This window comes from Fimbriimonadia bacterium, from assembly GCA_039961735.1.
GTDB lineage: Bacteria > Armatimonadota > Fimbriimonadia > Fimbriimonadales > JABRVX01 > JABRVX01.
The window spans coordinates 1-57,671 of sequence record JABRVX010000048.1 but is presented as its reverse complement, the minus strand read 5'-3'; the positions used below and the strand labels follow the sequence as shown (position 1 = coordinate 57,671).

Below are 57,671 nucleotides of genomic sequence, written 5' to 3'. Positions count from 1 at the left end.
TCCGGTCAACCCGAACGCAGCGAGAACGGCGTTCAGGTCGATCAGGTCGACTGCGTTGTCGTAGTTCGCGTCGCCGTTGATTAGCGAGAAGTTAGCCACCGTAGCACCACTAACGTTCTGAGACGCGAGGACCTGGCGCAGCCAGTTGGCGTGCTTCACGGCGATATCGAACGTTCCAGACAAGACACTCGGCACCGCATACCCACCGGAGCCGTCCAGCGTGACCGGATAAGAGGCAACGACCGTCTGCGTGCCCGGATTGCGGAACTCGATGGTGAGGTTGATGCCCGCAGGCGACGGGATCAGGCCGTTCAGCGTGATTGTTCCCGACAGCGATGCCGGAGTCTCGCAGCCGATCTGCGTCACCTTGACCGCATCCACGCCGGCCTCGATGACCGATCCTGCGTTCAAGTCACCGGCCTCGAAGCGCACCTTGACGGTCGCGTTCGGCGTCACGAAGTCGCCGACCTTGAACGAGCTGGTGTACCAGCCACCTTCGACCTGCGGTCCAGTGGGGCCGACCACCTCGGCGGTGACCCACGACGCGCCGTTGTTGTTCGAAACGGACACGATGAACACGTCGTTGTACGGGTCGTTCCCGAAGTTGTTCGAGTACCAGCGGGCATAGCTGATAATCGCGTCGCCGCCGCTCAGGTCGAACGTCGGCGAGATCAGGTATGTGGTGCCGCCGTCCACGTCGGTGTCGCCGGGTCCGTTCTGTGTGACGTAGCAGTAGCCGGATCCGTCATAGTCGGTCGGCGGGTCGCCACGCGTGCCGCCGCCGTTCGGGATGGCCCGCTGCCAAGCTCCGGCGGTCAGACCCGAGCTGTTCTGCACCGTCCAGCCTTGGTTCGTGTTGAAGTTGTCGCTGAACACGGTGACAAGGCTGCCAGCACTTATCGTCTTGTAGGTGCTGGTCGGAGCGTTGCTAGGCGAAGTGACGAGCGCGTTTTCCGTCGTCCTTGCAGAGACATAGTAGTTGATGGTCGTCCCGCAAGGTATGGCCGGGAACACTGCGTCGTAGACGTTCGGCGAGACCTCGTTCATCGCGATCTCGGTGTAGCCGCCACCGGTGCTGTAGTGCAGCTTGCCGGTTCCGGGCTGTGGCTGCTTGGACAGCGCGCTCACCACGACCCGCATTGTAGTGCCCCCCGCCGGGCTTACGGTCTCGGGCTGCCCGTCCGGGAAAGTGAACTTCAACAGCGAGAGAGGCGGAGCCGTGAGGTTCTTCGCTCCGAAGCCCGTCGCGATCTCGTTGTAGTGCGGCGTGCCGTCTGCGATGTCGCCGTTATCGTCGTCCAGCGTCAGCACGTCAATCGTGATGCCTGGGTTGACCGATGGCGGGCGGAGCAGAATCGAGTTCAGCCAAAGTGCGCTGATGATGTTGTGGTACTCGACGGGCTCGGTGACCATCAACTGGTCACGGGTCAACCAGAAAGCGCCGGAGAGGACCTGCCCGCAGAGGTGCGCTTCTCCCGAGCACGGGTAATTCACCGTGTTGTAGCAGTTGCGTAGACACGCGTTGCCTCCCAGAAAGCCGTAACCGAGGCACGGGTCCTGCAGGAGGAACGCCGAAGACACGTCTGCCATGCCCTCATGGTAATCACCGGTTGCGCTGGTGTGCCCGCTGTACACGATGTGGTGACCGTACTCGTGAGCGATGACGGACGAGTACGCGGTGTTGGGGCACCCGCCGCCCGCTCGATAGAAGTTGATCGAACTGTAATCGTAGTACGCGTTGCAAGTGTTGTTCAGGTTCACGTTGCACGGAAGCTGCACGTCGACTCCGGGATAGGTAGGTACGTGCTGCTTAACGAAGTTGTGAATGTTCGTCGTCCAGATGAACCCGTTCATCTGCGCCGTCAAGTACTCCGACGGTGTGGGGTTGTACAGGAAGTTGCCCGGTCCTGGGGGCGTCACTGTCTGCGAGAGGGACAGAATCGAGCCTGCAGCAGTGGTGAGCCTAACCCAGCGGCCGGCCTGCGTCGCACCCGAACCACCGACCGAGGTGCTCAACGTGACGTCCGAGCTGCCGCCGTGCGGGATCACGTAGTTGCCGCTCGCGTCTGTATACGCGGCGTTACCGCCCGTCAAGCGAACCCAGATGTCCCGGATCGGCTGGATGGTCGGTGGGTTGTCCGTGCGGTCCGGCTTAACTCCGGGCGTCGCATAGCCTAGCACCTGACCGGTGACGTCCACGTACAGGATTCGGTCCTCCATGCGGAGCAAAGGAGCATCAGGCTTCGATGCGTCTACGATGAACTCGTAAGCTTCGGGATCATCCGGATTGCCATTGCTGCCAGTGAAGCGGTAGGCGTAGGTCGCCTTACCGTCTTGTGCATACACGATGAACTCCGGCTGGCTGAAAGTGAAATCGGGGTACCAGCGGGCCCAGCGGGCCATCGCGTCCTGGACACCGATCCGGATGGGTGTTAGGGCCACATTGGTGATGTCGTACACGTTGGCGGAAGCCAAGACCACTGGGTAGCCGGGCTCGTTCTTCACCAACACAGTGAGGTAGGCCCGGTCCACTTCGAGACCGTTGCAGAACTGCCGATAGTGAAGCACCGTGAACTTGCCCTGCATCAACTCGTGCTCGGCCTCGAACACGAGATTGCTGCTGGGAACTCCGAATGCGTCGCTATAGGCTCTCAAGAACGCGTCGGCCGACCGCTCCGGGGTGCCGAACGCGGACATCTTGGTGCCGTAGACACGGCTAAGCTTGCCCTCCGATGTGAAAAACCGAACGGCGGGATAATCGCGCTGAAGCCGTTGCGTCGCAGCCTGCTTGCTCTCCGCCGCACCGGCGGACAGCGCCAGAACCACGGCCATCGCGGCTAATGCCAACCTAAGCACAGGTACGCCTCCAAACTCCTAGATATCTGCGCCCTGGCCCTGGCGATGTGCCTGGGCTCGGCACGCAGTCGAACAAAAGACCAATTCGGCAAACCCGGTCCCCCGCAAAGACCCGAACACGCGGGCAAGGCCGGTTCATTCCGAATCGGACCCTCTGCGTTAGGAGTCAACACATTGCCTGCCTGTCCAGTTCCCGGGTTCGCGGGCCGCGCGCGACAAGGACCGGAGGGGCGCCAGGAAGGCGCCCCTCCGCAGTCAGTCAGACGTGTAATCCGTAGACCCTTACGGGGCCCCGACCATCCCGAAGTTCGAAAGAACGATGTTCAGGTCCACGAGGTTCACGGATCCATCCCAGTTCAGGTCGCCTGTGCCGCCTGCGTTCCCGAAGAACGACAGAATGGCATTCAGGTCAACGATGTCGACCGTGTTGCTATCGTTGACATCGCCGTTGGACAGCGAGAAGTTCACCGTGGTCGAACCGGAGACCGTGACGTTGGGCACCACCTGTCGCAGCCAGTTCACGAACTTGACCGCCACGTCGTAGGTGCCCGCCGGCACATTAGACGTCGAGTAGTTCCCAGCGCCATCCAGCACGATGGTCGCACTATGAATCACGGTGCCGGACGGAATCTCCCGGAACTGGATCGTTGCACTCTGGCCTGGCCCGCCGAGATACTGCTCGAGCGTGACCACGCCGCTGACAGTCGCTCCACCAGGAGCCACGTCGAGTGTGGCGGTGCCGTTCGAGGCGTTGTACAAGCTGTCGCCCGCGAAGGAGGCAGTGATCGTTTTTGCACCTGTGCCGAGTTCCGCCGGGATGACCCAGTTGACCGTCGCAACGCCACCGAAGGCCGTGACCGCCGAGCCTGCAGAGTAGCCGCCGACATCGAACGAAACGGTCCGACCGACGAGCGGGAGATTGTCCGTCGTGCGGCGAAGGGTGGCGGTGAGCGTCACGGGTTGGCCGCTCGTGCCGCTGGCATTCTGCGGTGTTACCGAAGTGTTGGCCTTCTGAACGGTCAAAGTTGCTGTGTCGCTCGATGGGTCATGCAGTGAGTCGCCGTCGAACTCCACCGTGATCGTCTTGGCTCCGACTCCGCCGCCCTCCTGCGGTGTGTAGGCGACGGTGCCGATGCCGTTCGAGCCCGTTGTCGCCGTGCCGACGTTCACACTGTCTACCTTGAATGTCAGGCTCTGCCCTTCGAGGAGAGCGCCGTCCGTAGCGCGGGTCAGTTTGGCGCTCAGGTTGATACTCTGTCCGAGCGGTCCGGAGGCATCGTAGGCCTCTACGACGGAGCTCGCCTTCGTAACCGTCAAGTTTCCACTGCCCGTGGATGCTGCATAGGTGCCGTCGCCCGCGAAGTCTGCTTGGATCGTCTTCACGCCCGTGCCCAGGCTCGGCGGAATCGTGTAGTTCACAGTCGCCACACCGCTTCCGTTCGTAGTTCCTGAGCCGACGGAATTGGAGGCGACCTTGAAGCTGACAGTCTTCCCCGAGAGCGGCGCACCGTCCGAGTCTCGCGTCAACGTTGCGCTCAGCGTGACGGTGGCACCGATTTGGCCCCCGGCATTCAACACCAGCAGTGTGGTGGGGTCTCCGGGTGGTGTCAGCGTAACCTGCTGAACCCATGTGCGCCAGGTGCTGCCCGAGGTTGCGTGCGGGTACTCATTGAAGTGCCAGAAGGTGCGATCATCCTGCGGGTCGACCACGGTACCGGTGTAGTCTCCCCATCGCACAGGACTACCACCCTCGCCGGTGTAGTAGCGGGCGCCCGCCTTGATGACCGTCGGCACCGTCATTTGACCGGGCGGGTCGGATGCCAGGCGGTAGGCATAGTAGATGGAGGCATACTCATTACTCGACGCCCGACAGAACCCCATGAACAGCGTGTCGTCCTGATTGACCGCAACCGACGGGAACCACTGATACACACCGGCCGTGATCACGGTACCGCTCGTCGTGACACTCACCGACGTCGGCCAGTTGGACGTGTTCAGCTGGTACCAACGGCAGGCAGCCACGCTACTCTGCCCAATCGTGTGCGCGAAGTAGATCGAGTTGTTGCGCCAAACCGAGTTGTAAGTTCGAGTGTCGATCGTATCGAGTCGTACCGTACCACCCTGTTGAACCGCGGAGGGAGGGGCGGAGAACGATGTCACGGTGGCGTTCTTCTTCGTTAGCGACGGGGTGCCGAGCGGATTGTTTACGCCAAAGATATTGACCCGATTGGTACCCTGCACGTCCGCGAGGAAAGGCGCCTGTGGCGTGCCCCAGTGCTGAGCGGGCTGGATCGTGAATGCGGTGCTTCCGTCTGCGTTCGTGATGCTCCACAGATCGCTGTAGGTAATACTGCTGGCAAAGTCCAGGAGCTGTTGCTTGGGGATCACCCGCAACTTGACGTACTGGTAGGCCCACGTGCTGCGATTGAACATGTTGGCGGTGATGTAGAGCGCATCCTGGCTCACCCCCATGCCGGGATAATCCGACATGTTGTTGGTGGCAGTTCCGCCGTTGACCGTCGAGTCGATTGCGTACTTCTTCCACGTGCCGTTCGGATCGCTGTCATCCGATACTGCCAATAGGTACCACGAGTAGTAGCTGTTGTTGAGACCCAGAATCAGCAGGAACCACCGACCGCTGTCATGGTCATAAATAACACGCGGGTCCGACGTGAACGTGAACCCGGCAAGCCCGCTGAAGAAGGTTCCGAACGACGAGGAGTAGGTTTGGCTCCCTGATTTGTTGTAGATTCGAAAGCCGGCGTTGGTAGCTACGAGCACGTGATTCGGTCCGACGGCCAAAATGGGGTCGGGTGGCCACACAGATCCTGACGAGACGCTATCCCAACCGATATCCGCGAGACCCACGTCGGCCCCGCTCCGTTGGATGATGTCGAAGTTCCACACCTTGCCCGGCTTGATCTTGGGCGGTTCGGTGTTATCCTGCTTCAGCGGACGCCATGACCAGGTCAGCTCGAAGGGACGAAGCATCATCCGGTTGTAGACGTCCATTTCGTCCTCCACGACGGAGGGTGGCGTTACCGTAACGGTGGCCACAGGGTCTCGGCCATCGAACTCCGACTGCCCGAGCGCCGACCCCGCCGACATGACAGTCGGAATCAGCACTAGGGAGTGCAGAGCTAAGCGAGAGAGACGAACGAGCATGCAGTACCTCCTAGATTCCTCACAATCATCCAGGGCCCCCTCGCAACTCGGCTTGCCCCGGGGCGCCCGAGTCGCCATCGAACCATTCCACATCAGAGGGGTCAGGGCAGACAGTCCTATTAACATGAGTCCTGTGGACGAGGTTCCTTAGTCTTACGGCGCAAATAGAGCGAGCCGCAACCGGGGGGGAGGTTGCGGCCGCTATTCCAGTCGCGTCCGCGATCTTTGGGGGGCGAGCCGCGTCGCAACTGTCGTAAGGTTCACGTTGTGCAGTCAGAAAAGCGCATTCAGAAGACCACTGTTGCGCCCTTGCCCTCTTTGCGCATTCTAGCATGATTCCCGCCGAAACGGGACATAACGGGTCTTGTTTCGTGGGAAACCGCACTATCTAGCCCGCATTACTTAGCGGTTCGAAATGTGCTGTGAAGTGCCGCAATGTCGGCGCTTGATGCGTGATCCGATACCCGTGTACGTCCTCTCGTTGCTCGAATGCCTCCAGAATCACCTCCGCCATGTAATCTACGTGACTTTGCGTATACACTCTTCTAGGCACAGCGAGGCGCACCAGGTCCATGTCGGCAAAGGTCTCTCCCGACGCCGTGTGCTTGCCGAACATCACGCTTCCGATCTCCACTCCCCGGATGCCTCCGACCAGGTACAGCGCGCAGACGAGGGCTTGGCCCGGATACTGCTCGATGGGCACGTGGGGCAGGAACGCTCGTGCGTCTATGTAGGCTGCATGTCCCCCCGGCGGCTGGACGGTTGCGACGCCCTCTTCATTCAGCTTGCGCGTGAAGTAGCGCGTGCTCGCCATGCGGTATTCCAGGTAGTGTGGGTCCAGCACCTCGGTCAGACCGACTGCCATCGCCTCGAGGTCTCGCCCCGCGAGCCCCCCGTAAGTCGGAAAGCCCTCGGTGAGGATGAGATTGGTCCTCGCCCGCTGCGCCAAGCCGTCACTGTTCAGCGCCAAGAATCCGCCGATGTTGCACAGCCCGTCCTTCTTACAGCTCATCGTGGCGCCGTCGCAGTACGAGAACATCTCGCGTGCGATCTCTCTCGGGCTTTTGTCCTCATAGCCCGGCTCACGCATCTTGATGAAGTATGCGTTCTCGGCGAAACGACAAGCATCGAGGAAGAACGGAATGCCGTTCTCGTGCAGCAGGCGGGACATCTCGCGAATGTTCTCCATCGAGACCGGCTGGCCCCCGCCCGCGTTGTTGGTGACGGTAACCATGCCTAGCGGAATGCCGTCCCTGCCCAGCTCCTTGATCAAGTCCTCCAGCTTGTTCAAGTCCACATTCCCCTTGAACGGGTGCATCGAGGCGGGGTCCTTGCCCTCGGGGATGACCAGGTCGAGCGCCTCGGCGCCGGTGTGCTCGATGTTCGCGCGCGTGGTGTCGAAGTGGTTGTTGCTGGGGATCACCAGGCCCTCGCCCGCTACCAGCGAGAAGAGAATTCTCTCCGCGGCGCGTCCTTGGTGCGTGGGGATCACGTGCTTCAATCCGGTGATGCCCTTTACCACTTCCTCGAAGCGGTAGAAGCTACGGCTACCGGCATAGCTCTCGTCGCCCTGCATGATCGCAGCCCACTGTGCCGAGGACATGGCGGCCGTCCCGCTGTCTGTCAGCAGGTCGAACATCACGTCGTCGGCGTGAAGCAGGAAGGGGTTGTAGTGTGCCTGACGCAGCAGGCCTTCGCGTTCCTCTCTGGTCGTGAAGCGGATCGGCTCCACGCTCTTGATGCGAAAGGGCTCGATAACCGTGCGCATATTCTCTGGGTTCCCCGTGGGCAGAGTCACTCCTGTCGCCAGGACGCCCGAAGGTAGACTAGGGTCGGATCACGGCTCATCGGGGGATGCTCATGAACAACAGCTTCGGTGCCCGGGCTTCGGTGCGGCTCGGCGACGACTCCTTTACCATCTATCGTCTCGACGTGCTCGAGCGGCAAGGCCTTCGGCTCGCCAGGCTGCCTTATTCGCTGCGCGTGCTGCTGGAGAATCTGCTGCGTCGCGAGGACGGCGTGACCGTCACGCCCGAGCACGTGATGGCCTTGGCGAATTGGGATCCCACCGCGGAGCCCTCGCAGGAGATCGCGTTTTCGCCGGCCCGGGTCGTACTGCAGGATTTCACCGGCGTTCCTTGCCTGGTGGACCTGGCCGCGATGCGTGATGCGGTTGCCGAGATGGGCGGGGACGCGAGTCGCGTCAATCCACAGCAGCCTGTGGAGCTGGTGGTGGACCACTCCGTGCAAGTAGATGCATTCGGCACCCCCGAGGCCAACCGTCTGAATGTCGCGAAGGAGTTCGAGAGGAACAGTGAGCGCTACGCCTTTCTGAAGTGGGGGCAGAGCGCATTCCGCAACTTCCGTGTGGTGCCCCCTAACACGGGCATAGTGCATCAGGTGAACCTGGAGTACCTCGCGCGAGTGGTGTTCGTCCAGGACGAAGACGGTGAAAAACTGGCTTACCCGGATACGCTAGTGGGCACCGACTCGCATACTACGATGATCAATGGCTTGGGAGTGTTAGGTTGGGGCGTAGGAGGCATAGAGGCGGAGGCTGCTATGCTCGGACAACCCGTCTCCATCCTTGTCCCGCAAGTGGTAGGCGTGCGAGTCACTGGAGTTTTGCCGGAAGGTGTTACCGCTACCGACTTGGTTTTGACGGTAACACAGATGCTTCGCACCCACGGGGTGGTAGGGAAGTTCGTGGAGTTCTTCGGCGCCGGACTGGAGTCTCTTCCGGTTGCCGACCGGGCTACCATCAGCAACATGTGTCCAGAATACGGTGCCACGTGTGCCATGTTCCCCGTGGATGACGAGACGCTGCGGTACCTGCGCCAGACCGGTCGCCCGCCGGATTTCGTCAGCAGGATCGAGGGCTACGCCAAAGAGCAGGGACTCTTCCGAGAGCGAGGCACCCCTGAGCCCGAGTTCACCGCCGTGCTCGAACTGGACCTCTCCAAAGTGGAGAGCAGTGTGGCTGGACCTCGAAGGCCACAGGATCGCGTACCGCTCAGCCGTGTCGCCCATTCCTTCTCGAAGGCACTGCCCGACCTACGAGGACCGAACGGGAGGGAGCACGCGGGCAAGGGGACCCTAAAGCACGGGAACGTGGTGATAGCGGCGATTACTAGCTGCACGAATACATCGAATCCAGCCGTCATGTTGGCGGCTGGGCTCCTCGCTAAGAAGGCAGTGCAGCGCGGCCTGACACGCAGGCCATGGGTCAAGACCTCTCTCGCCCCCGGCTCTAGGGTGGTCACTACCTATCTAGAACGTGCCGGCCTTACTCCCTACCTGGAGCAGCTGGGGTTTCATACGGTCGGCTACGGGTGCACCACGTGCATTGGCAACTCGGGACCACTGCCCGAAGAAGTGTCACGAGAGATCGAGGAGAATGGCCTGGTAGTGTGCGCCGTGCTCTCGGGCAATCGCAACTTCGAGGGTAGGGTTCACTCCGAAGTGCGGGCTAACTATCTCATGTCACCGCCGCTCGTGGTGGCGTATGCCATCGCCGGTCGCATCGATATCGATCTCACTACCGAGCCACTGACGCTCGATGCGTCGGGAGTGCCGGTATACCTTAGAGACCTGTGGCCATCGAACGCCGAAATTGCTTCAGCCGTCGAGCACTGCATCGGCTCCGAGATGTTCGAAAACAACTACAAGGATGTGTTTCGAGGCGATGAGAACTGGGAGTCGATAAACATAACACCTGCCGAGCGATTCCAGTGGCAGCCGGACTCCACCTACGTGCGCCGGCCGCCGTACTTCGATGGTATGCCCGTGGATGCCCCAGAGACGGTCGACGACATCCGAGGCGCGCGCGTCTTAGCGTATCTGGGTGATAGCATCACAACGGATCACATATCCCCTGCAGGCAGCATCAAGAAGGACTCGCCTGCGGGACGTTACCTGCTAGAACACGGAGTCGAATGGCAGGACTTCAACTCCTATGGGTCGCGCCGCGGCAATCACGAGGTGATGGTGCGCGGGACGTTTGCGAATGTGCGGATTCGGAACAAGCTGACCCCTGGGGCTGAGGGGGGTGTTACCACCTATCTGCCAACCGGCGATGTGATGAGCATCTACGATGCGGCCGTCCGCTACCAGCAGGACGGAACATCCCTCATCGTGCTAGCGGGCAAGGAGTACGGTTCCGGCTCCAGTCGCGACTGGGCGGCAAAGGGGCCGTATCTACAAGGCGTTAGGGCGGTCATAGCGGAGAGCTTCGAGCGGATTCATCGTTCCAATCTGATCGGCATGGGCATCATCCCGCTGCAATTCCTGCCGGGCGAGAGCGCCGAGAGCCTAGGGCTGACAGGCACGGAGCACTTCGATGTGCTCGGGCTGTCTGACGCTGTCGCCTCCGGGTTCGCCGGCGGGCGAAGACTGCAGGTGGTAGCGCAGGAAGGTACCCGTTGGCAACGGTTCGATGTCGAGGCGAGAATCGACACGCCGCGCGAGCTCGATTACTACCGCCACGGCGGCATTTTGCAGTTCGTGGTTCGTTCGCTACTGCAGTCGCAAGGTTGAGCGCACTGTGCCGGCGCGTTCGTGGCGCGCGGTGATCTTCACGGTACCGCCGCGCGGGGCACGAATCGTCCACACGAGTCGCAGCCTATCGTCGGTACTGTCTGCAGACCACACGCCGGCCGCACCCCGATAACACCGACCCTCGAGCTGAGCATGCTCCTCGCGAAGCTTGCCCGTTTCCAGCGTGGCTCCGCGTGGCAATTCGATCTCGGTCACGATGGGCCTTGACAGCTTGTTGTTCAGAGCCTTCTTGGTTACGTAGGTGGGCAGCCAGCCCGTGTTTTGCAGTACCAGTTCGACGCGATATGCACCTTGGCCAATCGCCTTGGCGCTGCTCGAGATGATCTCGAGCTTCGGTGCGATTCTCAGATGGAACATCAGCCAGTCGGCGAACGGGGCGATCTCCTTTTCCAGCATGTGGGGCGGTGGATTCCTCCAGCAATAGGCTACATCCCACCCACCGAGCTCCACCTTGCCTAACTGCGGGTGTTCGTAAGGGTACCACTCGATGTAGCCTTTGCCCTTTAGCACCTTCTCGGACCACTCCAGCATCTTGACGTCGTCTTCCACAGGGTGCTCGCGGTACCAGTCTATGTATTTGTACTCGCCTATTCCGGCTTGCCGCTGTGGGCTCCATATCTCCACAGTCCAGGCATGCACGCCACGATGTTCATACATCCAGTCATCGAACACACCCGTGATGATCTCTTTGGGGTGGTAGCGGAACTCGTGATAGACGGAGATCGCCGGATAGCCCGTGATTTCCGTACCCTTCGCGCCAATAGTCTTGTAGTTCCACACGTCTTCAGCGGGCAACTCGTCCTCGGCGAACCGACTCGGTGGCCGCAGTAGTACACCGCTGAAGGTGTGAAAGCAAACGGCGCCCGTGATGTTAGGATGTTTGCAGATGAAGTCCACCTGTGCCCGAATCTCCGGCTCCGAAGTAGGGAAGGGGCCAGCTCCGTGCTGTTCGCCCTCCAACCGCCAGCCGATGGGGTAGTTCCGGTTGAGGTCTAGGCCCTCTTTGGTCCGAGCCATGGGAATCAGGAACCCGTCGTAGTTCTCGATTCTGCCTTCGGGGAGAAGACGATAGTAGGTGCCCCCCGTCTCGTCCGGCGCGCGCGGCACCAGCAGCTTCGGGTGGTCGGGATGCGGCTTCCACGAACCGTTCGGATCGGGGATTCGCATCTGCAGCATGCGCCCATCGCCGTCCATGTCCTCTCGAATCAGCCCTTCGATGGGGTCCTCGTCGTACGGCCATGGGCGGGTGCTGGAGCGAATGATCTTCGGCTTGTCGGCCAGAGCCCACTCCGCACCGTCTGGGTTCAGCCGTGGGCACACGTAGAAGACACGCGTGTCCAGCAGCGACCGAATGCCCTCGTTTTTTGGGTCTTCCGTGAGCAGCTTGTGGATGAGGTAGAGGCACGCCGATGAGGCCGACACCTCGGATGCGTGAATGTTTCCGTCCACCCACATCGCGGGCTTCTCCGTATCCGGCCCGGTCTTGAAGCGCGTTATCGTGCAGAGCCAGATGTCCCTGCCCTCATAGCTCTTACCGATCGATTCGTACCGAAAGATGTCCGGGCGCTGTTGGGAGAACTGCTTCAGGAAGCGGGTGATGTCGGCGTAGCGATAGTAGCGGTCGAAGCGCAGCGCAGCCATGTTCGGTCCTCCTTCTCGCATTGAGCGAGCCGTAGTGCGATTCGTCCTAGCCGCCGACCGTCCTGCCGCTAACTTGCGTGCCGATGGTCCTCACGGGTACTTTGCGGGTGTCATGGATGAGGCTGCAGGTAGGGACTCGTGAAGTATCTGACCAATCAGGACCTTCTCTGGATCAACTCCCAGTTGTTGAAGCGAGTCGTGGGGTTTCGGGTCATGGACCTCGAAGAGTGCATCGGCTACCAGTACGCATACAAGCTGGAGCCCGAGGTCTATCGCGATGCAGGACGCTTCTTCGAGGGGCTGCTCCGCCGAAAGCCCTTCGACGAGGGCAACGAAGTCACAGCGCTCGTGGCAGCCCTGTGCCTTCTCAAGGTCAACGGGTTATCGCTGACGGCGAGTAGGGAAGAGGCTCACGAAGTACTCGAGCGCGTCTCCCGCGGCGATCTCACGGGCGCAGAGGCCCTCCGTTCGCTGGCGCAGGGCGAGCCGGAGCCGATTCCCGACGGACAAGTGGCATCTGCCATGAGACAGGTTCTCAGCGTATACGCTTAGCTATGTAGTGCACCCGATCGCTGGTGGGCCTGGGACGCTCCAGCGAGTAGCTGTGGTAGGCGCGAATGTCTGCGAACCCGGCCTCCTTCAGCCAGGATCGAATTTCCTGGGTCGAGTGTGCGCGTTGCACGTGAACTTCTACGAAGCTATCGGGGGGGTCATCCGTCCAGAACTCCATCCGCACGGTGCACAGCTTCGTCTCTTCGTCATAGCTGCTGCGCCACTTGTAGCGGACTGGCGCCCCCTTGGTCATAACTTCTTGGTCGAACAGCTTGCTGACGAAGGCGTACTCGGTGTTCAGATCGAATACGAGCAGGCCATCCGGCTCCAGGTGAGCGGCTATGCGGTGCAACGCCGCTCTCAGCCTCTCCGGGTCGGTGATGTAGTTCAGGCTGTCGAAGAAGCTGAGCGCCGTGTCGAAGGTCTCGGGCAGGTCCATCTCGGCGAGGTCCTGGGCGAAGAAGGCGATGTCCTGTCCGCTCGTCTCGGCCTTCTCTTTTGCGGTCCGGATCATCTGCAGGGACTTGTCAACCCCCGTGACGCTTAGCCCCTTCGCCGCCAGCATGCGGCACACGGTGCCCGTCCCGCAGCACGCATCGAGCACCTTCTTCGGCTTGTGGTCAACCATCTCGCACAGCAGCTCGAAGTAGCTGATCCACATGCGATAGGGTACACCCCGCATCAGAATATCGTAGTGGGGGGCTATCCGGGTGAATGACGCGTGCGTGGACATACGGTTGGATTGTACCGAAGCCCACCCCGAGATCGATTCGCGGAGGATCTCCCACACACCGCCCCGAGGCCGGACAATATGTGCCAAACTTGCACTCGAAACCTGCCCGACGCCGCCCGGAGGTGCCTCGGGTGTGGAGGCTAGCGAATGTTTCGTCGTCTCTGGAACTACATCAAAGCACTTTTCAATCGAACGATGGACCGGTTGGAGGACCCCGAGATCCTACTCGACCAGGCCCGTCGGGAAATGCGTGAGAACCTCGCTTCGAACCGAGAGCGAGCGATACAGGCCATCACGCAAAAGAACAACCTGCAGCACCTGGTGGATGACCACACCAGGCGCATCGCCGCTCTGCAGGCCAACGCGGAGCAGGCGCTACGACAGGGGAACCGCGATCTCGCGCGGCAGCTTTTGCGAGAAAAGGCGCATCTGGAGCAGACGCTCGAGGGTCTGAAGGCATCGCTCGCGCAGGCGACCGAGACCGTCGAAGCGATCAAAGTGGCGATGCGGCGTCAGGAGGAGCAGGTCAAAGCCAAGTACGCCGAGATGCTGGCATTGAAGGCTCGATGGAAACAGGCCCAGATCACCAAAGAGATCAACAAGGCCATGGAAAGCCTCACCTTCGAGACCACGGAGCAAGACTGGAGCGTCGCCGCAGAAAAAATCCGCCATGCCGAGTCAGAAGCCGCAGCGCGACAAGAAATGATGGCATCCAGCCTGCAGGGCAAGATGTTGCAACTCGAAGATCAGACGATGGACGCCGTCGCTGAGAAAGAGCTGCAGGAACTAGAGCAGCGGATGGGCTTGGCGGGTCCCGCGCCGACGACGCAGCAGATACCCTCGTCCGTGCAGGATGTAGAAGCAGAACTGGCCGAGCTGGAGCAGAGGCTCGGCTCCCAGCCGCCCGCGCAGCAGGACTAGAGGCTAGCGGGACCTAGTCTTCCGGCCGCGGGCCAGGCTCCCAGCCTTGCTCGCTTGCGCGCATCAATACTTCTACGTGCATGTCGTCCGTGACTCGGCTCTGGCACGACAGGCGAAACTCCCCGAGCACCCCGTCCTCTTCGAGGCATTGTCGCTCGACTTCGCCCATCGGCGGCTCTGGGCTGTGAAAGCGCACGCGACACGTGGTGCAGCGTGCTTTGCCGCCACAGCGATGCGAGATGTCTACCCCCGAGTCCTCAATAGCCAGCACCAGCTTCTTGCCTAACTCGACTTCGAACTCACCGACCCCTTCGATTCGCAACTTTGGCACCCGATGTGACCTCCTTCGTTCGCGCATCGTACCTTCCGCCGGCTGGCAGTGGCAGGCTACACTGGGTCCTGGAGGTGAGCCCATTTGGAAATAAGGCGTCTGTCCGAGCGGACCGAGATCTTGGCGGGAGACCACACACGGCTTCGCGAGATGCTGCACGGCCCTAATGAGGGTCTGCCGCTTGGCTACAGCTTGGCATGGGCGAGCCTTCCGGTCGGCGCGAAGAGTCTGCCGCACCGACTGCGGGAGTCGTCCGAGGTGTACTACTTCTTGCTCGGTCAGGGCCGGATGCACGTTGGCGGAGAAGAGGCGTGGGTAACGGCAGGAGACACCGTCCTGGTCCCGCCCGGTGTAACTCAGTGGCTCTCCAATGAGGGGGAGACAGATCTCGAGTTCCTGTGCATCGTTGACCCGGGTTGGCGGGCACACGACGAAGAGGTTTGAACTGCCGCGCCGGCCTAACGCGCCGCACGCCACCGGCAGTTTGGGTCGTGCAGACCCGGGACTGCGCTGTCAGCCGTCCGACATTGTTCGCTCGAGAATCACGGGCTTTGCCGCAACCGGCTCCTCGTTCAGCCGGACCGCCTGCGACACGGTCGCTGCGGCCCGTTCTGAGGCCTCGCGGTCGCGAGCGTACACAGTGGCTATGGGCGTTCCTCGCTCGACGCGGTCTCCCACTTCGATCTTCATCACAACCCCGACTTGCGGGTCAATCGGATCCTCCTTCCGTTGCCTCCCCGCGCCCAGTTCGACCACGGCCCTGCCCACCTCTCCGGCGTCAATCCCTGACACGTATCCGCTGCTCTGGGCAGTCACCGTAACGCCGGCCAGACCCTCCATTAGGGTTCCTGGCTCGTCGCAGATGCAGGGATCGCCTCCCTGTAACTCGACAAGGGCGCGGAATCGGTCGAGAGCGGAGCCATCGCCAAGCCGCGTCTTCGCCAGAAGGTATCCCTGCTGGTCATGCTCGGCAATGCTCGCAGCAACCAGCGCTTCTGCAGCTAGCGCAAGGCAGAAGTCCTGGAATCGCGCCGGCCCCTCGCCTCGTAGAGTGCGAATGGCTTCGATCACCTCGAGCGCGTTGCCGACTGCGTGGCCGAGCGGCGCCTGCATGTCGGAGATGAGCGCCACCACTCGCTTGCCCGCCGCTCTGCCTACTTCCAGGAGCGACTTGGCCAGTGCTCGGGCGTCCTCCAGGCTCTGCATGAATGCACCGCTTCCGCACTTCACGTCTAAGAGCAACACCTCGGCCCCGGCAGCCAGCTTCTTCGACATGATGCTCGCGGTGATGAGCGAAATATTGCCCACCGTTGCTGTCGCGTCTCTCAGCGAGTACAACAGGCGGTCAGCGGGAGCGAGACGCTGGGTCTGGCCTGCGAGGCAGCAGCCGCACGCGCCGGCTACCTTCAGCATCTCCTCCGGCTCCAGTGCAGTTCGGAAGCCCGGGATGCTCTCCAACTTGTCCACCGTGCCGCCCGTGATGCCGAGCCCTCGCCCCGACATCTTGACCACCGTGCACCCGCAAGCCGCAAGAAGTGGCACGACCACCAAAGTGGTCTTGTCACCCACTCCACCCGTCGAGTGCTTGTCCACGTGCGGCGGGGGTAGGGCCGAGAGGTCGAGTTGGGTCCCGCTTTCGGCCATGATATGGGTTAGGGCCAGTGTTTCCTCGGGGGAGAGCCCCCGCAAGTACGCCGCCATCAGCCACGCGCTGACCTGATAGTCGGCAACGCGACCGGCAACGTAGCCGCCGACGAGATCCTGGAGATCTGCCGGCGTATTCGTTCTGCCGTCGCGCTTGGCGGCGATGATGTCCTGAATGCGCATGGTCGGCAAAGTGTATCACCGCGTCATCACTGAGGGTGCGATCCGAATTGCTCGTTGGTTGGCGGGATTCGCGGGTGCAAGACGACCACAAATGTGCAATAATGCCATGCCGTGTGCGACGAGGCGCGCGGGACCCGTTTTGCCGAGTCCTTCGTGCGATTTTGGAGCGTGACCAGTGATGATTGACGAGGAACTTGAGCCTGGCATTCCGACCGCCACGCCAGGCGACGACATGCCGACCGTAGCCGAATCTTCTCAGCCCGAGCCGACCGTCGGCATCTCCAACGGCGAGGAGGAGCCCGCCTCGATGGAAGAGGCTCTCCAAGACGATACCTTGAGGCGGGAGTACGACCAGTCTTTCCGCCGCCTCTCTCGCGGGCAGTTGCTCCGTGGCACCGTCGTCCACGTCGAACCCGACCGCGTTTTCGTGGACATGGGAGGGAAGACGGAGGGCATCATTCCCCTTGCCGAACTGAGTGCCGAGCCACTCACCACGGCTGAGGGTGTAGTGAACTTGGGCGACGAGATCTCGGTAGTCGTCCTGAACCCCGAGGGAGCCGACGGCAACCCGGTTCTCTCGAAGAAGAGGGCGGATTTCGAGGATTGGTGGGCCAAGATCGAGCGCTGCTATGAGCGCCAAGAGATCATTACTGCACTGGTCACAGAGCGAGTGAAGGGCGGCCTCGTCGTAGACATCGGGGTCCGTGGTTTCGTCCCGGCGACCCACGTGGGAAACGGCAAGCTTCGGAACATCGAGCGCTTCGTCGGCCAGAGCCTCCCGCTTCGCATTCTCGAAATCGACCGAGAGCGACGCAAGGTTGTTCTGTCGAACCGATTGGCCGAGGAGGAGCGGCGCGAAGAGGCAAAACATCGCATCTTCGGCTCTTTACGCGTAGGCGAAGTGGTGGACGGCGTGGTTCGGCGTATCGTAGATTACGGTGCGTTCGTGGATATCGGCGGCGTGGATGGTCTGTTGCACGTGAGCGAGATGTCCTGGACTCGCATCAACCACCCGTCCGAGGTTCTGAAGGAAGGCGACGAGATCAAGGTCAAGATCCTTCGTCTGGATCAGGAGATCGGCAAAATCTCCCTCGGCTACCGCCAAGTTCAGCCCGATCCTTGGAGCATCGTAGCTGACAAGTACAAGGTCGGGCAGGTCATCGAAGTGCCCGTGTCGCGCCTCGTTCAGTCGGGAGCGTTCGTCAAACTCGAAGAGGGTGTGGAGGCGTGGCTGCCGGTCAGCGAAATGGCGCACAGGCGGGTCTCCCGCCCGTCGGAGGTCGTCACCGAGGGACAGACGATTCAGTGTCAGGTGATGGACATTCGCGCCCCAGAGCGGCGTATGGTAGTGAGCCTCCGGGCTCTGGAGCGCCATATCGAGCGGGAGGCGGTGGAACGACACGGACGTTCGAGCCACAAGGGCGGGGCGACCATCGGCGAGCGCGTTGGCGCACTGAAAGAGATGCTCACGAGGAAGTCGGAGGAAACTGCTGTAGCCAAGGCGGAACATTCCACTGAGGAAGCACCTGCCCCCGAGGCAGCATCTCAGACGGAGAGTGTTCCGGAGCCGGCTGCCGAAGAACCTGTCGCTCCCGAGCCTCCTGTGGCAGAAGAGCCCGCGAGTGACCCGGAGCCTGTGGAAGTGCCTGCCGAGGCCTCAGCCGAAGACGCCGCTGCTCCGGATGAAACGCAATCCTAGCGAGACTAGGACGTTCCGCCGGGTGCTGCAAAGAACGAACTCTGGCGCCGCTTCGCGTTCGCGAAGCGGCGCTGTCGTTTCCCGGCCTCCCGGCCCGTTGCACGTGGCGATTACCGGGGGCGCCTGCGCCGGAAAGTCCACCGTCCTCAGCTACTTCGCCGAGCTCGGGGTCCCCACGTTCAGTGCCGACGAGGTGGCTCGCGAACTCACCCGACCAGGCACCTCGCTCGCGAAAGCAGTGGCTGAAGCCGTTGGACCCGGGGCTACGCTGCCCGACGGTGCGCTGAACCGGCGATTCATCGCCCGACGCATTTTCGAAGACGACTCGCTTCGGCGGAAGGTCGAAGCGCTGCTGCACCGGCCCATCATGGCTCGGCTTGGAGATCTGTCGGCGCAGACCCCAGGCGACGTCCACTGCTTCGAGATCCCACTGCTCATCGAGGCCGGCCTCCAAGGCGAGTTCCACCGTGTGATCCTCTGTCGGTGCGGGCGACGGGAACAAATGAGGAGATTGGTTGCCCGCTGGGAAGGAGATGAGAGGCTGGCTCGGCGAATACTCTCGGCACAGATCTCTGACGCGGAGAGAAGGCCGCATGCGCATTTCGTCGTGATGACGAATCGCCCGCCGGAAAAGGTTCGAAAGCGCGTGGAGGCGATTCTGGCGAACCTGCGGAGAACGTCGCGCGTCCATGCTTAGGATGCCGCACGTCTCGGAAGTGGAACGCAGTAGGGGTTATGCTATAATCCTGCGTTACGCATGGAGGCGTTACCGGCGACGGTGATTGAGGAGGTCGAGTGCCCAGTGAAACCTAAAGGCGCTACGGTGATTGGCGTTATTCTCAGCGCCGCGCTCTTATTCGCTTCTCCTGTTTCATCATTCTCACAGACCCCTCCCCCGCCTGAGGACGCCGCGAAGTTCGCCGATCGGGGCGGTCTCATTCGAACGAAACAGAACCGTTCGGAACTGCCTGGGGCGCAGTCGGTGGAGCGAATTCCAGGCGTACCCGAGAAGAACGTGGTCACTTTCCCGGTGATCCAGACGCCGTTCGAGATCGGCAAGCACATGTTGTTTTCCAAGGAGAGCTTCCGCGCGCGGTGGCAAGGCACGACTCGGGGCGGCCCCCCTCAAGACCGCGACATCACGCTGACGGCCGCCGACGTTCTCGAGCCCAAGTTTGCGCAGGGCGACACGAGGCTCTGGTTCTCCTCGAACGCCACCGGCGTCGATTCCACCGGGCGTCTAGTGTGGGACGGGGTCAACCAGGCCTACCACATCTGGCGTTGCGACATGGAGGGGCTGAATGCGCAGCAGTTGACCGGCAACGATCCGAATCTGCCGGAGGAGCGCTTCGGCGAACAGCGCTACCCAGACACCAACTTGGCCTCCAATGCAATCGTATACTCCCAGCGCAGCACCGTCGGGTCGGGCAACTTCGACATCTACGTCCGATACCTCAGCACGAACATCCCGCCCATCCGAGTGAACTACGACCCGGTGCGCCCGCTCGGCGATAGTATTCATCCCGCTTTCTCACCCGGTGGAACCGAAATCGTATTCGCCGCGCGCCTCGCCAGCGGAGGACCGTACAAACTTTACCGCTCACGCGCGGATGGATCGCCGTACCCGGACGGGGCCTTCACTCGGCAGCTGACGGAGCCGCCCGCAGGTGCGGATGACGTTGACCCCGACTGGTCTCCCGATGGCTCGCGCATCATATTCGTACGTCGCACCGCTACGAGCGAGCGTCTGTACATGTACGTATTGGGTATGCCGCTCGACGGCGCGATGCCTTGGACAAACTTCCAAGTAGGAGGCACGCCGTCGAAGGATCGCGACCCGGTCTGGCGGAGTGACGGAGCACGCATTCTCTTTGCTTCGACGCGCAAGGCGCGTTACGACGGCAAGCTGAGCATCCGCGTAACGGCCAACAGTGTGGGCGAGAGCTACGATATTTACCAGTACAGCCCGGAGATTCCAGAGGACAACGCAGTCAACGTCCCGGTGGCTTACACAGCTGATCCTGCGGGAGACACGACCGGTAAGCAAGGCGCGACGGATCCGACGGAGGCATTCCGGCTTAACTGGCTCGTGTACGTGTCGGACCGTCCGAACCCCCCAGTGAACCAGATCGATGGTTTTCACGACCTCTGGATAGGACTCTTCGTGGACTCGACACCGCCGCTGCTCGAAGTGCTGCCCATCGTCGAACCACGCGAAGGCATGCCGGGGCAACCGATCAAGATCAAAGCCTGGGTCAGCGACCTCCAAACGGGCGTGAAGCACGTGTACGCGCAGTTCAAAGACCCGGATGGAGCTGAGGTGGACAGCGAAGGTGTGGAGCACCGCCTGTACCTGAAACTCCGCGGTGATCTGCCCGACCCGTTCGGCCAACGAGCTTTCCCGGCTACTGGCCAGAAGATGGACCTCTTCGTGGAGATCGGCCAAGAGGTCGTCAACCCGTACACCTACAACTACGCCTTCCCGTGGGCTTTGTTTGTTGGTACGGTAGGAGCCTCCGACCTACGGGACGGCCTGCAGTTGTTCGACGACGGACCGATCAGCGAAGGGGGCAACGAGCCGGAAGGCGAGGTTGCGGGGGACAACTGGTACACCAATACATGGGTGACACCGTTGCAGCCGAGCGACTTCTACCTCGACCTGCTCGTGGAAGACGTCGCAGGCAACCAACTCGTCTACGACAACATCTCTGGCTTTACCACTCAGCTATTTGCGGCCAGAAACCCGATCCTGTTCGTTGCAGATTACGTAGCAGGACAGCTCTTCGCGCAGGACCTCAACTTCGATCCGTTGCTCGGCCGACTCTTCGCCCGCACCACATGGGCCCCAGTGGAGAGCTACTGGCTGCGCAACCCAGCGACGCACGGCGAGAACGCATGGTTCTATACCACGGCGGGAGTGCGCGACAAGTTCTACCTACCTGCGCCTTGGGGTGAGCCGTATCCTCGGACCGGCGAGACGCTAGATACGCTCGGCCCGACTGCAGTCTATCAAGAGGCCGACATCTGGCGCACTCAGTGCCGTGGCCCGATCCCGCTGACGGCCCTCGCGCAGTACCTACCACGATTCGATCAGCAAGTGGATCCTAACAACCCGCTGCAGACCCGCCAAGTGCTGGTCGCGGAGCGCGCGGTAGTGTGGGCAGCTCCGTACTCTGGCGACCTCTGGACGGAGCGCGTCGGCATTCATATCCAAGAGGTCCGACAAGTAGTTCAGCAGTATTTGGACGCGGGTGGCCGCCTCGTGCTGAGTGGTCAGGATATTGCCTGGGCACTAACACAGGGCGGACAGATACCTAGCACCTTCTTGACTAACTACTTCAAAGTGCAGTACGTAGACGACGTCGGGCCCGACGTCGCACAAGGCACCTACAACGCCTCTCGGCACCGCCTGCTCGACTCGGGCGACGTGATCGAGGGTGGGCCGGGAGATCCGGTGGTCCTCGGTCCGTGGGACTTCCACTGGATACGCCCAGACGGCGAGCTCGACGATTGGGCGCAGCAGAACTTCCTGGCGGATCCGGCGCAGTTGGTAAAGACGCCGTTCGGATTGCAGCTCCAAACACCAGGTGTGTTAGTGGCCGGGTCAGTCACCATCGACGGTGCTTGGAACCAGCTCTGGATCGACTCCATCAATGCGGTCGGCACGGTTAGCATTCCGACGACTTGGAGACCCTATAGGTACTCTTCAGGTGGCTTCGCCTCGGTAGCGGCAACGCACGCGTCGAGAGCTAAGACTGTGTTTCTTTCGTACGGGTTGGAGGGGGTCCACTCGTCGCATCGAGTGATCACGGTCCCAATATATGGAGACGTAGCGTGGTCGGACAGTCGTCGCTACGAGCAGCTTCATGGCATGCTGTGCTGGATGAGGACCGCCCGGGCCTATGGTAAGGTCGAGGCGATAGACCCGGACACGCTGGAGAAGAGGCCGGAAGCAGGTGTGCTCGTCCGGTGGATCAGTGGGAACGGAAAGGACCCCACAACGGTCGGCCAGGTGCTCGGAGCGGCCTTGACTGATTCCAACGGGGAGTATGTAATCACCGGTCTGCCGCCGGGTCACTACTTCGTGGACGCTGTCAAGCCCGGCTTCCGTATCCAACACCCCGAGGTGATCCTGGGTATCCACGGTGGCCAGGTCAACAAGGAAGATGCCAACACTATCAACTTGATTATCACGAAAGAGCCACCGGGATCCGTAACCGGGCGAGTCGTGGATGAGAACGGCTCGCCGGTGGGCAACGTGACGGTTACGCTGACCTCCGACTTCCCGACTATTCCGCCCGTTTCCGGTCTGACGGACAGCCAGGGTCGGTTCCTTATCACCTGCAACCGAGGTAACTGGACGGTTACCGTTGACGGCACTGCGATAGGATTCTCTGATACTAGCCAGCCGCCGTCCGCGACCGTCGTGGTGGATGCTGGCGTCACGACGACCGTAAACACCGGCAACCCGGATCCGCCTGGCTCCGACACGTTCATCATCTTTAGGCCGCCTGGGAACGTCACCGGAACCGTGACATCTACCGAAGAGGGGAATCCTGTCATTCCCGGCGCGCAACTAACTGCTCGTATCACCCGGTTCGGGCAACAGGTGACCTATGGCCCCGTGCTGACCGATGGCAACGGTCAGTACGACTTCGCGGGCAGTGGCATAGACCTTCCTGCGGGGAACTACGTTCTCGTGGTGTCGGCATTCGGCTTCCGTACCCGGGACGATATCTCGGTGAACGTTATTTCTGGCTCGTCGATCACGCAGGACGTCCAGTTGACACCGGTCTCGCCTCGCACCCTTCGTGGCTATGTCAAGACGAGGCTGAGCGGCAGTAGCTTCGAGGCCGCACCCGCCGGTCTGCCTGTGCTCGTGAAGCTCAACGACGTGACGGTGTGCAACACGGTGACGTTCTCGCCGCCGATTACCTCGGGTGGCAACGTCTATAACTATGAGTTCGCCGCCCCCGACTGCAAGTTGGGTGACAACATCAACACGTACACAGTGCACGTGGACACCACGGGGACCGGATTCCGGCCACCTGCACCTATCACGGTGACAGTGCCGGACGGGGACACTCCGCCGGATGGATTGCCCAAGTATGCCGACGACATCATCCTAACTCCGCTGGCGAACTTCGCGAGGTTCATCAACCTGATCTCGGTTCCGTTCAACTACCTGACCGACGATCCGAAGCAGCTGCTCAACGGTGGTCTTAACTTCAAGCTGACGACTTGGGACGTTGACAGGCAGTTGTTCCTCAACTACCCGATGGCACCGGCGGACCGGTTCCGACTCGGCCGAGGCTACTTCCTGTCCAACGACACGAACATGGCGCTTACCACGCCTGGAACGCCTGCCGACCCGAACAACATCTACCCAATCGCTATCAAGAAGGGGTGGAACCTGATCGGCGATCCGTTCCAGTTCGACGTTCGGCTGGGTAACAGCTTCATAAGTGGACCGGGAGGCGTCCTCGGCTATAACGAGGCAGTGGCTGCCGGGTGGGTAGTACCCATCATCTGGAAGATGCAGTCCGGCTTCCTGGTGAAGGACGAAAGCCTAACACTGGGACAGTACCAGGGTGCATGGTTCCTGGCCTATGAGGACGTGACGTTGCTGGTGGATCCTGCTGGCGGTTCGGCACCAGGCGGTGACGGCAGGGCCTACGGTCCCGAAGGTTCCGATTGGTGGCGACTGACCGATGGCTGGCGCTTGCCCATCCATGTCCACACAGAGACAGGGCTTCAGGATACGGCAGCGTTCATCGGCGTCGCGAGCAGTGCGACAGACGGGTTCGATAGCAGGTACGACTTCCCGCGGCCGCCTTCTGATGAGGAGAACTACGTGCGCGTGTACGTACCTCGCACGGACTGGGGTGTACGCTCCGGTAGGTACATCTCGGACGTTCGTGGGCCCGTTGCCGGGACTCAGGTCTGGAATTTCGTGGTAGAGACGAACGGTGCCGGCTCGCAGGTAACACTGCGCTGGCCCGCGATGAGTCAATTGCCTCGCAACCTGAACCTCGTTCTAATGGACGAGCAGACCGGCAAGCGAGTGTTCATGCGCTCAACCTCGTCCTACAGCTTCGTGCCTTCGGACGGTGCGGCGCGCAAGTTCCGCATCGAGTCGATCTCAGCGAATAGGGTGCTGCGTATCACGAACCCCGTTGCCCAGGCGACTCGGAGCGGGGTGGCATCGGTCAGCTTCACCCTCTCGACAGAGGCCAGTGTCCAGGTGACCGTGCTGTCGGCATCCGGCAAGCGAGTGCGCGTGATTGACGATCGACTGGTTGCGACTGCTGGTGTGCAGTCCGTAACGTGGGATGGGCGAGATAGTCAGGGCGTGTCTGTGCCGCCCGGCATGTATACGATTGAGGTGCGGGCCACGACCGAGGACGGCCAGATTGCTCGCGCCGTGGCGCCTATCGTGCTGAAGCGCTAAGGCGCACACCAAGGATCGGTATGAGAATCCGGATTACGGAGGAGAAACTGAAGTGAGACGTTTCATCAAGACGCCGTTGGCGCGCACCATCAGCCGAGTGCTCGCGGTAAGCATGCTCCTGACTTGCTACCAGGGGTTCTCAACCGGAAGAGCGCAGGCGCAGGTCGAACTGCCGAGTTGGGCAGTGGTCGAGTTCGTGAACCGATCCGACTACGGCGGTGCAGCAACAGCGGCCATGGCAACCGACAGCGTCCGCATTGAGCTGAGCAAGAGCCAGCGATACGATGTTCTGCCCAAGAACACCGTGGATCAGACACTGAAGGACCTCGGCATGGCGCCCCCGCTCGACCGGCTCAAGTACCTAAAGATCGGGCAGGAGCTTCAGTGCGAGGCCATCGTGTCTGGCACGGTGGATCAAGTGCTGATCACCAAGAACCCACTCAAGGCTCGTGTCGTGATGAGCGTGTACGTATACGACTCGGCATCGGGTCGGGCGATCCGCGGTGCCAGTGGGGTGATCGGTGAAAGCACCGGCCGCGTCGGGATGACCGGAGGCGAAGACGCCCTTGTTCAGGAGGCCATCCAGCTTGCCGCGCTCGAGGCCGTCACCACGATCTCTAGCCTGAAGATTCCGGATGCGACCATCCTGTTCGCGAACCCCCAGAAGGTCCTGATGAACAAGGGGGCGCGCGAAGGCATCCGCCCGGGCATGGAGATGCTCGTTCTCAGATACGGTGACTACGTGGCCACCATAAAGGTAATCGAAGTCTCTGCAGACGATGCCGAAGCGGCGGTAATCGAGAGCACGAAGGGTGTTCGGCCGGGCGACAAAGCAAGAGCGATCTTCCCCGTCGAGGAGCTCAAGATCGTGGGCACGAAGGTAATTCGAGGGGCGCCAAAGCAGAAGAACCTCGGAAACATCTTTGTAACCGCCTTGGTCGTCGGCCTGGTCCTAGCACTCATCACAGGGCCGGGAGGCGGCGGAAGCAACACAGCAACCAACGACCTCACGACAGAAGCGGTATTCGATCCCGCTCGCGGCTCAGGTGTGAAGGTAAGTTGGAATCCGAACATCTTCGCGATTGCAAACTACACCCGCGTAGAGTGGCACATCTGGCGCAGCGACGTAGCCAACGCTCCGATCGGGGTCGTCCTAGGTACCGAGAATTTCTTCATAGACGACACTACGCCGCTCGCATTCAACTGGCGGCAGGTCGAGCTCATCGGGCCCGGAACCGACTGCATCGAGGACCCGGGAACCGAAGAAGGGACGGAAGTGGCGCTGGTTCCCGGACGCACCTACAACTACTCGCTCTCGCTTGTCTACCGGGTCAAGTCCATCGACCTTCCGGGTGGGGGTGGCGACGACCAGGCGGACTGCTTCTTCGAGAGCGATCCGGTGAACGCTCGGGGCACAGCTACCGTTCTAGAGCAGGTGGGCCTCGAGCAGCCGGTCAACGGCTCGGAGAGCGTCAACCTGAAGACCGTGCGATTCTCGTGGCGCGCGGTAACCGGCGCGAACCACTATGTGGTGCAGGTCTCCCGTGACCTGACATTCCCGCGAGGGACGGCGGTGCGCAACGTGTTCTTCCTCCCGACGACTCAGCAGAGCGGAATCTTGAGCAGCGACACGCTCGATATCCGGGGCCTGTTCCCTGGAGCCAAGCGGCTGTATTGGCGAGTCGGTGCGCGCAACCTTAACGACGTCCCAGGGCCCGTGCCAGACAAGAACGGCAATCGCTACGTGTTCTCCGAGCCGTGGGAGTTCACGCCGGTTGACGAGCCGCCACCGCCGCCGTCGCCGGGAAGATAGGTTGGTAGCTCGAGTAGTGTGCGACTTCGGACATTCGAGGTGGGCTAGATGAGAGAATGGTTGATTGGACTAAGCCTAGCGTTTGCTGCAGCAGTTGCTGCGCAGACGAACGAGGCAGGAGCTGTCGTCAACGGAGAGATCCGCGTGACGCTGGCACCAGGCACCACCGTTGCCCAGGCTAGGGCCTTTGCGGACGCAAATGGACTGGAGTTCGTGCGCGCCATGAGAGTGCCCAACTCCTTCCTGCTCCGCGTCAAGCAGGCCGCGATGCCTAACGCATCGCAGCTTGCCGCCGAGAAGGCGGCGGATCTCGCCAAGCTACCCGGAGTCCGAAATCCGGAGCCGAACTGGAAGTACTTCCGACACGAGCAGACACCGAACGATCCCCTCTACTCGCAGCAGTGGAATCTCAAGCAGATGAACGTGCACCTAACCTGGGACTTCCAGAAGGGCAAGGACGGGATAGTCGTCTGCGTGTTGGACACGTCAGTAGACATATCGCACCCCGACTTCCAGCTCGGGGGTGGGCAATCTCGATTGCTGCCAGGCTATAACGCCGACGACGACAGCGACGACCCCAGCCCAGGCCCTAACTGGCCGGACTCGCACGGGACGATGGTAGCGAGTGTGATTGCCGCGGCAACGAACAACGCGATCGGTATGGCCGGCGTGTGCTGGGAGGGTATCAAGATTCTCCCAATCCGTGCCACGGATAACCCCTGGTTCTTTTCTGCGGCCTTGTACGAGGAGTCGCTCCAGTGGGTGGTCGACTATAACAACTCGCGCACACCCAAAGTGGCCGTCCTAAATCTCAGCCTCGGTAGTTACAACCAAAGTGCCCGTGAAGAGGAGCTAATCAACCAGATCTTCAACCAGGGAACACTAATAGTCGCATCGTCGGGCAACGACCGACCGGTCCTGGCAGGTTGGCCGGCAAGCTACAAGAACGTCATCTCCATCGGTGCCACGGCACGCGGAGGCGCAATCGCCAGCTATTCCAACCCAGGCTCGACCGATCGATCGCGCAAAGTGGACTTCGCCGCACCCGCCGGAGACGGGTACGGGCCGTCGGAGGCCACCACGGTCATGGACATGCGCGGCATCTACACGACGGCAGTGGGAACTTCGTTCTCCGCGCCAATGGCTTCCGGGGCTATCGCGATGCTGCTCTCTCAGGGTGTCGCGCCAACGGATGTGTTCGACGTACTACGCTCCTCTGCTAACACGCACAACTTGAGTGTGCCGAACCCCGACTATGGTTACGGTGAGATCGACCTCTTCGAGGCACTGCGTCGCTTCGGCGGGTCGGTGCAGTTCCTGACACCCGCAGCCAACGAGGTCTTCGAGTACACGAACATTCGCGTTCGCATCCGACTCGGCAACGTCGTGCCCGAGTCGGTTGTAGTGCGTGACGGCACGACGGTGATTCCGCACGGCACCATTACACCCATTGACAGTGTCTTCTCTGAGATTGACTTCACGCGTGCGTTCTCCAGCGGCTCGCACACCCTGTCGGTCACGGCAACGAGCGCCATCAACGGGAATCCTATCTCGCCTGTGCCCACGCGAACGTTCCGAGTTCAGCCCAGGGTGCAACCGGCTGGAACTGCGATGTTCGCCGTGCCCTATGGTGTCGGGACTGCACGTCCGGAGCAGCTAATCGCTGGCACATTCCGGCTTCAACGATTCGTCTACCAGGACCGAAATGGCAACCCCGTGCCCGACGGAGAGTGGGCACGATACACTCAATCGGATACCAGCGACGCGAGGGCTTCCTTCTCCCCGCCCGATGCCGACGTGACGAAGGTGGGTGTCTCCGGCGACTTCCGACCCTTCGGCGTGGGTTACTTCCTGACCATTCCGCTAGCCACGCCGCTGCCAGTGCAAAACCCACCGGACACTGATAACTCGTATAGCATCGGACTGAAGCCTGGTTGGCAGATGTTCGGTAACCCATTCCCCTTCGTGGTGGATTGGAACACGGTCGAGGTGCAGTCGGTAAACAAGCGAATGAGCCTGCAGGAGGCCATCGCGGACGAGTTCATCAGGCCACAGATCTATCGCTGGTCCCCCACGGAGCTAGCATATACCTGGCGCGCTGCACCACAGGGCCAGCTCTACCCGTGGGAGGGTGCTTGGGTCTACTGCCGCAAGGACTGCAAGCTGATTGTTCACCCGCTCCCGACCTCATCTCGCGCTCCCGGCGATGATCGCCCGGCCATTCGTGGCGACGGATGGGCACTGCGACTCGCCGCAACTGCAGGTGGCATGCGCGACGCACGTAACTACATCGGCGTCACTTCGGACCCAGACGCGGCGTTTGATGCCGTGCCGAAGGCGCCAGCACCGATCGAATCCGTGAGACTAACCCTCCTCGGGGACGACGGCCGAACACCTTACGCCCAGCTCCTAAAGCCGGCTAGCACGCGCAACATGGAGTGGACCCTGTCGGTGGTTGCACCGAACGTCGACGGTGACGTTACGTTGGAGTGGGAGGAGATCGTTCGCTCGAGCTCGGGAGTGTCCTACACGTTGGTGGACACGGTGTCCGGGCGCAGAGTCTCGATGAACCATACGAGCAGCTACAGCTTCCGACCCGATGGAGACGGGACGCCTAGGCTCTTCAAGGTCGTGGCGACCCCGGCCTCCGCAGCCAAGCTGATGGTAACGGGATTGGGAGTCACATCGTCCAAAGGTCGAGGGAGTGTGAGCTACACGGTGGTGTACTCGTTGAACCGCGAGGCCCATGTAAGCGTTAGCATTCTCTCCCAGACCGGAAAGCAAGTGGCCGTTCTGTCCAGCGGCTCGCGGGCGGCAGGCGCCAATCAGGCCGTGTGGAATGGTCGCGACCAGGCAGGCATCTCAGTGCCGCCAGGCGTGTACCTGGCGCAGGTCACTGCGACCGGCTCGAACGGCGAACAGGTTAGGGTCGTGAGCCCCGTGGTGCTCACGCGCTAGGAAGGAGTTTCGACGAGTATGGCTGTCCAACGTAAGGTCGCGCAGGTCCTGATAGCCGCGATGCTGCTCGCGCCGACGTTTGCCGTTGCGCAGACGTGGCGAGGGTGTCTCGGCGACGCGCCATTCGCCGGAGGATATCTGGAGAACCTTTTCGGTCTCACGAACGGTGTCATCAACATCTTCACGAACAGCGTCGGACAGGTCACCTGGGGTAACGACGCAGACGACAGCACGGGAGACCCCGAGCAGAACTACAACTTCTCCGAGGAAGGCTGCTTCGACCCGACAATCAGCGCCGATGGAAGCGGCCGATTCGCGTTTGGCTATAGCTCCGGGTCCGAGCAAACGACAGCCGATGACGATTGCGCTGTTACCTTCGGCTATCCCTTCGCGGGCGGCGACTGGTGTTATGCAACGATCCGGGTAATCGAAGGTGAAACGACCACCGATAAGGTGTTCGGTGAGGGCACCTCTTGGCGCCTGTCTCCATACATCGGTGCCAGCGGTGCATACATCCGGGGTCTATGGGACTTCGGCGGGCCTAACGTGTGGGTGGACCTGCGGATTGACGTACTAGGCGACACGTGGCGCTTCCAGTGGGACTTTTACAACTTCACGGAAAACCCCGTTCAGATCGGTATGCGCTTCGGCCACTGGACTGCGATGCGGAAGAGAGCGCCCGGGCAGTTCGTAAATGGCGATCGACGTGGATTCCTCGACAACCTGTACGTGCTGATTCCCGGACTTCGGCCGAGGAGCACCGACTACATTGCGGACCGCACAGCGGTCGGTACGGCGCAGTTCCCTCCGTACTTCGACGTCTACTGGGGTCAGAGCGACCCCTATCCTAGCTTCCGGCACTGGCTGAAACCCGATCCAGGTCACCCGGACCTAACAATCGCAGACCGAATCGAGTTTATGTCCGTGGGACGTCTGCTTCAGGGAGTTCAGTGGAACGGCTTCACCGTGCCCGACCTGCCAGTCGTCAACCCGTCCTACGCTGTGTTCCACAATCCCATCAACGTCCCCGTCAACGTGCCCGGCGACCTCGGGGTTAGGCCGGGTAGACGCATCGTGCAGTACATGAGCTCGGCGAACGCGGCTAGCAACATCGAAGTACCGGTCGCCGTTACGACGGAAGCCCCACGCGCGCTGCAGTTCGATCCTAGCAGTCCGAATAGCGTGGCCCCGAGCCCATTCACGATCTCCGCTCTAGTGGCCAACGGCTACTCGGTCATCGACCGCGAAGTGGACCTGACGAACGTTAGCGTGCTCCTCTCGCTACCGCCCGGCCTGTCAGTCGCCCCTGGCGAGACGCTGCAGAAGATCATTCCCCGCATCGCCGCCGGACGCTCGACGACGGTCAAGTGGAACGTGGTCGCCGACGGCACCGTAAACGGCATCGTCGAGTATCGTGTAATCGTTAGCCCGCCCCCCGCGAACGCTAAGACGGTTACGAACCGCTTGTTCATACCCGCGGTAAACAAGATGAAGGTCACGGACGGATACGACATGGTCGCACTGCCATTCGTCTTCAGCGACACGCGCTTCGAGTCGATTTTCGGTACGCCGGGATTACGAACGATCGGCGTCGACCCCACTACCGGCCGGTACATCCCGGTGGCGAACGCTGTTCGGGGTGAAGGGATTTGGCTGGATGCAGGAGAAGACACGGTCTTCACACTGCAAGGTGCAAGCGCACCGCCGGGACAGGTGACGAGCGACTTCAAGATCAACCTCGAGCCCGGCTGGCGAATGATCGGCAACCCCTGGTTGTATCCCATTCCGTTCGGACAGCTCGTCTTCGTTGGAGCGGACGACCCGAGCCAGGCGAGATCCCTCGAAGAGGCCATCGGGCTCGGCTGGATCCGCGGTGTCCTCTATCGGTGGGACAAAGCGCTCGGTGAGTACACCTTCACCGAGGACCTCACCACACCCATCGAACCAGCGCGCGGCTACTGGGTGCGCATCACGGCCACTCGGCCCCTGGATGTCATCTGGCCGCCGGTCTTTACCGTCGGCGTCGGTGGCTCGCCTCGGGCAGCAGGACTTGATGCGTGGACACCGCGCCCCGGCCACTTCCGCCTGCAAGTTGCCGCACGTTCGAACGGCTCTGCCGACACCAAAACGTTCTTCGGTGTTACCGAGAATGCGTCGGTGGGTCTCGACCGTTACGACGTGCCCAAGCCGCCGGCAGCTCCGGAAGGCCGACTCAGAGTAGCCATCGAGAACAACGACTGGGGTCCAGATTCCGGCCCCTACGCACAGGACATCCGCCCAGCCTCGGACCGAGAAGCAACGTGGTTTTTCACCGTGACCTCCGATAGGGACGGCGAGGTGACACTCACCTGGCCGAACCTGTCTCAACTTCCAAAGGACGTGGGGTTCCGCCTGACCGATCTGCAGACGGGCGCGGTGCGCAACTTGCGCAACGTATCCGCTTACACGTTCCAGATGACCGAGGGGCAGAGGCGCTTCAAGTTGGAGATGACTCCGGCGGCACCATCCAGGGTAATGATCACCAGCTTGAACGTAACGCAGACGCGCGGAGTCGGCGGAGTCAACGTGCAGTACTCGCTGAGTGCTGATGCAACCACTACAGTGCGCATCCTTTCGGCCTCTGGTCAGGTAGTGCGCACGCTCTCGACCGGTAGGGCGGAGAGTCGCGGTGTACAGCAGCACGTGTGGGATACGCGGGACGCCAGCGGTGTTTCCATGCCCCCAGGCACGTACGTGATCGAGGTCGCGGCAATCACTGAGGATGGACAGGTCGCACGAGTGGTCCGACCGCACGTGCTGACGCGCTAGGATTCAAGGAGGACGAAACAACATGCGGTATTGGATGTGGCCGGCGGCAGTCCTACTGCTGATCCTGGCGGCCTCGGGTGCGTTCGCCCAAAAGGGGTATCTGAAGACTCCGATTACGGTCTTCGAGTTCGGCGCGCCCGAAGATATTGCACCGCCTGAAGACTTCGATCCGGCGGTGCTGATTCGTACGATGCTGTTCGCGAAGTTGGAGGCGACGCGCGAGTATCGGCCACTGCATTACAGTCGCCGCTCTGCCCCGATTCAACTCGCCTTGGAAGACGGACGACTTCCACTTTCCAAGGCCGAGCCCCCCTTCAACGTCCCAGAGGGTGATACGTGGCGCGCTGTCGAGGTGGGACGCATCCTCCGCACCCCCTTCGCACTCGCTGGGTCCATCGAGAGCTACCAGTACGATGATGCGACCCGTACTGGCAGCATCGTCGTCAGCCTCGAGGTGTACAACGTCGAGGAGAACACCGTGGTCGTCAGCGCCGCGGTGACCGGAAAGGCAAGCGGTGGCTCGGAGAGCGATGAAGTCGGCGTAATGACCGCCGCGATTGACGATGCCGCGACCAAGATGATGGCTGAGATCTCCGAGCCGCTGGGGATAGGGAAGGCAGTTCTGGATACCTCGGCACCGGAGCGGAGGAAGCAGATATCGGGCGGCTTCACTCGAACAGCCTTTCTTTTGACCGCTGCGGGCGTGGTGCTAGCGCTGCTTATCCTGGGAGACTAACCGAAGTTGCAGGGGCAGGCGATGGCCCAAAGAGCCCTTCGGACACTGGTTGCCTCCTGCCTCCTGGGTTGTCTGGGTCATGTGGTCGCGCAGGACCTGGCTGCCATAGAATTGTCCGTCTACCCCGAGGCCGCGCCGGCGGATGCTCGCAGCACTCTCACCGTGAGCGCAACCGTGCGCGACATGGCAGGGCGCTACGTGCCGGATGGCACGCTCGTCTCCTTTACCGCGTCGCTGGGGCAGTTCAGGGAGCCTGCAGTCGCCACCTCGGGCGGCGTCGCTCGCGGAGTTCTCGTCGCATCGAACGTGCCCGGAAGGTCGAAGATCACTGCCGCCGTGACCGGCTATCGCGCCGTTGCCGATATCGAGGTGGAGTTCGTAGCCGACGCATCGGAACTGCGCAAGACCGCGTCGTTCCTGGATGTGACGGGCTCCTCCTACCTTGCCTACCACGTCGAGCTTCGCATGATCGCCGCCACCGGACCTGACCGCGGAGCGCACGTGCAGTACCAGTCGGTCCATATTGAAGCAGACGACCTCCAGTTGGACCTCGACCCGCTTTCTGTGATTGCGTACAACGCCGTTCTTCGTGTCGGCTCCTCCCAGCTGGAGGCGCTGCAACTCGCCTATAACCTGCGATCTCGTACGGGTGTCGCCGTTGTCGAGAAGGACGGCCGTGCCGTCTTCGTGCAGGTGCAGGGTATCGCTACGAGTGAGGCGGGTCGTCCTGCAGGCTATGACGACTTCCGCTTCACCGAGATGTTCGGGCCGCAGCCCGTGATCGTCGCGCGTCGGGTGGTAGTGAATCCGGGCAGGGAAGCACTGTTCAACGGAGCACGTGTCTATGTCGGTGCCAATCGAGTGCTCACGATGCCCCACTACGCGCTCGATCTGACGCGACCCGGAGCGCTGGTCTCGGAGCAGATGTTCGGCGTGAACCAGAACGGCCTCGTCTTGGACCTGCCCTACTACGTGAGCCTCGGCCCGCGGCAATCGAACTCGCTGCGCCTGCGCTCCCAGCACGCTGCGGGCCGCGCGTACACAAGCTCTCGGGGCACCACCCTGGACTGGGTAAGCAGGTACTCGGATGGATGGGCATACTCGGGTGACTTCACCATCAGCGACCTGTCGCCCGACCGATGGGGCGTCACCTTTCGGCACAATCAAAGATTCGGTGACCGGCTGGACGGCTACTTCCTGCTCGACTCCCCGCGACACGAGAGCCTTGCAGGCTTCGCGCAGCTATCCCACCTGTTCGACGGCTTCTCGGCATCCTTGTCTGCCTCGGGTCGGACGGCTCTGCGCGGGACCCAGAGCACCGATAGACGGGTGGACCTGTCGCTGGAGACCAACCCCATTCCGTTCTTCGGCAAGACCGCCTATCACAGCGTCGGCCTCACCGCGAGCTATCAGCAATACGATATAGGCACGGGGATGACGACGCGCCGCGGCTATGGCCTGCGCTACCGTGCGCGGACGGTACCCATGCAAGTGGCGGGAGGCTCGCTGACCACCGGTCTGGTACTCACACAGTTGTGGGGCCGCGGGGCTGGGGACGGATTGGCTGTCCTCGGTACGGTTAGCTCATCCTACATGCTCGGTCCCACCGCCTCGCTTTCCCTAAACTACGAGTACAACCGCAACCAGTTCGGCGTCTCCAGCTTCGGCATGCACCGGCTGAGCACACAGTTTGTGGCCAACGCAGGCTCCCTCTTCACCAGTGTGTACGCGATTCGTAGCCTGGACAAAAATGCCACCACACTGTTCGGCGATGCTTCTGTCGGTTTCTCGAAGCTGTGGCGCGTGGGCTTCGGCTACACCTGGGATGACGGCCCAGGGTCCACGTTCCGTGATCACTCCTTCCTGCTCGGCTACCGCCTCGGCTACCGCGAGATTGCCCTACGCTGGTCCAGCATAGACCGGCGCTTCGGCATCGAGGTGCTGGCTGCGCCCTTCTAGGTCGTGCGCCTATGAATTTCGTCCTCCCGCTTGTCGCGGCGCTCATCGCTGGGCTCGATGCCGATGTAGTCTGCGCAGGTAGGCTCAGCGGCACTTTCCCCTATTCACTCCCTACCCTCATCGTAGAGCGTGACGGATTCCGTTTCCGCTCGGGTGGGCCGGAGTTCCGCTTCGCCGCTCCCGTGCGCGGCGGGGTGCTGCCGAGTGCAGGACGGACAGAGAAGATCATTGCGGGAGGCGGCGGCAGCGGCGCTCCCGAGAAGCTCAGGCTGCATGTCGCCCTCCCGGCTCTGGACCTCGCCTTCGGAGCGAAGATGAGCCTGCGCATCAGCGGCTGGGACAAGGCATTCCTTACCTGGCCCGGTGGGAGCGTTGGCGAAGGTGTGCCTGCACCACCAGACCAGCCGTGGCTGTTGTTGTCGGGAAGCCCCGCATCGCCGTGCCTCGCCATCTGCTTCTCCAATCCGCCCCGCGAGGTGTTACTTGTACGTACGGGCGGCGACCTGGTGCTACATGTCGAGGGAGAGCGGCTCGGATGGGTGCGCCTACTCGCTCCGTTGGGGGTCGAGCGCGTGGCATCCGATGGAGCGGTCGATCTGGGGGCTCTCGCTGCACGGGTCGCAGCAATCGCCGATGCGCTGGCAGGATTGCCCCCGAGTTGCCAGCCAGAACTCCGATGGGACTCGGAATCTGGGCGCCTCGAGATCTCCGAATCTTGGGGACTGGTACCGCCTGCCGTCGTGGCCAAAGTACCGCTCGCATCGGCTTCCCAAGTCTTCGCCGACATCCAGACAGCCGAGGGAACGTTCCGGGTCCTGTCGGGGGCGGCAACCTACTCGCTCGCTTTGCCGGTGGCCACGGTAGAGCCTTCGGATGTTGCCCACCGCAACGAGGCGGCCGACACGCTTCGCGGTGCGCGGTCCGCCTCGGATTACGTGCGCGCCTACGACCTGCGATTCCTCCTCAGCGATGATGACCAGCAACTACTTCGCAATCGTCTCCGTGCCCGCGCGACCGATCTGGCGAAGGCAGACGCGTGGCAAGATTGGATCGAGCCAACGACACGCCGCAGCATGCCCAAACTCGCCCGCGCCCCAGGCGCAGACTTGGCAGAGCATTCGGAGGCGGCCGCACTTCTGCTTGCGGCTCTCGATTGGTGCGGCCCCAACTCCGATTGGCAGGCCGCGCTCGCCCGATGCCTCGCGGTCGTGAACCTTCACATGGACTGGGCGACGCTCTTGCCGATGCCTGACGGCCGACTGCCCCCAGAGAGACTCCTAGCTCGGTGCGCGGATGGGACTGCTCGTGCACTCCTTCTCGACTGGCAGGCTCCCGAGGCGGACCGCATCCGCTACCTCGCGGCTCGTCTCGCAGTGGTGGCCCCCCCGCGCCCCCAGAGTGCGAAGTGTCCGCTGGTGCTCGAGCATCCGCCCATCGGTCGGCTGCTGCGGGCCGAGTACGATGCCAACGATGCGTCCGTGGTTCGGCTGAAGCTTGCGCCCGGCCCCGCCTTCGCCCTGAGAGGCCCGGACGGCTCTCGCATCCAGGCAGTGGAAGTGGATGGTGTAGAGACACGAGTTGGCAGAGGCGTGGCGGGGAAGTGGATGGTCCAGATACCGGAGCGACAGCGGCCTATTGCGGTTGCGATTCGGATCGCCCCAGCAACGTCGGGTGCGACCAGCGAAGGTCGTCTCGATCCGGGCAGTCCGCGTTGAAGTGCCCTCCGCGGCTCTCTCTTCGCATCAGCGCACACTGCACGATGGCCTCTCCGCAGGTGAGCAAGTTGGCGGCCTCCATCTGCTCGACGACTGTGCCGGTGTTGGCGGGCCTGCCCACACTGCCCGCGAGCGCCTGAAGGGAGAGTAGTGCGCGCTGCAACCCGACATCGCTCCGAACGATGCCCACGTCCTGCCACATGACGTTTTGCACGCCCACCCGAACAGCACCGGGGTCTGGGCCGATAGAAGGCAGCGGGTCGGCCTCTTCATCGGGCAAGCTCCCATGAGCGGGCGGCAGGTCGGCGGCTTGGATCGCAGCCCGCTCGCCGAACACCAGCGCCTCTAGCAGGGAGTTGCTGGCCAGGCGATTAGCACCATGCAGACCAGTACAGGCGACCTCGCCGCATGCGTAGAGCCTCGAGATGCTGGTCCGCCCCCAAAGGTCCGTCCACACCCCTCCGCACGAATAGTGTGCGGCCGGTGTCACTGGGATGGGCTCTCGCGTGATGTCCAAGCCTACCGACGAGCACCGCTCGTAGATCATGGGGAACAGGTCGCGTATGCGCTCCGCAGGCAAATGGGTCATGTCCAGATACACGCACTCGGCTCCAGTGCGCTTCATCTCGGTGTCTATGGCCCTTGCCACGATATCACGTGGCGCCAGCTCGGCCATCGGGTGCTGCCCTTCCATGAAGCGATGCCCTTCGGCGTTGATGAGCCGTGCGCCCTCGCCGCGAACGCGCTCAGAGATGAGAAAAGCCCTGGCGCGTGGATGGTAAAGCGAGGTGGGGTGGAACTGCATGAACTCCATGTTGGCGAGTACCGCTCCGGCACGTCGCGCGATGGCGATCCCGTCCCCTGTGGCAATGGGAGGGTTGGTCGTGTAACGGTACACCTGACCACAGCCACCGGTCGCAAGCACGATGGCTCTCGCACGGATCGCCGTCAGCCGTTCCGCACGAGCATCCCACAGCCACGCGCCCAAGCATTCGCCGTCGCGGACAGCAAGCCTCACTGCCGAGCAATACTCCCGTACCTCGATGCCTGGCTCCGACCGGGTGGCTTCGGCCAAGGCGCGCATGATCTCCCACCCGGTACGGTCTGCCGAGTGCAAAATCCGGTTTCGGCTGTGCCCCCCTTCGCGCCCGAGCGCCAGTTGCGGCAGGCCGTCGGGCCCGGGGGAACGGTCGAACTGCGCGCCGATATCTATCAGCCAGTGGACCAACCTCGGCGCTTCCCGGACCACGAGCCGAACGGCGTCCGGGTCGCAGAGGCCGGCACCTGCGGTGAGGGTATCTTGCTCGTGCAGTGACCACGAGTCCATCTCTCCGACCGACGCGGCGATCCCCCCTTGCGCGTACGCGGTGTTGGACTCGGGCAGGTCCTGTTTCGTGACCACGCACACGCTCCCACAGCCGATCGCTTTGAGCGCAAAGGTCAGGCCGGCGATTCCGCTGCCTACGACCAGGAAGTCGAACTGCTCGGTGTCGCTCGGCCCCGTAGGCATCCTCTAGGTCTCGACTCCGCGATCGTCCAGGTTGTACGAGAGCACGGCAAGCTCCTGAAGAAAAGAGACGTTGCGCACGTGCACGTGGCTGGGCACCCGGATATGGGTGGGTGCGAAGTTCAACATCACTTCGATGCCTGCGGCGACGCACGCATCCGCCACTTCCTGCGCGGCGTTGGCAGGCACGGCCAGAATGGCCATCTTCGCGCCAATCTCGCGGTTCGCGTGCGCGAGCGTGCTGATGTCCCGCACGTGCAGGTTGCTGAAGTGCTGCCCCACCTTGGCCGGATTGTTGTCGAAGGCCGCCGCGATGTGGAAGTTGTGCTCGCTCATGCCGGGATACCCGATGAGTGCAGCGCCCAGGTTTCCCGTTCCGATCAACAGGATGCGCCGTGCACGGTCCACCTTCAGAATGCGCGCAATCGAGGCAAGCAGTGTAGCGACGTCGTATCCGACGCCCGGCTTGCCGAAGTCCCCAAAGTAAGAAAGGTCCTTGCGGAACTGCGGCGCGGCAATCCCAGTGTGCAGTTCCACATCCGCAGACGAGATGGTCGGTACGTTCTGTTGCTCTAGCTCGTACAGCAAGCGCAGGTACGTAGCCAGACGCTCTAACGTGGGCAAAGGCACTTTGACTGGAGGCGGCATGTCCCCACAACCCCCCGGTTCTTGGATTGTGCGATTCTACCCAAGCCCGCCCCGGCCTTCCGGCTACTGCCTGCCGGGCACGATATTGTCAGAAGCAGTATGGGAATTGCTGCTTGGGTCGTGGTAGCCGTGAGCATGGAATACGCCCTCCAGGTTGTCGCGATATTCGTGGCGATGGTGCGGCTTGGCCGCTTCTTCCGTGCAGTCGGATCTGGGTAGCGGCACTGAGGCGCGAGCGGGTTCGGCCCCGGCATGAGGTGAGGCTGCCTGGGTTAAGGCCGCTAATGGCCGGTCCCTTTGGAAGCCGATGCGGCTTGCAGCGCGAGAATCGGTTCCCCCTGGTGGTGATCGACGAAGCAATCGGGGCAGCCCGGAGGGCTGCCCCGACCTAACCTACGTCACGAAGCGGAGAACTACCCCTCGTCCGAGTACTTCTGTTTCAGAGCCGCGACCACCGCAGGGTCCGCCAGCGTGGTAGTGTCACCCAGTGCACGCCCCTCGGCAACGTCGCGCAGCAAGCGTCGCATGATCTTGCCCGATCGGGTTTTCGGAAGTTCGGCGGTCACGATGATGTCGTCCGGCCGCGCAATTGGACCGATTTTCGTGCCCACATGCTTCTTCAGCTCGGAGATCAGCCCGTCCGAGCGCTCGTGACCCTGCTTCAGGATCACGAACGCGGCGACGGCCTGGCCCTTCAGCGGATCGTCCTTGCCGATGACTGCGGCTTCCGCGACAGCCGGGTGGTCCACCAAAGCGGATTCAATCTCCATGGTGCTTAGTCGGTGGCCGGCGACGTTCATGACGTCGTCCACACGGCCGAGCAACCACAAGTAGCCGTCCTTGTCCTTCTTTGCACCATCACCGGTGAAGTAGCGACCCGGGTACTGCGACCAGTACTGCCGCACGTAGCGATCCGGATCGTTGTGGATGGTGCGGAGCATGCCGGGCCACGGGCGGGTCAGGATCAGGTACCCGGCGCTGCCGTTGGGCACGCTATTGCCGACTTCGTCAATCACGTCCACGCCGATTCCAGGAAACGCTCGGCATGCCGAGCCGGGCTTCGTGGCAGTGATGCCAGGAAGTGGGGTGATGAGCAGATGCCCCGTCTCCGTCTGCCACCAGGTATCGACGATAGGCACTCGCGAGCCGCCGATGTGTTCGTAGTACCACATCCACGCCTCCGGGTTGATGGGCTCGCCGACCGTGCCGAGCAGCCGGAGCGACGACAGGTCGTGCTTGGCGGGCAGGTCGTCTCCCCATTTCATGAAAGCCCGGATCGCGGTGGGAGCGGTGTACATGATGGTGACCTTGTACTTCTCGATGATCTCCCAGAAGCGGTCTCGCTCAGGCCAGTCCGGTGCGCCTTCGTACAGCACCTGAGTCACGCCGTTGGCCATCGTGCCGTACACGATGTAGGTGTGTCCGGTGACCCATCCGATGTCCGCCGTGCACCAGTAGATGTCGCTGTCCTTCAGGTCGAAGGTCCACTTGGCGGTGGCATAGGCCCCAACCAGATAGCCACCAGTAGTATGGACGATTCCCTTCGGCTTTCCGGTCGAACCACTCGTGTACAGGATGTAGAGGACGTCCTCCGCATCCATCGGCTCGGGCTCGCACACGTCGGATGCCTGAGCCATAAGGGTCTGCCACCAGTGGTCCCGACCTTCCACCATGTTCACAGGGCAGATGTCCGGCTTGCCGATTCGCTCGTACACCAGCGTGGCCTTCACGTTCGGGCACTCCTTCAGCGCCTCGTCCACGGCCTCTTTCAGGTGAACGACCTTTCCTCGGCGATAGCCTCCATCAGCTGTGATCACGTAGTGCGCGTCGGCGTCCGTGATACGGTCCACGAGGCTCTGGGCACTGAACCCACCGAACACCACCGAATGCGGAGCACCGATCCGGGCACAGGCGAGAAGAGAGATCACGAGCTCTGGGATCATCGGCATGTAGATGCACACCCGATCGCCCTTCTGGACCCCCATGGACTTCAGCGTGTTGGCGAGTTTGTTGGTCTGCTTCAGCAGATCGTTGTAGGTCAGAGCGCGCGTATCACCGGGCTCTCCCTCGAACAACAGCGCAATCTTGTCCCCCTTTCCTTGGTTGATAATGCGCTCGAGGCAGTTGTACGAAGCGTTCAGCTTGCCGCCGACGAACCACTTCGCATGCGGCGGGTTCCACTCCAGCACCGCATCCCAAGGTTTGTACCAGTGGAGCTCCTTGGCGAAGTCGGCCCAGAAGCCCTCCGGATCGGCCTCGGCCCTGTCATATACCGTGGGGTCCGAAACGTTGGCCTGGGCCACGAATTCGGGGGAGGGAACGAAGGTACGATGCTCTTCGAGCAGCGCCTTAATCGCAGTCTGGTCAACGGACATAGGGCAAACCTCCTAAGATTGGACCGATTCTACCCATTTGTGGCCTATTTCGCGAAGTCCCACTGGGTCCTCGTCTGGAAACGTGTACTGGGTACCCGAATGGTGCCTTGCTCCTGCGATACAATGGTCGGCAGGAGGCCGATTCTCTGGGCACCCGTTGGCATTCTGTGAAGAAAATCTCAGGCACCGTGTTCAACATCCAGCGCTTCTCGACCCACGACGGGCCGGGAATACGTACCACCGTGTTCCTGAAGGGATGTCCTCTGGCATGTCCTTGGTGCCATAACCCAGAGAGCCGGGCTCCCGAGCTAGAGATCGCGTTCAACGAGGGGCGTTGTATTCGCTGTGGATCTTGCTTGCGCGCGTGCAAGGCAGGAGGGGTCGAGAACCGCCTCCTCTGCGTGCTTTGTGGGGACTGCGTGGAGGCATGCCCCACAGGGGCGCGCGAGATCGTCGGGCGCGTGTACACGGTGGACGAGTTGCTTCTCGAACTAGAGAAGGACAGGGATTTCTACCAGGAGTCGGGGGGTGGTGTGACCTTCTCTGGTGGAGAGCCACTGCTGCAAGCCAACTTCCTTGTGAGTGTACTGGCTTCGTGCCGAGCGCGAGAGCTGCATACGGCGGTGGACACGACCGGATTCGCACCGACACCGGTGATCCGGGAGATCGCCCGGCACACCGACTTGTTCCTCTACGATCTCAAGCTGATGGACCCCGAGAGACATCGGCACTACACTGGGGTTTCGAACGAACTCATCTTGGGTAACTTGAAGGAACTGGTAATGATGGAAGCGGCAGTGGTGGTGCGGGTCCCATTGATCCCGGGCATCACGGACACCGACGAGAATCTACTGGCCATGGCCGAGTTCGTTCAGACCCTTGGCCTGAAACGGATCAGCCTGCTGCCTTTCCACAAGATGGCTGCCGACAAGCATGCGCGGCTCGGATACGACTACCGCCTCCCCCCGATGGAGACACAACCGCAAGACGATTTGGAGAAGATGCGCAGCCTAGTAGCGCGCCACGGGCTTCAGGTCTCGATAGGAGCGTAGGGGATGAATCAACGGGTAGATAAGCTGAGGGAGGAAAGCCTTCGGGCCAAGCCGCGCATCTCGGCGGAGCGTGCTCTGCTGATGACCGAGTTCTATGCCAACGCGGGCGCGATGTCTGCACCGATGCTACGGGCACGAGCCTTTCGACATCTCATGGAGCACAAGACAATCCATCTCGGACCCGGTGAGCTGATCGTGGGGGAGCGAGGCCCCATGCCAAAGGCCACCCCGACCTACCCCGAGTTGTGCTGCCATACCCTAGAGGACCTGGATCTACTCGACGCGCGAGAGAAGATCCCTTATGCCGTGGACGAGGACACGCGCAAGGCTTACGAGATATCGATCATCCCGTTCTGGAAGGGCAAGAGCCTGCGCGAAGCCATCTTCGATGCCATGACGCCAGAGTGGAAGGATGCGTACAGCGCCGGCATCTTCACAGAGTTCATGGAGCAACGAGCTCCCGGTCACACCGTAGCCGATGACAAGATCTATCGCTTCGGCCTACGTGACTTCCAGCGGCGCATAGCGGCACGCATCGAACAGCTGGACTTCCTCGCCGACCCAGAAGCTTTCGAGAAGCACGAGCAGCTACGTGCGATGTCGGTGTGCTGCGATGCGCTGATACGCTTTGCCGAGCGCCATGCCGAAGAGGCCGAGAGACGGGCTGCACTAGAAGGCGATGACACGCGGAAAGCCGAGCTGCTACGTATCGCCGAAGTCTGTCGGCATGTGCCAGCGAATGCACCTCGCGACTTCCACGAGGCGCTGCAGATGTACTGGTTCGTGCATCTCGGCGTGATCACCGAACTGAACACGTGGGACTCTTTCAGCCCTGGCCGACTCGATCAGCACCTTCTCCCATTCTACCGCCGCGGCCTCGAAGATGGGACGCTGACGGAGGATTCTGCAAAGGAGCTTCTGCAGTGCCTATGGGTCAAGTTCAATAATCAGCCTGCACCACCCAAGGTAGGTGTGACCGCTGCCGAGAGTGGTACATACACCGATTTCGCTAACATCAGCCACGGTGGGTTGCGGCCCGACGGGTCGGACGGCGTGAACGATGTCACCTATCTGATGCTGGACGTAGTGGACGAGATGCGCTTGCTGCAGCCGAGCACCAATATCCAGCTGAGCAAGCGGAACCCCGACCGTTTCCTCCACCGTGCCCTGAGGATCGTGAGGAAGGGATGGGGTCAACCATCGCTCTTCAATGCCGATGCGGTAGTGGAGGAGCTACTACGCCAGGGTAAGAGCCTGGAAGATGCTCGGTGTGGTGGTACGAGTGGCTGTGTCGAGACGGGTGCGTTCGGAAAAGAAGCGTACATCCTAACAGGCTACTTCAACCTGCCCAAGGTGCTCGAGATTGCACTCAACAACGGGGTAGACCCACGGACTGGCAAGCGGTTAGGCATCGAGACTGGCGACGCTGCCAACTTCTCGAGCTTCGATCAGGTGTTCGCCGCCTTCACAGCACAGATGCGGCACTTCGTGGACATAAAAGTCCGCGGTAGCAACGTGATCGAGCGGCTGTACGCGCAGCGCATGCCTGCTCCGTTCCTCTCGGTGATCATAGACGATTGCATCGAGAAGGCGAAGGACTATAACGCCGGGGGCGCGCGATACAACACGAGCTACATACAGGGTGTGGGAATCGGCACCATTACCGACTCGCTTGCCGCCATACGCCACCATGTATTTCAGAGACGTTCCGTACGCCTCGTCAATCTGCTCGCAGCCATGCAATCGAACTTCGCAGACGAAGAGCCGCTGCGCCAGATGCTGGTAAACAAGAGCCCGAAGTACGGCAATGACGACGACTGCGCGGACGACTTGATGGTGGCCGCCTTCGATGCCTACTATGATGCGGTGAACGGACGACCGAACACGCGAGGAGGTTGCTATCGCATCAACATGCTGCCCACCACCTGTCATGTCTACTTCGGTTCGGTTACCGGTGCCACGGCGGACGGGCGTAGGGCAGGGGAGCCGCTCTCTGAGGGCATCTCGCCCGTGCAAGGCATGGACCGTCACGGCCCGACCGCCGTGCTGAAGTCCGCGTCGAAGATGGACCACCTGCGCACAGGTGGTACGCTGCTCAACATGAAGTTCACGCCACGGCTGCTCGAGGGCGACGATGGAATCGAGCGGCTTGGCCACCTCGTACGCACGTACTTCCGGCTGGACGGCCACCATGTGCAGTTCAACGTAGTGACTGCGGAGACCCTGCGGGAAGCGAAGCGGGATCCCGAGAAGCATCGCGATCTAATCGTGCGCGTGGCGGGCTACAGCGACTACTTCTGCGACCTGAGCGCTGCCCTGCAAGACGAGATCATCGCACGTACCGAACACGGTGACATATGATATCCTACCCAGGTGGCCAGGTGAGGCGCCGTCCGGCGAGCAAGTGTGCGTGCAGGTGGCCGACGGTCTGCCCGCCATCGGGTCCGACGTTCAACACGACTCGATACCCACTCTCCGCGAAGCCCTCGCTACGTGCAATCGCGGCAGCCGCTAGCAGCATTTCGCCCAGCAGCCCGGCATCTTCCGCAGTAGCTCCGTCCAAGTTCGCGACATGCCGTCGAGGGATGATCAGAATGTGCGAAGGGGCGACAGGGTTCAGGTCCCGAAATGCCACCGTGTTCGCCGTCTCGTGCACGTATTGAGAAGGCGCCTCCTTCGATGCGATCTTACAGAATATGCAGCCGTCCATTCGTCCTCCTTGCGTTGTGTGGTGTCACAGTCTCCACGATCTGCCCCGTCATGCCTCGCGCTCCGTCAGCGAGAACTCGGACCGTGACGAGATCACCTACCAGCTCGCCAGGCCCGGGAAACTCCAACTCGAGGTAGTTGTCGGAGTGCCCCTTCAGCAGACCGACTGCTCGCTGCGCGCTTTCGACTAACACTCGCAGATCGCGCCCTATGAACCCGGTCCGGTAGGCACGGCCGGAGTCCGCAGTGACATCCGCTACCATCTTGCTCCGTCTCATCTTCTCTTCATGCGGCACTGGATCCCCCAGCTCCTCAGCGGGTGTGCCGGGACGAGAGGAGTACCGGAATACGTGCGCAGCTAGGTATCCCACTGTTTTTACCACGCCGACGGTCTCTCCCAACGCAACCTCGTCCTCCGTCGGAAACCCCACCATGATGTCCGTGGTGATGGCCAGATCGCGCACGCGAGCCTTCGCCTCCGAGCACCGTGCTACATACTCGTCGCGCGTGTAAGGTCGTCCCATATCTAGCAGCACCCGGTCGCTGCCGGATTGCAGGGGGATGTGTAGGTGTGGACACATCTTGGGTTCCTCACGCATCAGTCGTATCAGCTCGTCAGAGACCTGTGTCACCTCGATTGAGCTGATACGTATGCGTTGCAAACGTCGAATGTCCGCGAGTTTAACGCACAGTCCGGTCAGATCCGGCCCGCCGCTCCCGGTGAGTGGTCCGTAATCGCCGATCAGCACGCCAGTCAGTACCACCTCGCGATGCCCCTCCGCTACCAATCCCTCCACCTCGTCTACTAACTCGTGCCATGGCCGACTCTCGAGCACAGGGCGGGTGTAGGGGATCGAGCAGTAGGAGCAAAAGATGTTGCAACCGTCCTGCACCTTCACCACCGCCCGCGTACGCCGCTGCACCCGAGCAATTGCAGCATCCGTGCACGGAGCGGCAGTCTGACCGGCGAACTCCGGAAAGGCCCGCAGGAAGTGCGTAACGGTCTCCAGTTTCTCCGGATTCGCTACCACCAGATCGGCTTCTGGAACCAGCCGGCCCGCCCGCGCTGCCGCCTGCGCCTCGCATCCGGTCACAACTAGCTTCGCCGATGGGTTGGTGCGTTTCGCCCGCCGCATCATCTGCCGTGACTTGCTGGAAGCCACTGCCGTGACGGAGCAGGTGTTCACCACGTACACGTTCGCGGTCTCTTCGAATGGCACCACGCGGAACCCGCGACGCTCGAAGCTCTCCGCGATACGACGCGTCTCGTACTGGTTGACCTTGCAGCCTAGGGTAGTGAATGCAACCGTCAGCACGCGGCGATCCTACCCGACAGGCCGAGTGTCATAATCCGCGCATGGACTGGCCAGGCTTGTGGGATTCGCCGGCGCTCGGTGACCGCCTCCAGCGAGCCGCCCTGCTCCCAGCATCGCACCTCTACGCGCTTGGCTGGCGGCTGTACCTCGGTTGGTATGCCCTGGGTTTTCGGAAGCGCTACAAGGTCCCGGTGCCCGTGGTTTGCGTGGGCGGAATCTCGGTGGGAGGGACCGGGAAGACGCCCGTCACCATTGCAGTCGGCCAACTCCTGCAGCGTGCCGGGCTTCGTGTTACCATCTCGTGTAGCGGCTACGGTGGATCGTCTGTCTTTGCGTCGGTTCCGCCAGGCCAAGAAGCGGCGCCCCACATGGTCGGCGATGAGGCGGTGCTTCTGCGCGAGGCGCTTTCCGATGCTCATCTCATCGTATGCAAAGACCGGGTGCGGATGGCCAAGACGGTCGAGCTGCACTCCGACGTGGACGTCATCCTGATGGACGATGGCTTCCAGCACCTGCCACTCGCCCGCACGTTGGACCTGGTGGTGTTGGACGGCGCACGCCCCTTTGGAAACGGCCGATGTCTGCCCGCGGGTCCGCTGCGTGAGCCGAAAAGCTGCCTTCGGCGCGCGAGCGCGCTGTTCGTCGTGGGTGACCGCACTCCCGACAGCCTGCCGCCGCTCCCTACCTTCCACGTGATACGGCGACCAAAGGAGTTGCGCTCGCTAGACGGGACCCAGCGACGGGAGCTCGCTCTGCTTCGGGGGGAGAAGGTGCTGGCCGTCTCCGGGATTGGCAACCCAGAACGCTTCGAGCAGACCCTACGGGATCTGGGGGCGTCGGTGACCAGCCTCCGCTTCGGTGACCACCATGACTACAGCGCCACCGACCTCGACATGCTGGCCCGGACTACCTCCGTTACGACAGAGAAGGACGCGGTGAAGCTCCGTTCTCTGCCAGTGGAACTAAACATCTGGGTGCTGCGGGAGGAAGTGGTTTTCGCCAACGAGCGCGCCGTGCAGGACTTCCTGCTCACTGCAATCAGCGGCGAGTCCCATGTGAAGTAGCCAACACCATCCTCGCGTCCAAGGGCTACTCAGGACGATCACCGAGTCCCTCGCGACAGCAGTCGCTCGACCTCCGCGAGCTGTTCGGGGGTGTCGACCGCAGGGCCTGCCGGGCGTCGCACTCGGGTGAGCGCCATCGTGTAGCCATGCTCCAGCAGGCGAAGCTGCTCCAGACCTTCGGCCTTCTCCAGCGGGGTCTGTTTCAGATGTGGGAATTGCATGATCGTGTCGCGATTGAAGGCGTAGACGCCGAGGTGTCGAAGTGCGCGCTGCTGTCGCGAACGTGGATAGGGAACTTGCGACCGTGAGAAATACAGCGCGTAGCCCCAGACGTCCAGAACCACTTTCACGACGTTCGGGTCCGTCTCTTCCGGAAGAGTACAAGGACAGCATAGACTGGCGGAGTCCGGCGGGTGGGTTCGTAGCATCGGGCGCATGACGGCCTCCACATCTTGTGTGCGGATCAGCGGCTCGTCGCCCTGGACGTTGATGTAGATATCGCCCAGCGTGGATGCAGCAACTTCGGCAACCCGATCGGTTCCTGTGGGGCAGGCAGGATTGGAGGGGACCGCGTCTGCGCCGAAGCGCGCCGCAGCTTCCAGAATCTCGGGGTCGGGGCTCGAGATGTACACCTCGTCCACCACGCGAGCCTCTACCACACGCTCCCACACGTGTTGCAGCATGGGCTTGCCGGCGATCTGAGCAAGCGGCTTGCCCGGGAAGCGCGTGCTGCCCATTCGAGCGGGAATGACGGCGACGACGTAGGCCATAAGTACAACGCCCCGGAGCGAAGTCCGGGGCGAAGTAGTCTTTCAGCCAGGAGGGCGCGGTTCATCACTGACGCCGCGCCCGGCGGCCGCTAAAACCTGCGACCCTCCTGGCGCATATCTGAATTACTCATCGTTCTGCACCACCCCCCTTTTCGCTGGGATGGCTGGATTATCTCACGCCGTCGGCATAGGAGTCAACAGCGTTTCTACCGGCGAGTCGCCAACCACTGGGCCAAGGCCTCTAGGTCACCATCGGGCAAGTGCGCATAGCTGGGCATATCGCTGTCCGGCGATTTGGACCGCGGATCCCGCAAATGGGCGAGGTGCCATTCGGCGTCGTTCCGGCCCGCTTTGTCCAACTCTGGACCGGGTGTGGGCGAGCCCTTGCCCTGGTACCGGTGGCAGTTCATGCAACCGTGCTTGGCGAAGAGGGCTTCACCGTCCACGGCCGACGTGTCGCTCCGCGCCTGCTGAGTGCCTGCTCCGCCTCCTGATTGGGGCTTCACCGCCTCTCCCCCTGAGGACGTAGGCCCACAGCCTGCCGCAAACAAAGCGAGCGCGATGCCCAGCGACAGCGCAACCCGATCACATTCCACTCCGGTTTCCTCCCCTTCGAGGTTACCCCGGAACCTTGGCGACGGTCGCACATTGGTCCCTAAGCTACCGCTACCTCTTGGCTCAAGTACCGCTTGCATACCTCTACCAGCTTCCTCAGTGCCCGCTCGCCCACTTCGTCCTCTTCCGTCGCCGAGGCGAGGGCCAACTCGAGCAGTGCGAACGCCTCTTCCTTCGTAAGACTGAGCGCCATTGTCATCCTCGCTCTCCTTGCAGGCTCCATCTGGGCTGCCTGTTCTGTCCAGATTACACTCGGACTTTGATTTTCGTTGCGCTTCGAGCCATGGACCTAAGATTATTCAAGACCCGAATTGACTTTTTTCATACGCGCATCCTGCTGGGCCAAAGGCACGCTCGGAGCGCCCAACGGCACGAAACTTGCTGGCTACAGCTCTGGGAGTGGAACACAATGAACCGATCTAGGCCCCGCGCCTTCACGCTCATCGAGTTGTTGGTGGTCATCGCCATCATCACGGTGCTTGCCGCCATTCTCTTCCCCGTATTCTCGCGGGCCCGGGAGCATGGTAAGCAGGTCGTGTGCGGACAGCAGATGCGCCAAGTGGGAATGGCCATCACGATGTACTACGGTGACCATGACGACGTGCTGCCCATCACGTGGTTGTGGGATCGGCCTTGGTGCGCAGACAACGCCTCGTGGAAGCAGATCACCAAGCCATACCAGAAGGCGGACGAGCTATACGCCTGCCCCAGCTTCGAGGGCAAAGGTGTGGACTGTCGCGATTACTACGCCAATCCCCAAGTGAGGTACTTGGGGCAGTACGGTATCAATAACTGGGCGTACATCGATGTCTTTACCGACGTCAACCCCAACGTCGCCGACTATCAGGAGCATAAGACCGCACGAGTGAACGGCGTCGAGGTGCCTAGCGAGACCGTCATCGTGACGGAGAACGGCGACGGTGACTGGATCGCAGAACCGGAAGCCTACAAGTGCATGGACACGATTCTCGGTACCCGCATCTTCACTGCGGACTACGGCATCGTGAAGTACCGCCACGGTGGCAAGAAGTCCGCGATGGTAGCGTTCGTAGACGGCCACGCGAAGGTGATGACACGCGACCAACTCCATGCGAACAACTGCTACGTCTGGTGGCGGAAGAAGAGGTAGTGCGACGAGTCTCGAACTGGATGCTGTCCCCAGGAGCGCGGATCCGCTGACAGGATGGATAGGCGATCAAGCGCTCGTCACATAGCGCTCAACACTCACCTCTCGCGAAATACTCATGTAACACCCATCGAGCTGCCCGTCCCATCGAGCTGCCCGTCATGCTGAGCCTGTCGAAGCATGACCCCACTCGCCGCGAACCTAGCGCCCAGTCTCGATCACACAGGGGCACATGCTGTCATGCTTCGACAGGCTCAGCATGACGACGAGCGGCCAAACCAACTTCACGCCATGACGGCTGACTTATACATCCATCCGTCATGGCGGATTAGGCGCTGAGCGCTCCCTCCCCTTGGAACGCAGCGAAAGCAAGAGGGTTGGGGTGTATCAGATCCTACGCTTCGTCCCGCGGCTGCGCACCTACGGCAAGAGGCGTTGATCTCTACACTGTCCCATCCTAGCCCTAGGGTGGAGTCTAACGCGAGAAACACACGCACATATTGAGATATCCCCCACCACTGCGAGTGGTGAGGGATAGGGCATCTAGCAGGAGACAGCGATCAATACCACCAGGTAACGGACAGATAGCCCCAGTCCGAGTTCTGCGCACTGCCGCCGTTGATGGTTTTGATGAAATTGCCGGGGAAGAAGCGCGCGACGCCGATCTCCGCCGCCCAAGCCTTGTTAGGTTTGTAGGTGAGGATGAGGTCGAGCTCGCGTCCAACGTCCTTGCCCGCCGCGCCTGTCGGATCCTGATAGGGCCCACCAGCGCCCGTGTTGATACCACCGGTCGCCCCATACCATGCATCCTTCGCGTTGTCTAGCCGGAACCAGTGGTGTGCGGCACGGAACTGCCAGTTCTTCGCGGGTACAGCCGTCACATCAACCATGAACGCGCGCATGTTCCGCCATCCCTGATAGTCGGCTATCCCGTACTCAGGATGCACGATGGCGAAGAGCTGGTCGAACGTCTTGTACTTGTCGTCGGCGGGATCCCCCCCGGAAGCATAGGTGATTTCGAACCCGAGTCGCGGTTTCCAAGGGGCCGCAATCGTATAGCCGCCGGTTAGGTACGCTCCCATCGCTTCGATGTTTTTGTCACCGTAGTCACCACCCTGGATGGCTGCCTCGGCGATGAAGTCCAAGCCGTTCTTCAGCTTCCGCTCCGCCCGAGCTCCGAAGGTATGCACGGTGTGGGAGAGCCCCGACAGATTGTCGTGCTTGTAGATGTAGTACACCTCGGCGGGTCCTTCCTTCGACTTCCACTCACCGAAGACTAAGCCGATATCAGGATGCCGCGGCCGTCGCCCAGCCGAACCGATGGTCCCACCGAAGGCCGTGACGCTAAGATGGCTCGTGAGAGCATGGTCTATTCGCAAGCCGTCGTAGGATCGTCCGAAGTTGCTCCAATAGCCCGCTCCGAAGAGGCGCTTGCGCCCCATCGTCACATCCTGTCGACCGCCGCGCACTTTCCACGTTTTCGTGCTGTCCTGAAACTCCGCGTAGGCTTGATAGACGTCGAAGTAGTGGTCGTTATCGTTGCGTGTCGGGGTGTAGTACTGGTCGTACGACTCCTGCGGCTGCAAGAAGAGGGAGATCCCCTGCTCCTCGTTGAACATCCGCAGTCCGAGGCGCAAGCGACCGAAGATGTCGTCACGACGGTCGTTCAGGGCGTCGAAGAAGTCGCGGTTGTCGCGTGCCTCGCCACGCACTCGCGCCTCGATGGAGACCTCATAATCCCAGCCGTCCTGGGCGAATGTACACACCACAGCGAGAAGCGCCGCGAGGGCGAGTCCGAAGCGAATGCCGATCCTGGTCATGATGAATCCTCCTTGAAATGGCATCCCAACGTGATTATGCTCGCACAGGCGCCGAAAAGTGCAACATACCCATTCAACTCTCGGCCACGAGAGCCGGTGCAGTTTGCACCACGGCGTGGTCATCTCGAACACCGAACTCACCCCGTGGCGCGGCCTTGAGTATCGCCTTCAGATAACGCCCGGTGTATGTCCCCCTCGTGGCTGCCACCTGTTCCGGTGTGCCCTCCGCAATCACTTGGCCTCCCTCGTCGCCACCCTCGGGCCCCATGTCCAACACCCAGTCGGCAGTCTTGATCACGTCCAGGTTGTGCTCGATCACGATTACGGAGTTGCCCTGGTCCACCAAGCGGTGCAACACTCCGAGCAACTTGTTCACGTCCTCGAAGTGCAGCCCCGTTGTCGGCTCGTCCAGGATGTATACGGTGCGGCCGGTGCTCCGCTTCGAGAGGTGGTCGGCCAATTTGATGCGCTGCGCCTCGCCTCCCGACAGCGTGGTGGCGGGTTGGCCGAGTCGGATGTAACCCAGCCCGACATCCATCAGCGTGCCGATCTTGCGTTTGAGCGGCGGCACGGGCCCGAAGAACTCTAGAGCTTCTTCCACCGTCATCTCCAATACCTCGGCGATGGACTTTCCCTTGTACTTCACTTCCAGCGTCTCGCGGTTGTAGCGTTTGCCCTTGCACACCTCGCACGGCACGTACACGTCGGGGAGGAAGTGCATCTCTATCTTGATGATGCCATCGCCTTGACACGCCTCGCAGCGACCACCCTTTACGTTGAAGCTGAACCGCCCGGGCTTGTAGCCGCGCACCCGTGCATCCGTCGTGCGCGCAAACAGATCGCGGATCATATTGAACGCACCGGTATAGGTGGCTGGATTGCTACGCGGTGTGCGACCAATCGGCGACTGGTCAATGTCCACCACCTTGTCCACGTGCTCGATGCCCTCGATGCCGTCGTGCGGTCCCCACACAGTTCGAGTGCCGTACACGTGGTACATCAGACGTGGAAACAGCGTCTCCTGTATTAGTGTGGACTTGCCGCTGCCCGATACGCCGGTCACACACACGAACACGCCTAGGGGGATCCGTGCCTCTATGTTCTTCAGGTTGTGCGCTCGAGCCCCGTGGATGATGAACCACCGATCGTTGACGGGCCTGCGCCGTGACGGCACCGGGATCGCTCGTTCCCCCCGCAAGTATGCGCCAGTGATGCTGCCGGGCGTGCGGCGAATCTGCTCTACCGTGCCTTCCGCCACCACGTGTCCGCCGTGCTCGCCGGCCCCCGGACCGAGGTCAATGATGTGGTCGGCGGCCAGCATGGTCTCTTCGTCGTGCTCGACCACGATCACGGTGTTGCCGAGGTCTCGCAGCCGCTCCAACGTGCCAATCAGCTTACGGTTGTCCCGCTGGTGCAAGCCGATCGAGGGCTCGTCCAGAATGTACAGCACACCCATGAGCCCGCTCCCAATCTGTGTCGCGAGCCGGATGCGCTGTGCCTCTCCGCCGGCCAATGTCCGCGCCGTCCTGTCGAGCGTCAGATAACCGACGCCCACACCGGCCAAAAAGTCCAATCGCTCGCGTATCTCTTTGATCAGTCGGCTCGCGATGAAACGCTCGCGCTCGCGCAGTTCCTTCGGCAGATGGGCGAAGAATGCCGCGGCCTGGCTCACCGACATCGAGGTGACGTCCGAGATGGCCCGCCCGTTCAATGTCACAGACAGGGCTTCCGGCTTCAGCCGCTTGCCTCCGCACGCGGGGCAGGGGCGCTCCGCCATGTACTGCTCCAGGTCCTGCTTCACCCAGTCCGATTCTGTTTGGTCGTACTTCTTGCGCAGTATGGCTTTTACACCCGGGAAGTCCGTCTCGAAGTACCTCGCGCGTCCGAACCGGCTGCCCAGGCGGACCGAAACCTTGCCCTCCACTCCGTCCATCAGCGCCGCCACGTGCTCGGGAGCCAGATCCCGGAAAGGAGTGTCTATGTCGAAGCCGACGCGCTCCGCCACAGCTTCGAACAGCTCGTGGTACCAAGACTTCGGCTCCCCGCTCTTGTACATGAAGGGCGCTAACGCTCCTTCGCTCACCGACTTGCTCGTGTCCGGCACCATGAGCTGAATATCGAACTCGCGCCGGAACCCCAGGCCCGTGCACTCGGAACACGCACCGTATGGGCTGTTGAACGAGAAGGTCCGCGGCTCGATCTCGCCTATACTGATGTCGCAGCGAGGGCAGGCAAACTGTTCCGAAAACATGCGTTCGTCGCCGTTCGGGCCTAGAATCACGAGGTGTCCCTTGCCCAACCGCAACCCGGTCTCGATGGAGTCCGCTAGCCGCTGCTCGATACCCTCCTTCACCACCAGGCGGTCCACCACTGCCTCGACGGTGTGCTGTTTGTAGCGGTCCATCGGGATGTCGTCGGTCACCTCGTAGATCAGGCCGTCCACTCGCACGCGCACGAAACCTTGCCGATGCACATCCTGCAACACCTGCCTGTACTCACCCTTTCGCCCTCGAACGAGTGGGGCGAGCACCTGAATCTTGCTGCCCGTGGGGAGCCCCAGCACTGCATCTGTGATCTGCTCCACGGACTGTCGAGTGATGGGTTCACCGCATTGAGGGCAGTGGGGAGTGCCCACCCTTGCGAAGAGCACGCGAAGGTAGTCGTAAATCTCGGTCACTGTGCCGACAGTGGAGCGGGGGTTCTTGCTGGCGCCCTTCTGGTCAATCGAGACAGCGGGAGATAGGCCGTCTATGTGGTCAACGTCCGGCTTGTCCATCTGTCCCAAGAACTGGCGCGCATAGGCGGAGAGGCTCTCGACGTAGCGGCGCTGCCCCTCGGCGTAGATAGTGTCGAATGCGAGGCTAGACTTGCCCGAACCGGAGAGCCCAGTGATGACCACGAGTTTGTCCCGCGGGATCTCGACGGTGATGTTCTTCAGGTTGTGCTGTCGTGCTCCAACGACAACGATCTTGTCTTGCGGCATCTGCCTCCCCTTTTTGGCAAACGATCATTGTACACGGCATGCGGCGTGGGACCTAACGCCGGTTGTGTAAGTGATGGGGGTAAACTACGTTACGATTTCTTCCTGCGCTGCCTGCCAGGCCGAGTAGACCTGGGATGCGCACAGCATCACGAGAATCAGACTCGTCCAGGACACGTGCCATGCGAAGGTAGACATGAAGTCGAGTGCGGCGTGCAAATACGACGCGTCTCGAACCCTCTGCCGAGCCATCCACGAAAGCACGCAGCCCGCCAGTGAGCCCACTCCGGCGCCCAGCACCAGCCAGGGGCCGACATCGAGGTCCTTCCGAAACGCGGCAAGGAATACCAGCGCGGTAGCCCAGGCCAGCAACGAGAGGGCGAGGGCGACATAAGCAAACACGAGACCCGCCAGCGCTCGTCGGTCGGCGAGAGACGGCTCTTTGGGTCCCGGAGGCACTTCCTCCGCACGCATCAGTTCCGCAGCCTCAGATACCAAGACCTAGTCGGTGAACCTCTTGAACAGGATGGTGGCGTTGTGCCCTCCGAACCCGAACGAGTTGGACAGCACCACGTTCACCCTGGCATCCCGAGCCGTGTTGGGCACGTAGTCCAGGTCGCACTCGGGGTCGGGTACCTCGTAGTTAATGGTCGGCGGCAGCGTGTTGGTCTGGATAGCCATAAGGCAGGCGGCGGCCTCTACCGCCCCTGCTGCTCCCAGCAGATGCCCGACCATGGACTTGGTGGAGCTGATGGCGAGCTTCCGAGCGTGATCCCCGAATGCCCGCTTGATGGCCAACGTCTCCAGCTTGTCGTTCAGCGGCGTCGAGGTGCCGTGGGCGTTGATGTAGTCCACCGACTCGGGCTTCATCTCCGCGGTCTGGAGAGCCATGCGCATTGCTCGGTAAGCTCCGTCACCCTCCGGGTCGGGCTGCGTGATGTGAAAAGCGTCGCCAGTCATGCCGTATCCTACGATCTCAGCGTAGATTCTCGCTCCACGAGCCTTCGCGATCTCCAAGCGCTCGAGCACCAGCACGCCCGCCCCTTCCGCCATCAGGAAACCGTCCCGCTCCTTGTCGAACGGCCGGCTGGCGTGCTGCGGGTCGTCGTTGCGGAAGGTTACGGCTTTGGCAGCGCAGAACCCACCGAGGCCCGTCTTCGTAATCGGTGCTTCCGCTCCGCCCGCGAACATCACGTCCGCGTCTCCACGGCGGATTATGTGATAAGCGTCCCCGATGGCGTTCGTGCCGGTCGAGCACGCGGTCACCACGCACGAATTCGGCCCCTTCGCGCCGAGATAAATGGACACCATGCCCGAGCCCATGTCCGGGATCATCATGGGAACGAGAAGAGGGCTCACCCGCCCGGGGCCCTTTTCCATCAGCACGTCGTACTCGGCTTCCAACTTGCCGATGCCACCGATGCCCGAGCCGATCATCACCCCTATGCGCTCCGCGTTCGACTCGTCAATCGTCAGGCCAGCGTCTTGCCGAGCCATCTCGGTAGCCGCGATGCCGAACTGCGTGAAACGGTCGGACCTTCGGGCCGTCTTCGGGTCCATAAAGGGACCGGGGTCGAAGCCCTTGACTTCGGCAGCAATCCTGCAGTCGTATGCCGAAGCGTCCATCAGGGTGATAGGACCTGCGCCCGACCTGCCTTCGAGGCAGCCCTCCCAGAACTCGCGCAGGTTTAGCCCGATGGGAGTGACGACGCCGATGCCCGTGACGACGACGCGGTGAGCCGGTTGCGTGCGTTCAGCCATCAGATGCGCCGTCGGCTAGCCCAGCTTGCCGGAGATGTACTCCACGGCATCACCGACGGTCTTGATCTTGTCCACGTCCTCGTCCGGAATCTCGACCCCGAACTCCTCCTCCAACTTCATCACCAGCTCGACGACGTCCAACGAGTCGGCATTGAGGTCGCCCTGAAACGACGTCGTCGGTGTAAGCTCCTCCGGCTTTACGTGCAACTGCTCCACTGCGTGCTTCACGACGCGCTCATAGATTGCCTGGTCCATAAGTTCACTCCCTTCCGTGCTGCGGCCCCCGCCTTCCGGCGGCCCGGTCCCCTACAGCGTTAGCCCTCCGTCTACCACCAGCGTTTGCCCCGTGACAAACCCGGCGTCATCGGATAGCAAGAAACTGACCACGCCCGCGACGTCCTCGACCGATCCGAGGCGGCGTAGCGGCGCGTGCTCCTCCGCCCAGCTTCGAAACTCTTCCGGCAGGTCCCGGGTCATTTCGGTCTGAATGTATCCTGGAGCGACGGCGTTGCATGTGATACCCCGCGAGCCGAGTTCCTTCGCAACACTCTTGGTCAGCCCAATCAGCCCGGCCTTACTCGCAGCATAATTCGCCTGCGCCACCTGCCCACCGAGACCTACGATGCTGCTCACGTTCACGATGCGCCCAAAGCGGTTCTTCATCATCGAGCGCGTGACCTGACGCGTGCACAGAAAAGCTCCGCGCAGGTTCACGTTGATCACGCTGTCCCAGTCCTCGTCCTTCATCCGCAGCAGGAGTTGGTCGCGGGTGATGCCCGCATTGTTCACCAGATAGTGAATGTCGCCGAGTTCCTGAGTCACCAAGCCGAAGGCGCGCTCGACTTCCTCGGTCTTCGAAACGTCGGCCGCCACGCCCACGGAACGCCTTCCGAGGGCGCGGATGCGCTCCACACCCGCGGCGACGCACTCGGGAGACACGGAGATGATGGCGACGTCGGCGCCTTCCTCGGCCAGCCGCAGCGCGACCGCCAACCCGATGCCCCGGCAGCCGCCGGTGACCAAGGCGGTCCGATCCTTGTGTCGCATGAGGCTCAGTTTACCGCGCCTTGTCCCCCCGCCAACCGGCCTTCGTCTTCCGGTCCATCCAAACCCCGCCCGTGGAGCGAAGGGGAAGCTCGCCTCGCCTCGACGTTTTACCATGTTCGCGGGGAGGGTCTGTCCCGATTCATCGGGACTGGGGTGGGG

Annotated in this window: 38 protein-coding genes (1 of these 38 running past the window's edge); 17 read left to right on the top strand and 21 right to left on the bottom strand. The window is 61.8% G+C overall.

The features are described 5' to 3' along the window. The 3 genes from HRF45_11465 to HRF45_11455 form a co-directional block, all read right to left on the bottom strand. Nucleotides 1-2,856: the 5' portion of a hypothetical protein gene (locus tag HRF45_11465; GenBank protein MEP0767146.1), read on the bottom strand. The gene continues 87 nt to the left of window position 1, outside the view; only the first 2,856 of its 2,943 coding nucleotides appear in the window; its start codon is at nt 2,854-2,856; its stop codon lies off the left edge, out of view. A 282-nt stretch (nt 2,857-3,138) separates the two neighbouring features. Beyond that, the gene (locus HRF45_11460; protein MEP0767145.1) at nt 3,139-6,021 is read right to left on the bottom strand and encodes an Ig-like domain repeat protein; all 2,883 of its coding nucleotides are present in this window, start codon (nt 6,019-6,021) and stop codon (nt 3,139-3,141) included. Nucleotides 6,022-6,409: 388 nt separating this feature from the next. Beyond that, a complete protein-coding gene (locus HRF45_11455) occupies nt 6,410-7,789 on the bottom strand; it encodes a tryptophanase (protein ID MEP0767144.1) in 1,380 nt (459 codons plus the stop codon). Between the two features lie 92 nt (nt 7,790-7,881). On the opposite strand from HRF45_11455, the gene acnA reads away from it, so the two are divergent. Next, nucleotides 7,882-10,557 carry an aconitate hydratase AcnA gene (gene acnA / locus HRF45_11450; GenBank protein MEP0767143.1) on the top strand — a complete coding sequence of 892 codons (2,676 nt, stop codon included), beginning with the start codon at nt 7,882-7,884 and terminating at the stop codon, nt 10,555-10,557. Here acnA and HRF45_11445 read toward each other — a convergent pair. Then, nucleotides 10,537-12,219, bottom strand: a complete 1,683-nt coding sequence (locus tag HRF45_11445) for a carboxypeptidase (protein ID MEP0767142.1) — start codon at nt 12,217-12,219, stop codon at nt 10,537-10,539. The two genes, acnA and HRF45_11445, sit on opposite strands and share 21 nt — an antisense overlap. 138 nt (nt 12,220-12,357) lie before the next feature. Between HRF45_11445 and HRF45_11440 the strand changes: the two genes are divergently transcribed. Next, nucleotides 12,358-12,771, top strand: a complete 414-nt coding sequence (locus HRF45_11440) for a hypothetical protein (protein MEP0767141.1) — start codon at nt 12,358-12,360, stop codon at nt 12,769-12,771. Here HRF45_11440 and HRF45_11435 read toward each other — a convergent pair. Then, nucleotides 12,755-13,453: a class I SAM-dependent methyltransferase gene (locus HRF45_11435; GenBank protein ID MEP0767140.1), complete on the bottom strand. Its 699-nt coding sequence runs from the start codon at nt 13,451-13,453 to the stop codon at nt 12,755-12,757. The genes HRF45_11440 and HRF45_11435 overlap by 17 nt on opposite strands. Nucleotides 13,454-13,651: 198 nt before the next feature. Here HRF45_11435 and HRF45_11430 point away from each other — a divergent pair, with 198 nt between their 5' ends. Then, entirely contained in the window at nt 13,652-14,425 is a 774-nt protein-coding gene (locus HRF45_11430; protein ID MEP0767139.1) for a PspA/IM30 family protein, read from the top strand. A 13-nt stretch (nt 14,426-14,438) separates the two neighbouring features. Here HRF45_11430 and HRF45_11425 read toward each other — a convergent pair whose 3' ends face one another. Further along, a complete protein-coding gene (locus tag HRF45_11425) occupies nt 14,439-14,756 on the bottom strand; it encodes a (2Fe-2S)-binding protein (GenBank protein MEP0767138.1) in 318 nt (105 codons plus the stop codon). Between the two features lie 84 nt (nt 14,757-14,840). Here HRF45_11425 and HRF45_11420 point away from each other — a divergent pair, with 84 nt between their 5' ends. Then, nucleotides 14,841-15,200, top strand: a complete 360-nt coding sequence (locus HRF45_11420) for a cupin domain-containing protein (GenBank protein ID MEP0767137.1) — start codon at nt 14,841-14,843, stop codon at nt 15,198-15,200. A 69-nt stretch (nt 15,201-15,269) separates the two neighbouring features. Here HRF45_11420 and HRF45_11415 read toward each other — a convergent pair whose 3' ends face one another. Further along, nucleotides 15,270-16,583, bottom strand: coding sequence for a thymidine phosphorylase (locus tag HRF45_11415; GenBank protein MEP0767136.1), 1,314 nt, complete (start codon nt 16,581-16,583; stop codon nt 15,270-15,272). Between the two features lie 178 nt (nt 16,584-16,761). Between HRF45_11415 and rpsA the strand changes: the two genes are divergently transcribed. The 9 genes from rpsA to HRF45_11370 all read left to right on the top strand — a co-directional run bounded on the left by rpsA (nt 16,762) and on the right by HRF45_11370 (nt 36,722). After that, nucleotides 16,762-18,282, top strand: coding sequence for a 30S ribosomal protein S1 (gene rpsA / locus HRF45_11410; GenBank protein ID MEP0767135.1), 1,521 nt, complete (start codon nt 16,762-16,764; stop codon nt 18,280-18,282). Between the two features lie 22 nt (nt 18,283-18,304). Then, the gene (gene coaE, locus HRF45_11405) at nt 18,305-18,979 is read left to right on the top strand and encodes a dephospho-CoA kinase (GenBank protein ID MEP0767134.1); all 675 of its coding nucleotides are present in this window, start codon (nt 18,305-18,307) and stop codon (nt 18,977-18,979) included. A gap of 105 nt (nt 18,980-19,084) precedes the next feature. Next, on the top strand, nt 19,085-24,733 hold the full coding sequence (locus tag HRF45_11400; GenBank protein ID MEP0767133.1) for a carboxypeptidase regulatory-like domain-containing protein: 5,649 nt from the start codon (nt 19,085-19,087) through the stop codon (nt 24,731-24,733). Nucleotides 24,734-24,785: 52 nt separating this feature from the next. Beyond that, nucleotides 24,786-26,546 carry a hypothetical protein gene (locus HRF45_11395; protein ID MEP0767132.1) on the top strand — a complete coding sequence of 587 codons (1,761 nt, stop codon included), beginning with the start codon at nt 24,786-24,788 and terminating at the stop codon, nt 26,544-26,546. Between the two features lie 48 nt (nt 26,547-26,594). Beyond that, entirely contained in the window at nt 26,595-29,504 is a 2,910-nt protein-coding gene (locus tag HRF45_11390; GenBank protein ID MEP0767131.1) for a S8 family serine peptidase, read from the top strand. Between the two features lie 18 nt (nt 29,505-29,522). Then, entirely contained in the window at nt 29,523-32,312 is a 2,790-nt protein-coding gene (locus HRF45_11385; GenBank protein ID MEP0767130.1) for a hypothetical protein, read from the top strand. 22 nt (nt 32,313-32,334) lie between these two features. Further along, entirely contained in the window at nt 32,335-33,048 is a 714-nt protein-coding gene (locus HRF45_11380; GenBank protein ID MEP0767129.1) for a hypothetical protein, read from the top strand. A gap of 21 nt (nt 33,049-33,069) precedes the next feature. Then, nucleotides 33,070-35,007 carry a hypothetical protein gene (locus HRF45_11375; GenBank protein ID MEP0767128.1) on the top strand — a complete coding sequence of 646 codons (1,938 nt, stop codon included), beginning with the start codon at nt 33,070-33,072 and terminating at the stop codon, nt 35,005-35,007. Between the two features lie 11 nt (nt 35,008-35,018). After that, on the top strand, nt 35,019-36,722 hold the full coding sequence (locus HRF45_11370) for a hypothetical protein (GenBank protein MEP0767127.1): 1,704 nt from the start codon (nt 35,019-35,021) through the stop codon (nt 36,720-36,722). On the opposite strand, the gene nadB is transcribed toward HRF45_11370, so the two are convergent. From nadB to acs, 3 genes are all read right to left on the bottom strand, one after another. Beyond that, entirely contained in the window at nt 36,640-38,232 is a 1,593-nt protein-coding gene (nadB, locus tag HRF45_11365) for an L-aspartate oxidase (protein ID MEP0767126.1), read from the bottom strand. The genes HRF45_11370 and nadB overlap by 83 nt on opposite strands. Before the next feature lie 3 nt (nt 38,233-38,235). Further along, nucleotides 38,236-38,877, bottom strand: a complete 642-nt coding sequence (locus HRF45_11360; GenBank protein MEP0767125.1) for a redox-sensing transcriptional repressor Rex — start codon at nt 38,875-38,877, stop codon at nt 38,236-38,238. Nucleotides 38,878-39,290: 413 nt separating this feature from the next. Next, nucleotides 39,291-41,252, bottom strand: coding sequence for an acetate--CoA ligase (acs, locus tag HRF45_11355; protein ID MEP0767124.1), 1,962 nt, complete (start codon nt 41,250-41,252; stop codon nt 39,291-39,293). 146 nt (nt 41,253-41,398) lie between these two features. On the opposite strand from acs, the gene HRF45_11350 reads away from it, so the two are divergent. After that, entirely contained in the window at nt 41,399-42,304 is a 906-nt protein-coding gene (locus HRF45_11350; protein MEP0767123.1) for a glycyl-radical enzyme activating protein, read from the top strand. Between the two features lie 3 nt (nt 42,305-42,307). Then, on the top strand, nt 42,308-44,665 hold the full coding sequence (locus HRF45_11345; protein MEP0767122.1) for a glycyl radical protein: 2,358 nt from the start codon (nt 42,308-42,310) through the stop codon (nt 44,663-44,665). A gap of 4 nt (nt 44,666-44,669) precedes the next feature. Here HRF45_11345 and HRF45_11340 read toward each other — a convergent pair whose 3' ends face one another. Then, entirely contained in the window at nt 44,670-45,014 is a 345-nt protein-coding gene (locus HRF45_11340) for a histidine triad nucleotide-binding protein (GenBank protein ID MEP0767121.1), read from the bottom strand. After that, the gene (gene mtaB / locus HRF45_11335; GenBank protein ID MEP0767120.1) at nt 44,992-46,329 is read right to left on the bottom strand and encodes a tRNA (N(6)-L-threonylcarbamoyladenosine(37)-C(2))-methylthiotransferase MtaB; all 1,338 of its coding nucleotides are present in this window, start codon (nt 46,327-46,329) and stop codon (nt 44,992-44,994) included. The genes HRF45_11340 and mtaB overlap by 23 nt, the downstream gene beginning before the upstream one ends. Between mtaB and lpxK the strand changes: the two genes are divergently transcribed. Further along, nucleotides 46,314-47,393 carry a tetraacyldisaccharide 4'-kinase gene (gene lpxK / locus HRF45_11330; protein MEP0767119.1) on the top strand — a complete coding sequence of 360 codons (1,080 nt, stop codon included), beginning with the start codon at nt 46,314-46,316 and terminating at the stop codon, nt 47,391-47,393. The two genes, mtaB and lpxK, sit on opposite strands and share 16 nt — an antisense overlap. A gap of 38 nt (nt 47,394-47,431) precedes the next feature. Here the strand turns inward: lpxK and kdsB are convergent, their stop codons facing one another. The 3 genes from kdsB to HRF45_11315 form a co-directional block, all read right to left on the bottom strand. Next, on the bottom strand, nt 47,432-48,163 hold the full coding sequence (gene kdsB, locus HRF45_11325) for a 3-deoxy-manno-octulosonate cytidylyltransferase (GenBank protein ID MEP0767118.1): 732 nt from the start codon (nt 48,161-48,163) through the stop codon (nt 47,432-47,434). A gap of 206 nt (nt 48,164-48,369) precedes the next feature. Then, nucleotides 48,370-48,759, bottom strand: coding sequence for a cbb3-type cytochrome c oxidase subunit II (locus HRF45_11320; protein ID MEP0767117.1), 390 nt, complete (start codon nt 48,757-48,759; stop codon nt 48,370-48,372). Nucleotides 48,760-48,818: 59 nt separating this feature from the next. Beyond that, nucleotides 48,819-48,977, bottom strand: a complete 159-nt coding sequence (locus tag HRF45_11315; GenBank protein ID MEP0767116.1) for a hypothetical protein — start codon at nt 48,975-48,977, stop codon at nt 48,819-48,821. A 210-nt stretch (nt 48,978-49,187) separates the two neighbouring features. Between HRF45_11315 and HRF45_11310 the strand changes: the two genes are divergently transcribed. Continuing rightward, nucleotides 49,188-49,907: a type II secretion system protein gene (locus HRF45_11310; protein ID MEP0767115.1), complete on the top strand. Its 720-nt coding sequence runs from the start codon at nt 49,188-49,190 to the stop codon at nt 49,905-49,907. 557 nt (nt 49,908-50,464) lie between these two features. Here the strand turns inward: HRF45_11310 and HRF45_11305 are convergent. From HRF45_11305 to fabG, 6 genes are all read right to left on the bottom strand, one after another. Beyond that, a complete protein-coding gene (locus HRF45_11305) occupies nt 50,465-51,724 on the bottom strand; it encodes an alginate export family protein (GenBank protein ID MEP0767114.1) in 1,260 nt (419 codons plus the stop codon). Nucleotides 51,725-51,797: 73 nt separating this feature from the next. Further along, nucleotides 51,798-54,707, bottom strand: coding sequence for an excinuclease ABC subunit UvrA (uvrA, locus tag HRF45_11300; GenBank protein MEP0767113.1), 2,910 nt, complete (start codon nt 54,705-54,707; stop codon nt 51,798-51,800). A gap of 84 nt (nt 54,708-54,791) precedes the next feature. Beyond that, complete coding sequence (locus tag HRF45_11295; protein MEP0767112.1) at nt 54,792-55,178, bottom strand: hypothetical protein; 387 nt, start codon at nt 55,176-55,178, stop codon at nt 54,792-54,794. A 27-nt stretch (nt 55,179-55,205) separates the two neighbouring features. After that, nucleotides 55,206-56,465, bottom strand: coding sequence for a beta-ketoacyl-ACP synthase II (fabF, locus tag HRF45_11290; protein ID MEP0767111.1), 1,260 nt, complete (start codon nt 56,463-56,465; stop codon nt 55,206-55,208). 15 nt (nt 56,466-56,480) lie between these two features. After that, on the bottom strand, nt 56,481-56,720 hold the full coding sequence (gene acpP / locus HRF45_11285) for an acyl carrier protein (GenBank protein MEP0767110.1): 240 nt from the start codon (nt 56,718-56,720) through the stop codon (nt 56,481-56,483). 51 nt (nt 56,721-56,771) lie between these two features. Then, complete coding sequence (gene fabG / locus HRF45_11280; protein ID MEP0767109.1) at nt 56,772-57,512, bottom strand: 3-oxoacyl-[acyl-carrier-protein] reductase; 741 nt, start codon at nt 57,510-57,512, stop codon at nt 56,772-56,774. Nucleotides 57,513-57,671 lie beyond the last annotated feature (159 nt).

What these genes read in the sequence shown, in the direction of transcription:
- lpxK (MEP0767119.1), top strand. Translation starts at nt 46,314, where the DNA reads ATGCAACCGTCAGCACGCGGCGATCCTACCCGACAGGCCGAGTGTCAT.
- HRF45_11315 (MEP0767116.1), bottom strand. Translation starts at nt 48,977, where the DNA reads ATGACAATGGCGCTCAGTCTTACGAAGGAAGAGGCGTTCGCACTGCTC.
- HRF45_11305 (MEP0767114.1), bottom strand. Translation starts at nt 51,724, where the DNA reads ATGACCAGGATCGGCATTCGCTTCGGACTCGCCCTCGCGGCGCTTCTC.
- HRF45_11340 (MEP0767121.1), bottom strand. Translation starts at nt 45,014, where the DNA reads ATGGACGGCTGCATATTCTGTAAGATCGCATCGAAGGAGGCGCCTTCT.
- HRF45_11435 (MEP0767140.1), bottom strand. Translation starts at nt 13,453, where the DNA reads ATGCGGGGTGTACCCTATCGCATGTGGATCAGCTACTTCGAGCTGCTG.
- HRF45_11445 (MEP0767142.1), bottom strand. Translation starts at nt 12,219, where the DNA reads ATGGCTGCGCTGCGCTTCGACCGCTACTATCGCTACGCCGACATCACC.
- HRF45_11360 (MEP0767125.1), bottom strand. Translation starts at nt 38,877, where the DNA reads ATGCCGCCTCCAGTCAAAGTGCCTTTGCCCACGTTAGAGCGTCTGGCT.
- HRF45_11460 (MEP0767145.1), bottom strand. Translation starts at nt 6,021, where the DNA reads ATGCTCGTTCGTCTCTCTCGCTTAGCTCTGCACTCCCTAGTGCTGATT.
- kdsB (MEP0767118.1), bottom strand. Translation starts at nt 48,163, where the DNA reads ATGGCCTACGTCGTCGCCGTCATTCCCGCTCGAATGGGCAGCACGCGC.
- HRF45_11430 (MEP0767139.1), top strand. Translation starts at nt 13,652, where the DNA reads ATGTTTCGTCGTCTCTGGAACTACATCAAAGCACTTTTCAATCGAACG.
- HRF45_11370 (MEP0767127.1), top strand. Translation starts at nt 35,019, where the DNA reads ATGAATTTCGTCCTCCCGCTTGTCGCGGCGCTCATCGCTGGGCTCGAT.
- HRF45_11345 (MEP0767122.1), top strand. Translation starts at nt 42,308, where the DNA reads ATGAATCAACGGGTAGATAAGCTGAGGGAGGAAAGCCTTCGGGCCAAG.
- HRF45_11310 (MEP0767115.1), top strand. Translation starts at nt 49,188, where the DNA reads ATGAACCGATCTAGGCCCCGCGCCTTCACGCTCATCGAGTTGTTGGTG.
- HRF45_11390 (MEP0767131.1), top strand. Translation starts at nt 26,595, where the DNA reads ATGAGAGAATGGTTGATTGGACTAAGCCTAGCGTTTGCTGCAGCAGTT.
- uvrA (MEP0767113.1), bottom strand. Translation starts at nt 54,707, where the DNA reads ATGCCGCAAGACAAGATCGTTGTCGTTGGAGCACGACAGCACAACCTG.
- fabF (MEP0767111.1), bottom strand. Translation starts at nt 56,465, where the DNA reads ATGGCTGAACGCACGCAACCGGCTCACCGCGTCGTCGTCACGGGCATC.
- acs (MEP0767124.1), bottom strand. Translation starts at nt 41,252, where the DNA reads ATGTCCGTTGACCAGACTGCGATTAAGGCGCTGCTCGAAGAGCATCGT.
- acpP (MEP0767110.1), bottom strand. Translation starts at nt 56,720, where the DNA reads ATGGACCAGGCAATCTATGAGCGCGTCGTGAAGCACGCAGTGGAGCAG.
- rpsA (MEP0767135.1), top strand. Translation starts at nt 16,762, where the DNA reads ATGATTGACGAGGAACTTGAGCCTGGCATTCCGACCGCCACGCCAGGC.
- nadB (MEP0767126.1), bottom strand. Translation starts at nt 38,232, where the DNA reads ATGCCTACGGGGCCGAGCGACACCGAGCAGTTCGACTTCCTGGTCGTA.
- fabG (MEP0767109.1), bottom strand. Translation starts at nt 57,512, where the DNA reads ATGCGACACAAGGATCGGACCGCCTTGGTCACCGGCGGCTGCCGGGGC.
- HRF45_11380 (MEP0767129.1), top strand. Translation starts at nt 32,335, where the DNA reads ATGCGGTATTGGATGTGGCCGGCGGCAGTCCTACTGCTGATCCTGGCG.
- HRF45_11375 (MEP0767128.1), top strand. Translation starts at nt 33,070, where the DNA reads ATGGCCCAAAGAGCCCTTCGGACACTGGTTGCCTCCTGCCTCCTGGGT.
- acnA (MEP0767143.1), top strand. Translation starts at nt 7,882, where the DNA reads ATGAACAACAGCTTCGGTGCCCGGGCTTCGGTGCGGCTCGGCGACGAC.
- HRF45_11385 (MEP0767130.1), top strand. Translation starts at nt 29,523, where the DNA reads ATGGCTGTCCAACGTAAGGTCGCGCAGGTCCTGATAGCCGCGATGCTG.
- HRF45_11295 (MEP0767112.1), bottom strand. Translation starts at nt 55,178, where the DNA reads ATGCGTGCGGAGGAAGTGCCTCCGGGACCCAAAGAGCCGTCTCTCGCC.
- HRF45_11415 (MEP0767136.1), bottom strand. Translation starts at nt 16,583, where the DNA reads ATGCGCATTCAGGACATCATCGCCGCCAAGCGCGACGGCAGAACGAAT.
- HRF45_11455 (MEP0767144.1), bottom strand. Translation starts at nt 7,789, where the DNA reads ATGCGCACGGTTATCGAGCCCTTTCGCATCAAGAGCGTGGAGCCGATC.